This is a genomic window from Vreelandella sp. 2A-K22 (assembly GCF_054065485.1).
On record NZ_JBSUGC010000013.1, the window covers coordinates 56,001 to 112,709 of the forward strand.

General features: G+C 56.8%; 57 protein-coding genes (2 of these 57 running past the window's edge). 40 read left to right on the plus strand and 17 right to left on the minus strand.

Annotated elements, in window-relative coordinates:
* On the minus strand, positions 1–458 hold the 5' portion of the coding sequence (gene rsmD / locus ACW17M_RS17370; protein ID WP_457547852.1) for a 16S rRNA (guanine(966)-N(2))-methyltransferase RsmD. The gene continues 163 nt to the left of window position 1, outside the view; only the first 458 of its 621 coding nucleotides appear in the window; it begins with the start codon at positions 456–458; its stop codon lies off the left edge, out of view.
* A 90-nt stretch (positions 459–548) separates the two neighbouring features.
* On the opposite strand from rsmD, the gene ftsY reads away from it, so the two are divergent.
* From ftsY to rpoH, 4 genes are all read left to right on the plus strand, one after another.
* Entirely contained in the window at positions 549–1,844 is a 1,296-nt protein-coding gene (gene ftsY, locus ACW17M_RS17375) for a signal recognition particle-docking protein FtsY (protein WP_457547853.1), read from the plus strand.
* The gene (gene ftsE / locus ACW17M_RS17380) at positions 1,841–2,509 is read left to right on the plus strand and encodes a cell division ATP-binding protein FtsE (RefSeq protein ID WP_022520212.1); all 669 of its coding nucleotides are present in this window, start codon (positions 1,841–1,843) and stop codon (positions 2,507–2,509) included. Before ftsY ends, ftsE begins: the two co-directional genes overlap by 4 nt.
* A complete protein-coding gene (gene ftsX / locus ACW17M_RS17385) occupies positions 2,506–3,555 on the plus strand; it encodes a permease-like cell division protein FtsX (RefSeq protein ID WP_027957754.1) in 1,050 nt (349 codons plus the stop codon). Before ftsE ends, ftsX begins: the two co-directional genes overlap by 4 nt.
* A gap of 197 nt (positions 3,556–3,752) precedes the next feature.
* Complete coding sequence (gene rpoH / locus ACW17M_RS17390; RefSeq protein WP_022520210.1) at positions 3,753–4,619, plus strand: RNA polymerase sigma factor RpoH; 867 nt, start codon at positions 3,753–3,755, stop codon at positions 4,617–4,619.
* A 93-nt stretch (positions 4,620–4,712) separates the two neighbouring features.
* On the opposite strand, the gene slmA is transcribed toward rpoH, so the two are convergent.
* The 5 genes from slmA to coaBC form a co-directional block, all read right to left on the minus strand.
* A complete protein-coding gene (gene slmA / locus ACW17M_RS17395) occupies positions 4,713–5,321 on the minus strand; it encodes a nucleoid occlusion factor SlmA (RefSeq protein ID WP_022520209.1) in 609 nt (202 codons plus the stop codon).
* A 19-nt stretch (positions 5,322–5,340) separates the two neighbouring features.
* Positions 5,341–6,240: an acetylglutamate kinase gene (gene argB / locus ACW17M_RS17400; protein ID WP_007111740.1), complete on the minus strand. Its 900-nt coding sequence runs from the start codon at positions 6,238–6,240 to the stop codon at positions 5,341–5,343.
* 121 nt (positions 6,241–6,361) lie between these two features.
* Positions 6,362–7,759, minus strand: a complete 1,398-nt coding sequence (locus ACW17M_RS17405) for a phosphomannomutase/phosphoglucomutase (RefSeq protein ID WP_457547854.1) — start codon at positions 7,757–7,759, stop codon at positions 6,362–6,364.
* A gap of 61 nt (positions 7,760–7,820) precedes the next feature.
* Entirely contained in the window at positions 7,821–8,279 is a 459-nt protein-coding gene (dut, locus tag ACW17M_RS17410) for a dUTP diphosphatase (protein WP_022520207.1), read from the minus strand.
* On the minus strand, positions 8,276–9,571 hold the full coding sequence (gene coaBC / locus ACW17M_RS17415) for a bifunctional phosphopantothenoylcysteine decarboxylase/phosphopantothenate--cysteine ligase CoaBC (RefSeq protein WP_457547855.1): 1,296 nt from the start codon (positions 9,569–9,571) through the stop codon (positions 8,276–8,278). The genes dut and coaBC overlap by 4 nt, the downstream gene beginning before the upstream one ends.
* Before the next feature lie 175 nt (positions 9,572–9,746).
* On the opposite strand from coaBC, the gene radC reads away from it, so the two are divergent.
* The 7 genes from radC to ald all read left to right on the plus strand — a co-directional run bounded on the left by radC (position 9,747) and on the right by ald (position 15,261).
* Positions 9,747–10,421, plus strand: a complete 675-nt coding sequence (gene radC / locus ACW17M_RS17420) for a RadC family protein (protein ID WP_009288617.1) — start codon at positions 9,747–9,749, stop codon at positions 10,419–10,421.
* Between the two features lie 258 nt (positions 10,422–10,679).
* Entirely contained in the window at positions 10,680–10,916 is a 237-nt protein-coding gene (gene rpmB, locus ACW17M_RS17425) for a 50S ribosomal protein L28 (protein ID WP_022520205.1), read from the plus strand.
* A 68-nt stretch (positions 10,917–10,984) separates the two neighbouring features.
* On the plus strand, positions 10,985–11,140 hold the full coding sequence (rpmG, locus tag ACW17M_RS17430; RefSeq protein WP_022520204.1) for a 50S ribosomal protein L33: 156 nt from the start codon (positions 10,985–10,987) through the stop codon (positions 11,138–11,140).
* Positions 11,141–11,297: 157 nt separating this feature from the next.
* On the plus strand, positions 11,298–12,140 hold the full coding sequence (gene mutM / locus ACW17M_RS17435) for a bifunctional DNA-formamidopyrimidine glycosylase/DNA-(apurinic or apyrimidinic site) lyase (protein ID WP_138800393.1): 843 nt from the start codon (positions 11,298–11,300) through the stop codon (positions 12,138–12,140).
* Between the two features lie 137 nt (positions 12,141–12,277).
* The gene (locus ACW17M_RS17440; protein ID WP_138800394.1) at positions 12,278–13,468 is read left to right on the plus strand and encodes a class I SAM-dependent rRNA methyltransferase; all 1,191 of its coding nucleotides are present in this window, start codon (positions 12,278–12,280) and stop codon (positions 13,466–13,468) included.
* A 65-nt stretch (positions 13,469–13,533) separates the two neighbouring features.
* Positions 13,534–13,968, plus strand: coding sequence for an acyl-CoA thioesterase (locus tag ACW17M_RS17445; protein WP_009288620.1), 435 nt, complete (start codon positions 13,534–13,536; stop codon positions 13,966–13,968).
* Between the two features lie 174 nt (positions 13,969–14,142).
* Positions 14,143–15,261 carry an alanine dehydrogenase gene (gene ald / locus ACW17M_RS17450; RefSeq protein WP_009288621.1) on the plus strand — a complete coding sequence of 373 codons (1,119 nt, stop codon included), beginning with the start codon at positions 14,143–14,145 and terminating at the stop codon, positions 15,259–15,261.
* A gap of 60 nt (positions 15,262–15,321) precedes the next feature.
* Here the strand turns inward: ald and ACW17M_RS17455 are convergent, their stop codons facing one another.
* Positions 15,322–15,570 (minus strand): SlyX family protein, encoded by a 249-nt coding sequence (locus tag ACW17M_RS17455; RefSeq protein WP_022520200.1) that lies wholly within the window; start codon positions 15,568–15,570, stop codon positions 15,322–15,324.
* Positions 15,571–15,682: 112 nt separating this feature from the next.
* Here ACW17M_RS17455 and ACW17M_RS17460 point away from each other — a divergent pair, with 112 nt between their 5' ends.
* Positions 15,683–16,228 carry a cold-shock protein gene (locus ACW17M_RS17460; RefSeq protein ID WP_022520199.1) on the plus strand — a complete coding sequence of 182 codons (546 nt, stop codon included), beginning with the start codon at positions 15,683–15,685 and terminating at the stop codon, positions 16,226–16,228.
* A 78-nt stretch (positions 16,229–16,306) separates the two neighbouring features.
* Here ACW17M_RS17460 and ACW17M_RS17465 read toward each other — a convergent pair whose 3' ends face one another.
* From ACW17M_RS17465 to map, 7 genes are all read right to left on the minus strand, one after another.
* Positions 16,307–16,696 carry a hypothetical protein gene (locus ACW17M_RS17465; RefSeq protein ID WP_009288622.1) on the minus strand — a complete coding sequence of 130 codons (390 nt, stop codon included), beginning with the start codon at positions 16,694–16,696 and terminating at the stop codon, positions 16,307–16,309.
* Positions 16,693–17,865, minus strand: coding sequence for a succinyl-diaminopimelate desuccinylase (gene dapE / locus ACW17M_RS17470; protein WP_041157514.1), 1,173 nt, complete (start codon positions 17,863–17,865; stop codon positions 16,693–16,695). Before dapE ends, ACW17M_RS17465 begins: the two co-directional genes overlap by 4 nt.
* A complete protein-coding gene (dapD, locus tag ACW17M_RS17475; protein ID WP_027957761.1) occupies positions 17,852–18,877 on the minus strand; it encodes a 2,3,4,5-tetrahydropyridine-2,6-dicarboxylate N-succinyltransferase in 1,026 nt (341 codons plus the stop codon). Before dapD ends, dapE begins: the two co-directional genes overlap by 14 nt.
* 119 nt (positions 18,878–18,996) lie before the next feature.
* Positions 18,997–19,338, minus strand: coding sequence for a Spx/MgsR family RNA polymerase-binding regulatory protein (locus ACW17M_RS17480; protein ID WP_022520197.1), 342 nt, complete (start codon positions 19,336–19,338; stop codon positions 18,997–18,999).
* A 41-nt stretch (positions 19,339–19,379) separates the two neighbouring features.
* Entirely contained in the window at positions 19,380–20,576 is a 1,197-nt protein-coding gene (gene dapC / locus ACW17M_RS17485; protein WP_443603637.1) for a succinyldiaminopimelate transaminase, read from the minus strand.
* Positions 20,577–20,900: 324 nt separating this feature from the next.
* Positions 20,901–23,576 (minus strand): [protein-PII] uridylyltransferase, encoded by a 2,676-nt coding sequence (locus ACW17M_RS17490; protein WP_022520195.1) that lies wholly within the window; start codon positions 23,574–23,576, stop codon positions 20,901–20,903.
* A complete protein-coding gene (gene map, locus ACW17M_RS17495; RefSeq protein WP_027957763.1) occupies positions 23,576–24,367 on the minus strand; it encodes a type I methionyl aminopeptidase in 792 nt (263 codons plus the stop codon). Before map ends, ACW17M_RS17490 begins: the two co-directional genes overlap by 1 nt.
* 2 nt (positions 24,368–24,369) lie before the next feature.
* Here map and ACW17M_RS17500 point away from each other — a divergent pair, with 2 nt between their 5' ends.
* From ACW17M_RS17500 to tilS, 19 genes are all read left to right on the plus strand, one after another.
* Positions 24,370–24,636: a hypothetical protein gene (locus ACW17M_RS17500; RefSeq protein WP_027957764.1), complete on the plus strand. Its 267-nt coding sequence runs from the start codon at positions 24,370–24,372 to the stop codon at positions 24,634–24,636.
* Positions 24,637–24,699: 63 nt separating this feature from the next.
* Entirely contained in the window at positions 24,700–25,449 is a 750-nt protein-coding gene (rpsB, locus tag ACW17M_RS17505; RefSeq protein ID WP_009288627.1) for a 30S ribosomal protein S2, read from the plus strand.
* A gap of 228 nt (positions 25,450–25,677) precedes the next feature.
* Positions 25,678–26,547 carry a translation elongation factor Ts gene (tsf, locus tag ACW17M_RS17510; RefSeq protein WP_009288628.1) on the plus strand — a complete coding sequence of 290 codons (870 nt, stop codon included), beginning with the start codon at positions 25,678–25,680 and terminating at the stop codon, positions 26,545–26,547.
* A 159-nt stretch (positions 26,548–26,706) separates the two neighbouring features.
* Entirely contained in the window at positions 26,707–27,480 is a 774-nt protein-coding gene (gene pyrH, locus ACW17M_RS17515) for a UMP kinase (RefSeq protein WP_007111718.1), read from the plus strand.
* Between the two features lie 4 nt (positions 27,481–27,484).
* Positions 27,485–28,042, plus strand: a complete 558-nt coding sequence (frr, locus tag ACW17M_RS17520; RefSeq protein WP_009288629.1) for a ribosome recycling factor — start codon at positions 27,485–27,487, stop codon at positions 28,040–28,042.
* Between the two features lie 93 nt (positions 28,043–28,135).
* Entirely contained in the window at positions 28,136–28,924 is a 789-nt protein-coding gene (gene uppS / locus ACW17M_RS17525) for a polyprenyl diphosphate synthase (protein ID WP_022520193.1), read from the plus strand.
* Positions 28,917–29,747: a phosphatidate cytidylyltransferase gene (locus tag ACW17M_RS17530; protein ID WP_009288631.1), complete on the plus strand. Its 831-nt coding sequence runs from the start codon at positions 28,917–28,919 to the stop codon at positions 29,745–29,747. Before uppS ends, ACW17M_RS17530 begins: the two co-directional genes overlap by 8 nt.
* On the plus strand, positions 29,744–30,934 hold the full coding sequence (gene ispC, locus ACW17M_RS17535) for a 1-deoxy-D-xylulose-5-phosphate reductoisomerase (RefSeq protein WP_022520192.1): 1,191 nt from the start codon (positions 29,744–29,746) through the stop codon (positions 30,932–30,934). The genes ACW17M_RS17530 and ispC overlap by 4 nt, the downstream gene beginning before the upstream one ends.
* Positions 30,935–30,989: 55 nt before the next feature.
* On the plus strand, positions 30,990–32,348 hold the full coding sequence (gene rseP, locus ACW17M_RS17540; protein WP_022520191.1) for an RIP metalloprotease RseP: 1,359 nt from the start codon (positions 30,990–30,992) through the stop codon (positions 32,346–32,348).
* A gap of 100 nt (positions 32,349–32,448) precedes the next feature.
* On the plus strand, positions 32,449–34,800 hold the full coding sequence (gene bamA, locus ACW17M_RS17545; RefSeq protein ID WP_457547856.1) for an outer membrane protein assembly factor BamA: 2,352 nt from the start codon (positions 32,449–32,451) through the stop codon (positions 34,798–34,800).
* A 74-nt stretch (positions 34,801–34,874) separates the two neighbouring features.
* Positions 34,875–35,375, plus strand: a complete 501-nt coding sequence (locus ACW17M_RS17550; protein WP_027957768.1) for an OmpH family outer membrane protein — start codon at positions 34,875–34,877, stop codon at positions 35,373–35,375.
* A 53-nt stretch (positions 35,376–35,428) separates the two neighbouring features.
* Complete coding sequence (gene lpxD, locus ACW17M_RS17555; protein WP_009288490.1) at positions 35,429–36,463, plus strand: UDP-3-O-(3-hydroxymyristoyl)glucosamine N-acyltransferase; 1,035 nt, start codon at positions 35,429–35,431, stop codon at positions 36,461–36,463.
* Between the two features lie 147 nt (positions 36,464–36,610).
* Positions 36,611–37,054 carry a 3-hydroxyacyl-ACP dehydratase FabZ gene (gene fabZ, locus ACW17M_RS17560; protein ID WP_022520189.1) on the plus strand — a complete coding sequence of 148 codons (444 nt, stop codon included), beginning with the start codon at positions 36,611–36,613 and terminating at the stop codon, positions 37,052–37,054.
* Complete coding sequence (lpxA, locus tag ACW17M_RS17565) at positions 37,051–37,818, plus strand: acyl-ACP--UDP-N-acetylglucosamine O-acyltransferase (RefSeq protein ID WP_022520188.1); 768 nt, start codon at positions 37,051–37,053, stop codon at positions 37,816–37,818. Before fabZ ends, lpxA begins: the two co-directional genes overlap by 4 nt.
* Before the next feature lie 17 nt (positions 37,819–37,835).
* Complete coding sequence (gene lpxB, locus ACW17M_RS17570) at positions 37,836–39,008, plus strand: lipid-A-disaccharide synthase (RefSeq protein WP_041157517.1); 1,173 nt, start codon at positions 37,836–37,838, stop codon at positions 39,006–39,008.
* Positions 38,998–39,630, plus strand: coding sequence for a ribonuclease HII (gene rnhB / locus ACW17M_RS17575; RefSeq protein ID WP_202606230.1), 633 nt, complete (start codon positions 38,998–39,000; stop codon positions 39,628–39,630). Before lpxB ends, rnhB begins: the two co-directional genes overlap by 11 nt.
* A 37-nt stretch (positions 39,631–39,667) precedes the next feature.
* On the plus strand, positions 39,668–43,180 hold the full coding sequence (dnaE, locus tag ACW17M_RS17580; protein WP_414121606.1) for a DNA polymerase III subunit alpha: 3,513 nt from the start codon (positions 39,668–39,670) through the stop codon (positions 43,178–43,180).
* Positions 43,181–43,412: 232 nt separating this feature from the next.
* Complete coding sequence (gene accA / locus ACW17M_RS17585; protein ID WP_022520184.1) at positions 43,413–44,369, plus strand: acetyl-CoA carboxylase carboxyl transferase subunit alpha; 957 nt, start codon at positions 43,413–43,415, stop codon at positions 44,367–44,369.
* Complete coding sequence (gene tilS, locus ACW17M_RS17590) at positions 44,350–45,648, plus strand: tRNA lysidine(34) synthetase TilS (RefSeq protein ID WP_041157520.1); 1,299 nt, start codon at positions 44,350–44,352, stop codon at positions 45,646–45,648. Before accA ends, tilS begins: the two co-directional genes overlap by 20 nt.
* Here tilS and ppx read toward each other — a convergent pair.
* The gene (gene ppx / locus ACW17M_RS17595) at positions 45,623–47,176 is read right to left on the minus strand and encodes an exopolyphosphatase (protein WP_141440057.1); all 1,554 of its coding nucleotides are present in this window, start codon (positions 47,174–47,176) and stop codon (positions 45,623–45,625) included. The genes tilS and ppx overlap by 26 nt on opposite strands.
* Before the next feature lie 525 nt (positions 47,177–47,701).
* Between ppx and rho the strand changes: the two genes are divergently transcribed.
* The 7 genes from rho (at position 47,702) to ACW17M_RS17630 (ending at position 54,509) form a co-directional block, all read left to right on the plus strand.
* Entirely contained in the window at positions 47,702–48,961 is a 1,260-nt protein-coding gene (rho, locus tag ACW17M_RS17600) for a transcription termination factor Rho (protein WP_007111700.1), read from the plus strand.
* Between the two features lie 59 nt (positions 48,962–49,020).
* On the plus strand, positions 49,021–50,511 hold the full coding sequence (gene ubiD, locus ACW17M_RS17605; protein WP_009288495.1) for a 4-hydroxy-3-polyprenylbenzoate decarboxylase: 1,491 nt from the start codon (positions 49,021–49,023) through the stop codon (positions 50,509–50,511).
* A gap of 41 nt (positions 50,512–50,552) precedes the next feature.
* On the plus strand, positions 50,553–51,293 hold the full coding sequence (locus ACW17M_RS17610; protein ID WP_009288496.1) for an FAD-binding oxidoreductase: 741 nt from the start codon (positions 50,553–50,555) through the stop codon (positions 51,291–51,293).
* Positions 51,294–51,352: 59 nt separating this feature from the next.
* Entirely contained in the window at positions 51,353–51,481 is a 129-nt protein-coding gene (locus ACW17M_RS17615) for a hypothetical protein (protein WP_261377686.1), read from the plus strand.
* A 560-nt stretch (positions 51,482–52,041) separates the two neighbouring features.
* Positions 52,042–53,139, plus strand: a complete 1,098-nt coding sequence (locus tag ACW17M_RS17620) for a 3-deoxy-7-phosphoheptulonate synthase (RefSeq protein WP_161463228.1) — start codon at positions 52,042–52,044, stop codon at positions 53,137–53,139.
* 80 nt (positions 53,140–53,219) lie between these two features.
* Positions 53,220–53,732 (plus strand): DUF3087 family protein, encoded by a 513-nt coding sequence (locus ACW17M_RS17625; protein WP_022520177.1) that lies wholly within the window; start codon positions 53,220–53,222, stop codon positions 53,730–53,732.
* A gap of 45 nt (positions 53,733–53,777) precedes the next feature.
* Positions 53,778–54,509, plus strand: a complete 732-nt coding sequence (locus ACW17M_RS17630; RefSeq protein ID WP_009288499.1) for an MliC family protein — start codon at positions 53,778–53,780, stop codon at positions 54,507–54,509.
* Positions 54,510–54,531: 22 nt separating this feature from the next.
* On the opposite strand, the gene ACW17M_RS17635 is transcribed toward ACW17M_RS17630, so the two are convergent.
* Positions 54,532–55,602: a metal-dependent hydrolase gene (locus ACW17M_RS17635; RefSeq protein WP_041157524.1), complete on the minus strand. Its 1,071-nt coding sequence runs from the start codon at positions 55,600–55,602 to the stop codon at positions 54,532–54,534.
* A 128-nt stretch (positions 55,603–55,730) separates the two neighbouring features.
* On the opposite strand from ACW17M_RS17635, the gene gloA reads away from it, so the two are divergent.
* On the plus strand, positions 55,731–56,171 hold the full coding sequence (gene gloA / locus ACW17M_RS17640) for a lactoylglutathione lyase (protein WP_041157525.1): 441 nt from the start codon (positions 55,731–55,733) through the stop codon (positions 56,169–56,171).
* 23 nt (positions 56,172–56,194) lie between these two features.
* Entirely contained in the window at positions 56,195–56,650 is a 456-nt protein-coding gene (locus tag ACW17M_RS17645; RefSeq protein WP_457547857.1) for an META domain-containing protein, read from the plus strand.
* Between the two features lie 9 nt (positions 56,651–56,659).
* On the opposite strand, the gene ACW17M_RS17650 is transcribed toward ACW17M_RS17645, so the two are convergent.
* On the minus strand, positions 56,660–56,709 hold the final stretch of the coding sequence (locus ACW17M_RS17650) for an FAD-dependent oxidoreductase (protein ID WP_161463230.1). Its footprint extends 1,090 nt past the window's final position; the window shows 50 of its 1,140 coding nt (coding positions 1,091–1,140); its start codon lies beyond the right edge, outside the window; it ends in the stop codon at positions 56,660–56,662.

Sequence of the window (56,709 nt, forward strand, 5' to 3'; positions counted from 1 at the left end):
CAGGGCGCGGCCAGTTGCTGATGGAAAGGCGGGTCAAGAAAGACCAGCGTATAGGGCTTGGCTGGGCGCGTCAGATAAGTCTGAACATCGTTAACATGCACCGCGCTTGCGGTAATATTGAGCGATGCCAGATTGGTCGACAGCTGCGCCGCTACCCGCGGGTCGCGCTCGACAAAATCGACCCAGGAGGCGCCGCGAGACACCGCTTCAATGCCTAGCGCACCGGTACCTGCGAACAGGTCGAGTACCTGCTGGCCGTAAAGCTGTTGGCCGAGCCAATTGAACAGCGTTTCACGCACGCGGTCTGGGGTTGGACGCAAGCCTGGGCTATCCAGCACCGGCAACTGACGGCGGCGGAACTCACCGCCGATGATGCGTAACTTACCAAGTTGTTGACCACCCCGCTGAGCAGGTGTGCGGCGGGATGTAGAGGATCGAGGGGGGCGTTGTCGTGTCATAAAGCGGATTGTAGCGGGCTGTTTATCCAAAGTCTTGGGTTACGGTGTTAGCATAACCTTAATGTCCACTATTTATGTCGGGTAACACTCATGTTTGGTTTTTTTAAACGCAAGAATAAGCAAGATCCGCAACAGGCGCCTCAAGACAAGCAGGCGCAGGAGGAGCAGTTAAAGGAGCAGCCTCAAGAGCAAGCCGATGAGATGGACATTGCAACGCCCGAGACTTCCACTGACGTTGTTGAAGAGACCTCAGAAGCGCCGGAAACTTTGCCAGAGCCAGAGCCAGAGCCAGAGCCAGAGCCAGAGCCAGAGCCAGAGCCAGAGCCAGAGCCAGAGCCAGAGCCAGAGCCAGAGCCAGAGCCAGAGCCAGAGCCAGAGCCAGAGCCAGAGCTGACGCCCGCGCCCGCCTTGCAAGAGAAACCGGTGGCTGACAAAAGCGACCAGAAAGGCTGGTTTGCGCGTATCAAGTCAGGCCTGGGGAAAACCCGTGCCAACTTAACTGATGGCATCGCCGATCTGTTTTTAGGTAAAAAACAGATCGATGACGAACTGCTGGAAGATCTGGAAACGCAGCTGTTAATGGCCGACGTGGGCATTGATGCGACGACCGAGATTATTGGTCGCCTGGAAGCGCGGGTCTCGCGCAAAGAGTTGAACAACCCAGAAGCCCTCTACCATGGCCTGCAAGAAGAGTTGTCCGCCATGCTGGCGCCGGTCGCCAAGCCGCTTGTGCTGGAGAAAGCAGGCAAGGGGCCGTTTGTTATTTTAGTGGTGGGTGTTAATGGCGTGGGTAAAACCACCACCATCGGTAAGCTCACCCAGCGTTTTCAGCGCGAAGGCAAAAGCGTTATGTTGGCGGCCGGTGACACTTTCCGTGCCGCCGCTGTCGAACAGCTCAAAGTCTGGGGCGAGCGCAACAAGGTGCCAGTAATCGCCCAACACACCGGCGCGGATAGCGCCTCGGTGATTTACGATGCGGTAGCGGCCGCTACTGCGCGAGGTGTTGATGTACTCATCGCCGATACCGCCGGACGGCTACATAACAAAAGCCACCTGATGGAAGAGCTGAAAAAAGTCCACCGAGTGATGCAGAAGCTAGATGACACCGCGCCTCACGAAGTGATGCTGGTGCTGGATGCGGGTACCGGGCAAAACGCGATTTCCCAGGCCAGCACCTTTAACGACGCCGTGCCGGTCAGCGGGATCACGCTAACCAAACTGGACGGCACCGCCAAAGGCGGGATTATTTTCGCGCTGGCTAAACAGCTGGAAACGCCGATTCGTTTTATTGGTGTGGGGGAGGGCATCGACGATCTGCGCCCCTTTGAGGCCAATGATTTTGTCCAAGCGCTATTTGACCGCCAAGGGGACGATGCCAGCGCATGATCGCCTTTGAGCATGTGGGAAAACGCTACGGTGGACGCTTTGAAGCGCTGGCACATCTTAACTTTCGGGTTGCCCGGGGCGAAATGGTGTTTCTTACCGGCCACTCCGGGGCGGGGAAAAGCTCGCTACTACGCTTAATCATGCGCCTTGAGAAACCTAGCCGTGGGCGCGTCGTCGTAGCGGGGCACGACATTGCCCAGCTGCATGCTAGCCAAGTGCCGTTCTATCGGCGCCAAATTGGCGTGGTTTTCCAGGATCATCAGCTGCTCTTTGATCGCAGCATTTTTCACAATGTTTCTCTACCGTTGGAGATTCAAGGGGTTGAACCTCGGGAAGCCGCCCGCCGTGTGCGTGCCGCGTTAGATAAAGTGGGGCTGCTGCATCGTGAAAAGGCGTTGCCCATAGAGCTCTCCGGCGGCGAGCAGCAGCGGGTCGGCATTGCCCGGGCGGTGGTTAATAAGCCCGCGCTACTGCTTGCCGATGAACCGACGGGCAATCTGGATCCCCAGCTTTCGGCGGATATCATGGCGCTATTTGAGGACTTTAATCGGATTGGTACCACCGTGATGATCGCCAGCCACGATTTGGCCCTAATTGCCCGACTGCGCCACCGCATCCTGCGCTTAAGCGACGGCAGGTTGGTAGCCGATGAGGGGGCGGTATGAGGTCATCCGCGACACCCAAGCGTCGTCAGGGAGCAGCATTAAAAACGCCGCGCAAAGCCGCTGTTAAACCAGCGGTTGAGAAAGCCCAAGCGCCACAGCGGGGCGCCAGGTCGCAGCAAACGCGCTTTTCCAGCCGCCTGCGGGCATGGGGGCGCCATCACCGCAGTATGGGGTGGGATAGCTTTCAGCGCTTGATACGCTATCCGCTGGGTAATCTTCTGACCATGCTGGCGATCGCTATTGCACTGGTACTGCCTGCGGCGCTGTGGCTAACCCTGGATAGTGCCCGTCTGCTGGATGCAGAGCTTGATGAGAGCGCCACCCTAACGGTCTACCTGGAGTTGAGTGCTGATGATGCCCAGTCGCTGCGTATCGAGGAGGCGGTCAACGCGGAACCGGACGTGCTCGAAACCCAGCTGATCAGCGCCGAGCAGGGTATGGCGGAGTTCCAGCAGTCGCTGGGGCTCGATGATGCCTTGGCAGGGCTGGAGAGTAACCCGCTGCCTATCAGTATGGTGGTACGCCCAGAAAGCGTTGATCCAGTTGCCATGCAGCAGTTGGCCGCCCGTCTTGAAGCGCTCGCTGGGGTGGATGAGGTGCGTCTTGACCTGGCCTGGGTAGAGCGGCTGAGAAACCTAGCCGAGCTAGGTCGCCGTGTAGCGCTGGCGCTAGGGGTGCTGTTTGGTTTAGGCGTGCTGCTGGTGGTCGGTAATACCATTCGTCTCTCGGTGGAGAGTCGTCGCCGGGAAATTGAAGTCGTGATGCTCATTGGCGCCACGCATGCCTTTGTGCGACGGCCTTTCCTGTACAGCGGTGCTTGGTACGGCTTAGGCGGGGGGCTGTTGGCACTAGGTTTGTTAGGTCTGGGCAATCACTGGCTTTCCCTGCCGGTATCCGCTCTGGCGGCAAGTTACGGGGCGAGTTTTTCTTTACCCCAACTCGACGTGACAGGCTCTACAATTCTGCTATCTTGCAGTACACTACTAGGTTGGTTGGGTGCCTGGTTGGCGGTGACTCGTCACCTTTCGAGTATTCGGCCAAGATAATTGATGAATTCTAAGCAGCTAATGCGATACTGCTGGTAATGCTTAACCTGCGAACTTTATGCTTGCGTTAAGGTCTCAATATCGCAGACATTCGTATGACTGAATGTGTATGACTGAATTAGTATCACGGTTTTGTAATAGGTTATTGATAACGTGCTACGTCAACCACGATGGGTTACAGGGGAGACCACCTGCACATGAGCACTAGTCTTCTACCGGTGGGGCAGCTTTCGCCCGGCGGCGATCTGGGCGGTTACATCCGCGCAGTCAATGGAATTTCGGTATTAACGGCCGATGAAGAGCGTGAGCTCGCTTATCGCCTCTATGATGAAGGCGATCTGGAAGCCGCTCGTCGTTTGGTACTGTCGCATTTGCGCTTTGTGGTGCATATCGCGCGTAGCTATTCGGGCTATGGGTTGCCCCAAGCGGATTTGATTCAAGAAGGTAACGTTGGCTTGATGAAAGCCGTCAAGCGCTTCGATCCGAACCAGGGCGTTCGTCTGGTTTCGTTTGCCGTGCACTGGATTAAAGCAGAAATTCACGAATTTGTGCTGCGCAACTGGCGGATCGTTAAGATTGCCACGACCAAAGCCCAGCGCAAGCTGTTCTTTAACCTGCGCGGTGCGAAGAAGCGTTTGGCGTGGTTGAACAACGACGAAGTGGACGCCATCGCCAAAGATCTCGACGTTAAGCCCGAGATCGTGCGCGATATGGAAGGGCGCTTGTCGTCTTACGATGCAGGCTATGATGCTCCGGCAGGCGATGATGAAGAGAGCACCTATCAAGCGCCGGTGCACTTCCTGGATGATTCCGCTTCCGACCCTGCCACGCAGTTGGAAGATAGCAACTTCGAGGAAGACTCGACGCGCCGTTTGCAGCTTGCCCTCGAAGGGCTTGATGAGCGCTCGCGGGATATTCTCCAGCGCCGCTGGTTAGCCGATAGCAAAGAGACGCTGCATGATCTGGCCGACGTCTACGGCGTCAGCGCGGAGCGTATTCGCCAGCTCGAAAAAAATGCCATGAAAAAGCTGCGTCAGAAAATGGGTGAGGAAATGGTCGCCTAAGACCACGCTGAATGCACAATTTGTGGCTTTTCAGCATTAAAAAAACCGGCTCCCGTTAAAGGAGCCGGCTTTTTGTGCAGCCAGCACGCGAGCCTAAGCAGGCTGTGCCGTGGCGCGCAGTAAGTGGGCCGACAGCAGCGACCACTGATCTTCCCAATGTTCGGTGGGCAAGCGCTTAAAGTCGCTGCGCACATACTGTGAAATTCGCCCCTCCGCCTGGGCCGCTAACAAATTGGCAGCGGCAGAGGCCGGAATCGTGGGGCGTAGGCCTTCACGCAGTTCGGCTTCGCGCAGAATCTGCTTAAGCTGCATTTCCAGGCGTTCAAACAGCTGGTTGACCCGCTGGCGTAGCCGTGCGGTTTCGCCGGTGAGTACGTCGCCGCCCATCACTCGTGCCAGGCCAGGATTTTTCTCAGCAAAGCCCAGCAGCAGCGCGAGTATGGTGCCGCAGCGGGAGGTAGCGTCGGGAACGTCTTCTAAAATACGCGTGATGCGGGCAAAAATACTCTCTTCGATAAAGTCAATCAGCCCCTCAAACATACGCGCTTTGCTGGGAAAGTGGCGGTAGAGCGCCGCTTCTGAAACGCCTACCTGGCGGGCGAGGGCGGCTGTGGTAATGCGCTTGCCGCTATCTTCCTCGAGCATCAATGCCAGGGCTTGGAGAATTTGCTCGCGGCGGCGAGGTTTTTGATCTTCGCTCATAATGTGACCTCCGTCGCGGTTAGCTCGCGTCCTTGATTTGAGTACCTACCCCAGCATTGGTGAAAATTTCCAGTAACACCGCGTGGGGGACACGGCCATCAATAATGTGCGAGCTGTTCACGCCGCCCTTCACTGCATCCAGCGCGCAGCGGATTTTGGGCAGCATGCCGCCATAAATCGTGCCATCGGCGATCAGGTCATCCACCTGAGCGGTGCTTAAACCGGTGAGCACTTCACCTTCGGTGTTCATTAACCCGGCGACATTGGTGAGTAGCATCAGCTTTTCTGCATTGAGCGCTTCGGCGATCTTTCCCGCTACCAGGTCAGCGTTGATATTGTAGCTGTGGCCTGCGGCGTCGACGCCAATCGGTGCAATCACCGGAATAAAATCACGCGCTGCCAGCATCTCGATAAGCTCGGTTGAGATCGACTCCACTTCGCCCACATGGCCAATATCGATGATCTCGGGCGCCGTCATTTCGGGACTTTGGTGCTCAACTTTGAGCTGGCGGGCACGAATTTGTGAGCCATCTTTACCGGTCAAGCCAATCGCTTTACCGCCGCTTTGATTGATCAGGTTGACGATGCTTTTGTTGACCAAGCCGCCCAGTACCATCTCGACCACGTCCATGGTTTGCGAGTCGGTAACGCGCATGCCGTTGACGAAGCGAGATTCAATGTTGAGCTTTTTGAGCAGGTCTCCGATCTGCGGCCCGCCGCCATGCACCACCACCGGGTTGATGCCGACTTCCTTCATTAACACGATATCGCGGGCAAAGGAGTCGATCAGGGTGCTTTCGGTCATGGCGTTACCGCCATATTTGACCACCACGGTTTTGCCGGAGAACTGCTGAATATACGGGAGGGCTTCGGAAAGCACCTCCACAACGACCTGGGGATCGCGACTGGCTGAACTCATGAGGTTGTCCCTTGCGAACGTTTATTATGCTGCTAACGTTTATGCTGATTGAGTGGTGAGGGTCGCGCTTTCTAGGTGGTCGCGATCCCTTCAGCGCCTAACTATTTGAAGAGCTATCTGTCTACTGGGGTAGCTCAATGTCTGGCGCGACGCGCCGAAGCGCGTCGTTAAAAACTGCTTTGATGCGTGCTAGCGCGGCCTCGTCTTTCCCTTCAAAGCGCATGACCAGTGCAGGCGTGGTGTTCGAGGGGCGGCACAGCCCCCAGCCATCCTGGTAGTCAACGCGAATGCCGTCCAAAGTTGTTTTTATACCTTCGCCGAAGTCGCCCTCGCGAGCAAGCTTATCCACCAGAGAAAATTTGTTATCGTCGGTAACCGCTATATTAATTTCCGGTGTGGCAACGTCTTGAGGGAAGTTGGCAAAAAAAGTATCGGCGTCGTCGGCTTGATTGGCGAGAATCTCTACCAGCCGAGCGGCGGCGTAGAGGCCATCGTCAAAACCATACCAGCGCTCTTGGAAAAAAATATGCCCACTCATCTCGCCACCAAGCTGAGCGCCGGTTTCCTGCATACGCGCCTTGATCATCGAGTGCCCGGTACGCCACATTTCCGGTTCGCCGCCGGCCTCGCTGATCACTTTGACCAGGTTGCCGGTGCACTTAATATCGAAAATAACCTTGGCCCCAGGTTGGCGCGCGAGCATATCGGTGGCAAACACCATCAGCAGGTGGTCGGGATAAATCAGCTTGCCAGTGGGTGTGACAACGCCCAGACGGTCGCCATCACCATCGAAAGCAAGGCCAATGTCGGCCCCGGTTTCGTGCACTTTGCGGATCAGATCCTGGACATTTTCCGGCTTGCCCGGATCAGGGTGGTGATTGGGGAAATGGCCGTCAATTTCCGCAAACAGCGGGATGGTCTCAATACCTAACCGTGCCAGCAGCTGCGGACCGAGTTCCCCGGCAACGCCGTTGCCGCAGTCGACCACGGCTTTTATCGGTCGGTTGATCTTAACGTCGCCTAGAATGCGCGTTAAATAGCGTTCACGAACATCCTGCTGGGTGATACTGCCTTGAGCATTGTCTAAGCTACTGTCTAGGTTGCCGGACTGGATACGTTCAAACAGGGCTGTAATCGCATCACCAGAGAGCGTTTCGCCGCTCAGCACAATTTTAAAGCCGTTATAGTCAGGCGGATTGTGGCTACCGGTGACCATTACGCCTGAGTGGGTGCCTTCCAGTATGTGAGTGGCGAAGTAGAGCACCGGGGTGGGCACCATGCCGATATCGATCACATCGCGCCCTGCGGCGTTCAGGCCACGCATCAGCGCTGCTTGCAGCCGAGCGCCTGAAAGGCGACCGTCGCGGGCGACTACCACGCTGGATTCGCCCCGCGCGGCGGCCTCAGAGCCGACAGCACGCCCGATCATTTCTACCGTCTCTTCAGTGAGTGTGTCGTCAACGATACCGCGAATATCGTAGGCGCGAAAAATCGAAGCGGGTACAGACTGTGCGTTCATAGGGCTTCCCAGCTAAATAGACGTTTCCTTAAAAGGGTTCCTAAACAGGCGCGACCACTCGTTACTGACTGCCCGTACTGCCAAACCCGGCGCCGCCCCTTGAGGAGTCTTCAAACGCGTCCACCAAGGAGAGTTCGGCCTGTACCACAGGCACAAGCACGTACTGTGCCAGCCGATCGAAGGGGGTTAGCGTAAACGAGCTCTGACCACGGTTCCAGACCGAAATCATTAGTTCGCCCTGGTAATCTGAGTCGATTAAACCCACTAAATTGCCTAGCACGATGCCATGTTTATGCCCCAAACCGGAGCGCGGTAGGATCATGCCTGCCAAACCCGGATCTTCAATATAGATGGCAATGCCGGTGCGTACGAGCTGGCAATCGCCGGGCGCTAATATTAACGGCTCATCCAGCAGGGCGCGCAGATCCATTCCCGCCGAGCCAGCTGTCGCGTAGGCAGGGAGGTAGTCGTGCAAACGCTCATCTAATACTTTGCACTGCAGGCGGGGGCGGGCACTCATGGGGATTCTCCAGATGTTTTCGTAGCGGCTGTTGTGGGTAGTAGGGCGAGCGCTTGACGGATGATGGTGGTGGCCAGCTGTGTCTTCGGCTGTGCAGCTTCTGAGCGGCTCTCGACGCCTTGAGGGGTGCGCCAGAGTATCCAGGCGGCGTTCTGGTCGCTGCCAAAGCCCAGGCCAGCCTGGGAGACGTCGTTGGCGACGATCATATCCAGCCCTTTGCGCTGTAATTTATCCCGTGCGTAACGCTCAATCTCCTGGGTTTCGGCGGCAAAGCCGATCACCAGCGGGCGCTGTTTGGCGGGCAGTGCCGCGACGCCGGCGATGATATCGGGATTTTTAACCAGGGTCAGGGTGAGTGTGTCGCTATCATCCTGCTTTTTGAGCTTATGCTCGGCAGGGGCTGCCGCGCGATAGTCGGCGACAGCCGCGCAGCCGATAAACAGCGCCGCTTGAGGCGCTAGCCGCTGAGCTTCAGCGTGCATCTGCTCGGCTGACTCAACGTCAATTCGCGTCACGCCCTGGGGAGTGGGTAGGTCAACCGGCCCACTGATCAGCGTCACCTTGGCCCCTTCAGCTACCGCGGCTGCGGCCAGGGAAAAGCCCATTTTCCCCGAGCTGTGATTGGAGATGTAGCGCACGGGATCCAGTGGCTCACGGGTAGGGCCAGCGGTGATCACAATATGGGGTGCATGTGAGTGAGGCGCTGTGGTGATAGGGGCAGCAAACAGCGCCGTAACCGCGCTAAAAATCTCTTCAGGCTCGCTCATGCGGCCTGGCCCCACATCGCCACAGGCCTGGTCACCGGCGGCGGGGCCTATGAGCTGCCAACCGTCATGCTCAAGCTGCGCTACGTTACGCTGGGTGGCGGGGTGGCGCCACATAGCCTGGTTCATCGCCGGGGCAATCAGTTTGGGCGCTTCTGAGGCCAGGCAGAGCGTAGTGAGCAGGTCGTCGGCCATACCGTGCACCAAACGAGCGATAAGGTCGGCAGTCGCCGGAGCGATCAGCACTATATCCGCCCAGCGGGCCAGCTCAATATGGCCCATGCCCGCCTCGGCTTCGGGGTCGAGTAAAGAGGTGCGCACAGGCTCGCCGGAGAGCGCCTGCAGCGTGAGCGGGGTAATAAAGGCCTGGGCCCCGTCGGTCATCACCACGCGCACCTCGCAGCCCACCTGCTTGAGCAGGCGCACAAGCAACGCGCTTTTGTAGGCAGCGATACCCGCACTAACGCCGAGCAGTACGCGTTTGCCGGCGAGCGTCGACGCGCTTGTCGAGTTAACAGCAGAGGCCATGGTCAGTGATCCATATCCGCGTTCGTAAGGAGGCTTACCATACCATTGGCACCAACAATTTGGCATATTGAGCACAAACAAGGTTAAGCTAGGTTTAATGAGGCTTATGGCTGTAAAGCTATGCGTGTTGAGGCTGGCTTCGATCGACAAAGATGGGCAGCGCGGGTGAGGTGCGATGGGAATTAATCACTGGCCGGAAGGTGAGCGGCCCCGGGAAAAGCTATTAAATACTGGCGCCCAGGCGCTCTCAGATGCCGAGTTGCTGGCAATTTTTTTGCGTGTTGGCGTACAGGGTCGTTCGGCGGTCGATTTAGCGCGGGATTTACTCAGCAGTTTCGGTGGTTTGCGCCAACTGCTAGAGGCCGATCAGGAAAGCTTCTGTGCTGCCCGTGGGTTAGGTAGCGCCAAGTACGCTCAGCTCCAGGCGACGCTTGAGCTGTCGCGGCGCCATTTAGCCAGCCAGTTGGCGCGGGGCAATGCGCTGACATCACCTGCCTTGGTGCGCCACTACCTGAGTTCGCAGCTACGCCATTTAGGGCATGAGGAGTTTGCGGTGCTTTTTTTGGATACTCAGCACCGAATTATTCGCTATGAATCGCTGTTTCGCGGTACCCTAGACAGCGCATCCGTTTACCCCCGCGAAGTTGCCAAGCGCGCATTAGAGCTGAGCGCTGGCGCCGTTATCCTGGCGCATAACCACCCTTCTGGTGTGGCAGAGCCAAGCGATGCTGATCGACGTATCACGGAACGCCTCAAAGAGGCGCTGGTACTTTTTGACGTGCGCGTGCTGGATCATTTCGTGGTGGGGGATGGAGAAGTGATCTCTTTTGCCGAGCGCGGCTGGCTATAAGCAGTATAAGAATGCACTGTTCTATGCCGTTTTGATTAAGTAAAATGAGCAAAAAAGTGCTTTTCCAGCCTTTTTTGTGGGTTTTGCTTGCTGTAAGTCGGGTGCTCTGGTATAAAGTGCCACCTTTAAACTTGGGTTGAATAACGGATTTGGATAAAGCTTGGCGGTTAACGGCGTCGACACCTTCCCTGCTCCGGTTTGCCCGACAGTTTTGAACACTCAGGTTATTATATCCTGGCCAAGCAGTTGGAGGCTCTAATGTCCAAAGTATGTCAGGTTACCGGCAAGCGTCCGGTAACTGGAAATAACGTTTCACACTCCCAGCGTAAGACACGTCGTCGTTTCTTGCCGAACCTGCACACCCATCGTTTTTGGGTTGAGTCTGAGAACCGCTTCGTCAAGCTGCGCGTTTCCACTAAAGGAATGCGCATCATCGACAAGAAAGGTATCGACACAGTTTTGGTTGCTATTCGTAAGCGTGGCGACGCTATCTAAGCCAGCTTTATTATACAAAGCCCTTTGGGCCAGGTATTTTGGGCCAAGCATTTTGGGAGAGTTAAACCATGCGCGATAAAATCAAGTTGGTGTCCAGTGCCGGTACAGGCCACTTCTACACCACTGATAAGAACAAGCGGAACACTCCGGATAAATTCGAATTCAAGAAATTCGACCCGGTCATCCGTAAGCACGTGATCTACAAGGAAGCGAAGATCAAGTAATCGCTTTTGCGATGTTGATCGGCTTCCACTGCAGGCGAGCGCCTGTTCAAAAACCCGGCCTCAAGCCGGGTTTTTGCATGCATGTCTTTCGTGTGTCGCATGCTTCGCTAAACCACCTTCATTAGGCTGTCACTACAGGCAGGTACGATGTCTAAATATGCCCGAACTTCCTGAAGTTGAAACCACCCGACGCGGGATTGCTCCCTATATTGAAGGCCAGGAAGTCACCGAAGTGCTGGTGCGTCAGCCGCGGCTGCGTGTGCCTGTGCCCGATGATCTGGCCGAGCGGTTGGTAGGTGCGCGCATTGGGGGGTTGATGCGGCGGGCAAAATACCTGCAGATTCCTATCCAGGCTGGCGGCGCGCTTGAAGGTGACGCTAGCGCGACGCTGCTCTGGCACTTGGGTATGTCGGGCAGTCTGCGGATTGCCCGGGTGGGGGATTTGCCTAAAAAGCATGACCACGTGGATGTGGTGACTGCCAGCGGCTATGTGCTGCGCTATCACGATCCCCGTCGGTTTGGCTTTGTGGATTGGCAGGCCGCAGACGCAGCGCAGGATAAACGGCTTGCTCACTTGGGCCCTGAGCCGCTGTCTGATGCGTTTAACGGCAAATGGCTCTACACGCTCTCGCGTAACAAGCGCGTGGCAGTAAAACCGTTTCTGATGGATAACCAGGTGGTTGTTGGTGCCGGGAATATCTACGCGGCAGAGGCGCTCTTTATGGCCGGCATTGATCCCCGCCGTGCGGCGGGAAGAGTTTCCCGTGCTCGCTATGACGCCTTGGCCCTGGCCGTGAAAGAAGTGCTGGCGGCGGCAATTACCCAAGGTGGCACCACGCTGCGGGACTTTGTCAGTGGCCAGGGTGAGCCCGGCTACTTTGCCCAACGCCTTAATGTTTATGGCCGCCACGGCCAGCCCTGTTTGCGCTGTGGCGCTGAGCTTCGGCGCATTACGCTTGGCCAGCGTGCTAGTGTGTTCTGCCCCGGCTGCCAGCGCTAATGGCTACCTATCAGTGCTACTGTTTTATTTAAGTATTGCTTTGCCTCATCTTTTGCCTTGCCTCCGTTTTTAAGCCCAGGTTTTAAGACACAGGTTTTTAAGGCAAGGTTTTAAAGACAAAATTTTTGGAGATTGCTGTGACCCAACGCCTGCGCCTGAATAAAAATGCCGACCGCCGTCTTAAAGCGGGCCATCTTTGGATCTACTCCAATGAGGTGGATATCAAAGAGACGCCGCTGAAAAACTTTGCGGCAGGCGAAACCGCACTGGTAGAAGCCTCCAATGGCAAAGTAATGGCCGTCGCGTATGTAAACCCTCATTCGTTAATTGCTGCCCGGATAATGTCTCGTGACCCCGAGATGCGCTTGGATCGTTCGCTGTTTGTACACCGCTTTAATCAAGCGTTGGCACTGCGTCAGCGCCTTTATGCGCAGCCGTTCTACCGCTTGATCCACGGCGAAGGCGACCTGTTGCCAGGTTTGGTGATCGATCGTTTTGGTGATGTCCTCGTCGTGCAACTCAATACCGCGGGTATGCAGGCGCTGGCGGATGAGATTGTCGATGCGCTGGAAAAAGTCGTCAAACCGGAGGTGATCGTCTTCCGTAACGATACTGGCGGCCGTCGTCAGGAAGGTCTTGAGGCCCACGTTGACGTCATCAAAGGCACGCTGCCTGACGAAGTGGTGCTCGAAGAGAACGGCGCTCGCTTTGTGGTGCCGGTGCTGAACGGTCAGAAGACCGGCTGGTTCTTTGATCACCGGGTTAATCGCGAGTGGATCAATCGCAATGTGGAAGGTAAGCGCGTGCTGGACGTATTCAGCTACGTAGGCGGTTGGGGCGTGCAGGCGGCTGTTCATGGCGCGAAAGAGGTGATGTGCCTGGACTCTTCAGGCCCGGCGCTGGCTCAAGTGGCGCGCAACGCCGAGCTGAATGGCGTGCAGGAGAAGGTAGCGGTTAGTGAGGGAGATGCATTTGAAGCGTTAGCAGCGTTGAAGGCAGAGGGCGAGGAGTTTGACGTGGTCATTCTTGACCCGCCAGCGTTTATCAAAAAGCGCAAGGACATTCCCAACGGTGAGCGTGCCTACGCCCGCTTGAACCGCGAGGCCATGCGCCTGCTGGGTCGCGATGGTCTGCTGTTGTCTGCGTCCTGCTCCATGCACCTGGCGCCCGAGCGGCTAATGGACGTAGTGCGTGGTGCGGTTCGCCACCAGGATCGTCACGGGCAGGTGATTTTCCAAGGCCACCAAGGGCCTGATCACCCGGTGCATCCGGCTATCCCTGAAACGTCTTACCTGAAGGCGCTGGGTGTGCGTGTGTTCCGCGACTAGTTCAGGTAGCTAGAGTTCAGAGAAGTCAGCGTGTAGGGGAGTAAAAGGTACACAGGAGTTAGCCGATGGAGTGGGCGCTGCCCGATCCTTTTGTGATCGATATCCGCGTGGCCGATGAGGCGATCGATGCTTATCAGCACGTCAACAACAGTGAATACCTGCGCTGGGTTGAGCAGATTAGCTGGGCTCACTCGGTCGCGCTCGGCCTCTCTCTTGAGCGTTACCGAGAGCTTGATCGGGCCATGGTGGTTCACCGCCACGAGCTGGATTACCTGGCGCCTGCCTTTGCAGGTGATGAGCTACAGCTGGCTACCTGGATTGTCGATTGTGACGAGCGCTTTAGTTTGACCCGCCGTTTTCAGCTGGTGCGAGTCAAAGACGCTAAAACGTTGCTTTACGCCCGTACACGCTTTGCCTGCGTGGCGCTTTCAACAGGGCGGCCCAAGCGCCTGCCCGAGGAGTATCGGCGTATCTACGGCGGCGCAGTTATTGTGGAGTGACGTAGAACGAAGTGGATTTTTTCGTGCAGAACCGGCAATCGCTAGATTTTTCTCCTAAAAAACGCCTTACCCGGCGTTTTTTTTGTTTTGCGTTCCTGGGGTGGTGGTCAACGTTAGCTGTGCTGTAATTTGCTTAGCAACATGACTGACCTTTAAAAGCACAGGAAAAATCCAATGAAAATTGCTGTCCCCAAAGAGATCAAAAATCACGAGTATCGCGTGGCCTTAACCCCTACCGGCGCACGGGAATTAGCCGGGCGCGGCCATCAGGTGAGCATTCAGGCCGGAGCCGGTGAAGGTGCAGGCTTTAGCGATGCTGATTTCCAAGCCGCCGGTGCGCACATAGAAGCAGATGTGGACACTTTGTGGCGCAACGCTGAGTTAATCCTCAAGGTGAAAGAGCCGCAGCCGGACGAGGTAGCGCGACTCGCCCCACAGCATACACTGTTCACCTATCTGCACCTGGCCGCCGAAGAGCCCCTTACCCGTGGGCTGATGGAGAGCGGTGCCACCTGTATCGCCTACGAAACCATTACCGATGCCCGCGGTGGCCTACCGCTGCTGGCGCCTATGAGCACCGTAGCGGGACGAATGGCGGTGCAGGCTGGGGCCCATAGCCTGGAGAAGGCCCAGGGCGGTGCGGGCGTGCTGCTGCCCGGTGTGCCGGGTGTGGCGCCAGGTAAGGTAACCGTGATTGGGGGTGGCGTGGTAGGCGAAAACGCTGCGCGCATGGCGTTAGGGTTAGGCGCGGAAGTTACCATTCTGGATAAGTCGTTAGCGCGGCTTGAAGTGCTGGATGACCGTTACCAGGGGCGCATTAAAACCGTTTACTCCACCGCAGACGCGCTGGAAACGGCCACCCGTGAGTCTGACATGATCATTGGCGCGGTGCTGGTGCCCGGCGCCGCTGCGCCAAAACTAATCACTCGCAGTATGCTGGCTGATATGAAGCCTGGCAGTGTACTGGTCGATGTTGCCATCGATCAGGGCGGCTGTTTTGAAACCAGCAAGCCCACCACCCATGCCGAACCGACCTATATCGTCGATGGGGTGGTTCACTACTGTGTGGCCAATATGCCCGGCGCGGTAGCACGTACGTCCACCCAGGGGCTGACCAACGCCACGCTGCCCTTTGTACTCGCCCTGGCAGATAAGGGCTGGCAGCAGGCGCTGCATGACGACCCACACTTTCTCCCGGGCCTTAACGTGCACGCGGGGCAAGTCACCTACCAGGCCGTAGCGGATGCCTTTGGGCTGGAAAGTATCGACCCTGCGAGCGTTGTTGGCAGCTAAACTGTTGAAAGCTAGCTGTCGGCGGCTAATTAATGAGTCGCATCCGGGGCTGGCGTTAGTTCAGTAGTGGGGCGGAAGTTCATCCTCGGGGCGCTGGCCGCCCTGGGGTTCGCTTGCCTGGAGTGCCTGGTGCTGCTCACGCAGGCGTTCGCGCATTAGGCCGCTGAGTTGCTCCAGTTTCTCCAGGCGGCGTTCCTGTTGTACCACCGCTTGATCCAGGGTATCCAGCCAGTGCTCTTGATGGGCTATGCGACTCTCTAAAGATTCAAGACGTTGAGCCAGGTCAACAGGCGATAATTCATGTGTCATGATAACATTGCAGCCTTATGTAGTAGTATGCCGGTGCTATTGGGAATGGGCCTGATAGTGCGGGTATTGTCCTTCGTCTGTTACCCATACAACAAGAGAGCTTTTTTTTTCTATGAACCCAAAAGTTGTGTTTCGCTGTTTCTTAATCAGTGTATTACTTGCCGCCCCCACGCCACTTTTGCTGGCGGGGATTGTTCATTTAACCGATAGTGCCCTCGCCGAGCTGTGGATGGCCGAGTTGGCAATCAGTGGAGTTAGCGGTGTCTATATTGCCGTTGCGATAGGTAGTTTTATTGTTCTGTGTATTGGCACATTAGCGTCTGCCGCTTTTGCGCCCTCGATCGTGGTGGCGTCCGATGCTGTGGTTCGTCCCAAGCCAGCAACGCGCCAACCCCAAGCGGCTGCACCGTTGGACGATGATGAGGAGGAAGACATCATCGATCCTAACGATGGCCGCGAAGAGGGTGAAGTAAAGTGGTTCAATACCAACAAAGGCTACGGTTTTATTACCCGCGATAATGGCGAAGATGTGTTTGTACACTTCCGTGCCATTCGTGGTCGTGGCCCGCGTATGTTGGCAGAAGGCCAAATCGTGCGTTATCACGTGATTAAAAATGAGCGTGGTTTGCAGGCCGACGATGTCAGTATTATTGAGTGAGCCCAACGGCTAGTTAAATTGATCGTTGGATAGTAACGACCCCGCTTCGGCGGGGTCGTTTACGTTTAAAGCGCTCGATTAACGCCCTGAATCGGGCCACTCTATTGCCCCTTCTTTGCCACCGGGCAACACTTGCCAGAAGCGGTCAGGGTCATCACCGGGGTGCCAGCCGCCCAGTGAGCAACGTATTTCGGTTTGCAACGCTTCCGCGGCCTGTTGGGCACACTCTTGGTCGGTCATCCACGGCGTGTGGTTGCTATCAAACCATAGGCTGGCAAAGCCATCAGCGGCTTTGTCTACCAGCAATACCGGCACGCAGTCACCCTGGTATTGGCCGCGGGTTTGCCATTTACCTTTGCCTGCGGGGCTCAGCGGTGGCGCGATTAGTGCGCTTTTCAACCACTCATTGAGCGCATCAAGCGACACGCTGGCTAGGTAAATCTCTATATCGGGGTAACGCTCCATCATAGGTTTACCTCACCGGAGGAGAGTAGCGCTTGCAGCGTCGCTTCGTAAATCCGGCTTAAGTCGTCCAGATCGCTGGCGCGAACGCGCTCATTGACCTTGTGGATGGTGTCGTTGAGCGGGCCTAGCTCGACCACTTGAGCGCCAAGGGTGGCGATAAAGCGGCCATCCGAGGTGCCGCCGCTGGTAGAGAGCGCCGGGCGCTCGCCGGTCACCGCTTCAACGCCTTTAATGGCGGCGTCAACCAGCGCGCCTTCCGCGGTTAAAAACGGCTCGCCGTTGAGCGTCCAGTCTATCTGATATTCCAATCCATGCTGGTCGAGAATGGTTTCCGTGCGCGCTTTGAGCTCATCAGAGGTCACCTCGGTGGAGAAGCGAAAGTTAAACACCACTTCCACGTCGCCAGGGATCACGTTGGTCGCCCCGGTGCCTGCGCGCAGATTGGAAATCTGAAAGCTGGTGGCGGGAAAAAAGTCGTTGCCCGCGTCCCAGTGCTCGTTGACCAGCGCATCCAGCGCTGGCATGGCCTGGTGGATGGGATTGCGCGCTAAATGCGGATAGGCCACGTGACCCTGCACGCCTTTAATGTGCAGCGTGGCGCCCAGTGAGCCGCGACGACCGTTTTTGATCACATCGCCCAGGCGCGTGGTCGAGGATGGTTCGCCGACAATGCAGTAGTCGAGCCGTTCATTACGCTCGCGCAGGTGCTCGACCACCGCGCGGGTGCCGTCGACTGCCGGGCCCTCTTCATCGGAGGTGATCAGAAAAGCAATACGGCCATCGTGATTCGGGTGGTTGGCCACAAAGCGCTCAACGGCGGTCAGCATTGAGGCTAAGCTGCCTTTCATATCCGCCGCGCCACGTCCGCACAGCATGCCCTCATCATCAATGCAGGGCTCAAACGGTGGGTACTGCCAGTTGGTATAGGGGCCGCTGGGCACCACGTCGGTGTGGCCGGCAAAGGCCACCACCGGGCCGTGATGGCCGCGAACCGCCCAGAAATTCTTTACGTCGCCAAACGGTAGCCGCTCAATATGAAAACCGAGCGCTGCTAAGCGCTCGATCATGAGTTCCTGGCAGCCCTCGTCGTCCGGCGTTACCGAGGCCCGGCTGAGCAGCTCAAAGGCGAGCGTGAGCGTCGGCGACAGTCCTTCAGGTTCAGTTGTGGGCATGCAGCGCCTCGTTCAGGGCGATAGCACTTTTATTGGTCAAGCACTCAATGCGGCCATTCTGGGAGTTGCGGCGCCATAGCTGATCGTCTTGCCCGGCCAGCTCGCGGGCGGCAACGGTGTTCACTTCCTGGCCCTGATCATCCAGTAAGGTCACTTTGGAGCCAGCGGTGATATACAGCCCTGCTTCTACCGTGCAGCGGTCACCCAGGGGAATGCCGATGCCTGCGTTGGCGCCGATCAAGCAGCCTTCCCCGACCTTAATGACGATATTGCCACCGCCAGAGAGAGTGCCCATGGTGGAGCAGCCGCCGCCCAAGTCGGAGCCTTTGCCGACCATCACGCCGGCTGAGATGCGGCCTTCGATCATGCCGGGGCCTTCGGCGCCCGCATTGAAGTTGACAAAGCCTTCGTGCATGACGGTAGTGCCTTCGCCCAGGTAAGCACCCAGACGTACGCGGGCGGTGTCGGCAATGCGGATACCGGTAGGCACCACGTAGTCAGTCATTTTGGGGAATTTATCGACACAGTCGACGGACAGCGCGCGGCCCGCCATACGTGCCTTCAAGCGGCGCGTAGGCAGCTCTTCAATGTCGATGGCGCCTTCGTTGGTCCAGGCAATATTGCGCAGAAGGCCAAACATGCCGGTGAGATCGAGACCGTGAGGTTTGACCAAGCGGTGGGACAGCAGATGCAGCTTTAAATACACCTCTGGCGCGGTTTGTGGCGCTTCGTCGCTCTCCAGGAACATCGCGACCAGGGGGCGCTGGCTGACAGAGAGCGCTTCGGCAAGCTCTGCCTGGGCGGAGTGCCCCGCGGCTTCTAACGCTTTAGCCAGGCGTGTGCAGTCTTCGGGCAAAAAGCTGATGGCGGCGTTGCCTTGGGGGGCGTCCAGAGCTTGTTTGGCGGCTTCCACCAGGCTGGCGGGTGGGTTGAGCAGCGGCGCCGGGTAGTAGATTTCCAGCCAGTCGCCCTGGGTGTTTTGGGTGCCGATTCCAAGCGCAAAGCTCAGCATAAGAAGGTGTCCTGTAGTGATAAATAGTGAAGAAAAGCAGGCAAAGCCAAGGTGCCTAGTTGCTTAAGTGCTTAGTTTCTCAAGTATCTAGTTGCTGAAGCACTTAGCCACTTGAGTACTTAGCCGAGCTTGTCGTAATCGCCCTCGCGGTAGCCGACTAAGATAGTGGAGTCGTCTACTTCGAGCAGCGGCCGCTTCAGCAGTGTGGGGTATTTCATCAGTAGCTGGCGGGCCGAGTTGGCGTCGTAATCTTTTTCCTCATCGGAAAGTTCGCGCCAGGTTTTGCTACGTTTGTTAATGACTTCCACAAGCGGCACGCGATGTAAAATGTGTTCTAGTAGCGCAGCAGATAGACCATCTTTGCGCAGATCGTGGGTTTTATACAGCAGCGCTTTCTCATCCAACGCTTTACGCGCTTTGCGGCAGGTATCGCAGTTATCGATGATATACAGCGTCAGCATACGACCTCCTGAGAATGTTGAACCAGAGAATGTGGAATAAGTTAACCGCGCTCGATGAGATGGCGAATTCGTTGGGCGGCTTCAAGGGTGGGCGCTAGCTCAGCCACCAGCGCTAGGCGCAAACGCCCTGAGCCGGGGTTAACGCCACTTTCACCCCTGCGTCCCATTAGGCTGCCGGGCAGTACGCTAACGTGCTGTTCGGCAAACAGCCTCTGCGTGAAGGCGATATCGTCGCCACCGGGCACCGCAGGCCATAGGTAAAAGCTAGCTTGTGGCGCGGGAAAATCCATGACTGGGGCAAGCACCTGGGTGACCGCGCTAAATTTTTCGCGGTAGGCGTCGCGGTTGGCGCGTACGTGCTGCTCGTCCTGCCAGGCGGCGATAGAGGCGTGCTGCAACGGCAGCGACATGGCACAGCCATGGTAAGTGCGGTAGCGCTTAAACGGTGCGAGCAGTGCCGCATCCCCCGCCACAAAGCCCGAGCGCAGGCCCGGCAAGTTGGAGCGCTTGGAGAGCGAGTGAAACACCACGCAGCGCCGGTAATCATCACGACCCAGCTCGGCGCAGGCTTGCAGCAACCCCGGTGGTGGGGCTGTTTCGTCAAGGTAGAGCTCCGAGTAACACTCGTCCGAGGCGATAATAAAGTCGTGTTCGTCGGCGAGGGCAATCAGCTGCTTAAATTCATCAAGGGACGTGACTGCACCGGTGGGGTTGCCCGGCGAGCAGATAAAAACGATTTGCACGTCGCGCCACGTCGCGGCGGGCACGGCGTTAACGTCAGGTCGAAAATTGTTCTCAGCGGTACAGTCTAAATAGAGCGGCTCACCGCCTGCCAGCAGCGTCGCACCTTCGTAGATTTGATAAAACGGATTGGGCACCGCGACTTTCGCCGGGCGGGTGCGATCCAGCGCCGCCTGCACAAAGGCAAAAATGGCTTCCCGAGTGCCGTTAACGGGCACCACGTGCCGTTCGCTGTCGAGTTCGCGCAGTTGAAAGCGTTGGCTTGCCCAGTTGGCGATGGTTTGGCGGAGCGCTGGCAGGCCATTGGTCGCGGGATAACGGGCCATTTCCAGCTGGTGCGCCACCAGCGCTTCAAGCGCCGCAGGAAAGGGCGCGTGCTGGGGTTCGCCAATGGTCAGCGGAATATGCGCCAAGTCAGCTGGGGGCGTTAATGCGGCCTTCAGCGCGGCCAGCTTTTCAAACGGGTAAGGATGCAGGGCGTCGAGGTCGGCGTTCATGATGTGTCCGTTGATGGCTGGCGGCGTAAACCGTCGATTATAGGCAAGGCCCGGTGCAGGCTCAAACCTAACGAGGGTGTGATTTTGCAATGAATACTTTTACAGACACTCGATAGACGGGAGCGAGGGTAGGTTGGAGCGAGGGTCTTTCGCCATGGCCGGAAAAAATTCCTGACAATTCCGGCATTTCCGCCATCCCTGGCGGTCAGATGGCGAAAGTAGCGCCCCTGGAGGGGTTCACAGCGCCCTCGCGGAAACCTACCCTCGCCCCCAGGCTTGGCACTACAATCTCTGCATCAGCCTCGGGGTTCGGTGAATTATCTTTTAAACGCCCAACACTTCAATCAGACGTTCGCGCAGCTGCTGCTGGCGCTCGGGGTCAGTCAGCGGTTCGCCTGCTTTGGTGGTAATAAAAAAGACGTCTTCTACCCGCTCGCCGAGGGTGGCGATTTTTGCCGCGGACAGCGAGATGTCCTGCTCCATAAAGATACGTCCCACCCGGGCCAGCAGGCCGGGGCGGTCGGGAGCCGTTAGCTCCAGCAGCGTGCGCTCATTGGCCGGATCCTGCTCAATCAGCACCTCCGTGGGTACCTTGAAATGCTTGAGCTGGCGCGGCGTGTGGCGGGTGACGATATCCGGGTAGTCGTCAGGGTCATCGAGCTCTTCCACCAGGTGCCGGCGCATCTCTTCGATGTGGCCTGGGTCACGTATGGGCTGACCATGGCTGTCGAGCACAATAAAGGTGTTTAGCGTCCAATCGTTGTGGGAGGTCGCAATGCGCGCATCGTGAATCGAGAGCCCCAACTGCTCCATGGCAGCGGCGGTAGCAGCGAAAAGGTCGTCCACCGAACGGGTGTGGATAAACACTTTGGTGCCGCCTTCGGACATGTCCGCAGTAGGTGCGCTGATCAACACCAACGGCAGCGGCGACTGGTTGTGATTGAGAATGCCCTGGGTCTGCCAAACGATTTCGCTGGGGGCGTACTGCAGGAAGTAGTCTTCCCCTAGCGATTCCCAAAGATGATCGATTTGCTCACGATTAACGCCGATGGTTTGCAGCAAAGAGCGTGCTTCGGTGCGCGTTTCCCGCACCCAGTCGTCGCGGTCGGGCGGATTATTCAGGCCGCGGCGCAGGGCACGCTTGGTTTCGGCGTACAGCTGGCGTAGCAGCGACGCCCGCCAGCCGTTCCACAGTGTGGGGTTGGTGGCATTGATGTCGGCCACGGTGAGCACGTAAAGGTAGTCCAGGCGCGTTTCGTTACGCACGATCAAGGCAAAATCACGAATCACATCGGGGTCGCTGATATCGCGCTTTTGCGCCGTCATCGACATCAATAGATGGTGCTCAACCAGCCAACTGACCAGGTTCGTGTCGTGGGGCGAGACGTGGTGGCGCTGACAAAAATGCTCAACGTCCCGGGCGCCGATTTCCGAGTGGTCGCCGCCGCGGCCCTTGCCAATGTCGTGAAACAGCCCGGCGATCCACAACAGGTCGAGCTTGGGCAACTGCTGCATCAATGCCACCGCCACTGGAAAGTCACCCTTCGCTTCCGGTTTGCGAAAATTGTGCAGAAATTTGAGCAGCAGCAGGGTGTGGGCATCGACCGTGTAAATGTGGAAAAGGTCGTGCTGCATCAGCCCTATGGCGCGGCCAAATTCGGGCAGGTATTTGCCCAGAATCCCGTAGCGGTTCATGCGCCGCAACTGGCGGGGCACATTGCCGGGGGCGCGCAGAATAGCCATAAAGAGCCGCTGGTGGCGCGGGTCTTCCCGGTAGTGGTCGTCAATCTGGTGGCGATGATCGCGAATTAGTCGGATGGTATCGGCACGCACTCCTTCGATTTCGGGGTGCTTGGCCATCAGTAGGAATAGCTCCAGCATCGCCGCGGGGCGTTCACGGAAAAGTGTCCGCGAGCGAACCTGGATATAGCCGCCTTTGGTCTCGAAGCGCTCGTTGAGTTTGACGGTTTCCAGCGCTTCTTTGCCGCGCAGGATGACCTCGTCAAAGTGCTGCAGCAGCATATCGTTGAGTCCCGCCAGCGCGGTGACGTGCCGGTAATAGCGCTTCATGAACTGCTCAACCGCCAGACGTTCCGGCGTATCGCGAAAGCCAAACATTTCGGCGATGGTGCGCTGGTGGTCAAACAGCAGGCGGTCTTCGGCGCGGTCGGTAAGCATATGCAGGGCATAGCGCACCTGCCACAAGAACGCCTGCCCCTGGCTTAAAATGCGCAGTTCGGCGTCGTTCATAAAGCCGTTGGCGACGATATCGGTGTACTGTTCGGTACCGAAGTGGCGCTTGGCCACCCAGCCGATCATCTGGATGTCGCGCAGCCCGCCGGGGGAGCTTTTGAGGTTCGGTTCTAAGTGGTACTCGGAGTTGTTGTAGCGGTAGTGGCGCGAAATCTGCTCCTGCCACTTGGCTTCAAAAAAGCGATCGGCGGGCCAAATATGCTCGGCGCTGAGGCGTTCGCGCATCGCTTCGCGCAGGCTTTCTGGCCCCGCAATCAGGCGAGATTCGAGCAGGTTGGTAATCACCGTGACATCCGCTTCGGCTTCCCGCTCGCAGTCGCTAAGCGAGCGAACGCTATGACCAATTTCCAGGCCAATATCCCACAAGAAGGTGATAAAGGCGGTCAGCGGTTCACGATAGGCGGTGTCATCGTCCTGCTCCAATAGCAGCAGCAGATCGATATCCGAGTGGGGGTGTAGCTCACCACGGCCATAACCGCCTACCGCCACCAGCGCAATTCCATCATCGGGCCACTCGTGCTGCGCCCAGGCAATCGCCAGCAGCTGATCCAGGTACCAGGCGCGGCCGCGCACAAGGTCGCGAATGTCTGCACCGGCGCGAAACTGGTCGTCCAGGCGCGCTTGTAGCTCGCGCAGCGCGGCCTTGAAGGGAGCAACTGGCGAGCGAGATCCGGCAAGCTCAGTGCGGAAAAGATCCAGGTCGTAAAGCGTGGTGTCCGGCTCAAACCGGTGGTGGTGTAGTAGCATCAGTTGGGTAGAAAACTGAAGTCTTCATCGCCACGCGCGGTCAGTACTTCTACACCGCCCTCGGTCACCAGCAGCGTATGTTCCCACTGCGCTGAAAGGCTGCGATCTTTGGTAACGGCGGTCCAGCCATCGCGTAGCACCTTGGTTTTATACCCGCCGACGTTAATCATCGGCTCGATGGTAAAGCACATGCCTGCGGCGAGCTTAATGTCGGCATCCGGTGCATAACCATCATAGTGAAGGAACTGGGGCTCTTCGTGGAACTCGGCGCCGATGCCGTGGCCGCAGAAGTCGCGCACGACGGAGTAGCCGTTGCTTTCGGCATGTTTTTGAATCACGCGGGCAAGCTCCGAGAGGCGCACGCCAGGCTTCACTCGCTCGATGCTTTTATACAGGCATTCCTGAGTAATGCGACACAGCCGTTCGCCCTGAATCGTCTCACCCACTACGAACATCACGCTGGAGTCGCCGTGATAGCCGTCGGTGGTCTTAACGGTGATATCCAGGTTCATGATATCGCCATTTTTAAGCTTCTTGGCGTCGTCGGGGATGCCGTGGCACACCACATGGTTGATCGACGTGCAGGTCGCCTTGGGAAAACCATGGTAGTTCAGCGGTGCAGGGGTCGAGCCCAGCTCGTTAACAATATACTCATGACAGAGACGGTCAATTTCCCCCGTGCTAATGCCTGCCTGGATGTGGGGGGTGATCATTTCAATCACGCTAGCCGCTTGGCGCCCGGCTTCGCGCATGTGTTCGATTTCAGAAGGCGTCTTGATAGGAACGTTCATGAATGCTCGATATGAATGCAGAATGGAAAATTGAATGGCGCAATTTAAGACCGTCAAACGGGGTGCGACTTCATCTTGGCAATGATCTATGGTATAAAGCCGCGCGCTTTCCTGCAATCGTGATTCCGAGCTTCTTGGCTGGGAAGTACGCAGTAGGGCAGGGCGATGAATCCGCAGCGTGCTCGACTTACGGGCGCGATGCTTACTATCAAGCCTTAAAAACACACATGCACCGGCACATGGTCCCGGGTGCCGCTGGCAGCGTCTAACGTGGTCAACGGTCGGATCCATGGGGTGCGTGGAGGCCTAACCCGAGTTTTAGGAGTTCTACCATGTCTCACGTTAATATGCGTGACCTGCTTAAAGCAGGTGCTCACTTCGGCCACCAGACCAAGTACTGGAACCCGAAGATGAGCAAATTTATCTTCGGCGCGCGCAACAAGATTCACATCATCAACCTTGAGCACACCCTTCCGGCGCTGAACGAAGCGATCGATGTGGTCGAGAAGATGGCGGCATCCAACAACAAAATTTTGTTTGTTGGCACCAAGCGCAGCGCTAGCAAGGTAATTAAAGAAGAAGCTAACCGTGCTGGTCAGCCTTTCGTCAACCATCGCTGGTTGGGCGGCATGTTGACTAACTTCAAGACCATCCGTCAGTCCATTAAGCGTCTGCGTGATCTTGAAACCATGCGCGAAGACGGCACGTTCGAGAAGCTGACCAAGAAAGAAGTCTTGATGGCGACTCGCGAGCAGGACAAACTTGAGCGTTCTATCGGCGGTATCAAGAACATGGGCGGCCTACCGGACGCACTGTTCGTGATCGACGTTGACCACGAGCGCATCGCGATCAACGAAGCCAACAAGCTGGGCATCCCGGTTATCGGCGTGGTGGATACTAACTCCAACCCCGATGGCGTTGACTACGTAATTCCCGGCAACGATGACTCTATCCGCGCTATCCAGATCTACGTAAAAGCGATTGCGGATGCGTGTGGCCGTGCCAAAGAAGCCAACGCTCAAGAGTTTGTTGAAGTGACCGAAGAGGCCGCTGCAGCTGAAGACAACACTGCCGCTGAGTAATCGCAGCAGTGGGTGCGGTGAGCAGGTGTGCCGCATCAAGATAAAGGGGGCTTTGCCCCCTTTTTCCCGCTACAGATGAACTGTCTGAGCGGACGAATTTGCCGGCACTCAATACCGGCCCCGTAATACAGAGAGACATAGGGCAGCGTGATACATGATGGTCATTTATCATGCCTATACTCTGTGTTGCGTCTAACTCTCATAGAACCATTTCAGAGGTGAATTCTCATGGCAGCTATCAGCGCCTCTCAGGTCAAGGAACTTCGCGAACGTACCGGTCTCGGCATGATGGAGTGTAAAAAAGCACTCACCGAAGCCGACGGTGATATCGAAGTTGCGATTGAAAACCTGCGCAAAAGCTCCGGCCTAAAAGCAGCGAAGAAAGCCGATCGTATCGCCGCAGAAGGTGTAGTGGTTACGCGTGTAGCGGAAGACGGCAGCTACGGCGTAATGGTTGAAATCAACTCCGAGACCGACTTTGTTGCTCGTGATGACAACTTCATCGCGTTTGCTGACAAAATCGCCGGTGCTTTCTTCACCGCGAAAAGCGAAGATGTTGCCGCCGTTATGGCTGGCGAACTGGAAACTGCCCGCGAGCAGTTGGTTCAGAAAATCGGTGAGAATATCGGTGTGCGTCGTGCCATCGTAGTGAACGCTGTTGACGGTGGTCTGGTAGGCGAGTACGTCCACGGTGGCCGCATTGGCGTTCTGACCGTGCTAACAGGCGGCAATTCGCAAGTCGCGAAAGACGTTGCAATGCACGTGGCGGCGATCAACCCTGCGGTTGCGCATCCTGCCGATATGCCCCAAGAGCAGTTGGATCAGGAAAAAGCGATTATTCTGGCGCAGCCGGATATGGCCGGTAAGCCGGAGCAGATCGCAGAGAAAATGGTTCAGGGCCGCTTGAAAAAGTACTTGGCAGAAAACAGCCTGACCGAGCAGCCGTTTGTTAAAGACCCGAACCAGACTGTGGCTGAGTACGTGAAAGCCGCAGGCGGCGAAGTGGTAAGCTTCACACGCTTTGAAGTTGGTGAAGGTATCGAGAAAGAAGAAGTCGACTTCGCTAAAGAAGTTATGGAACAGGCTGGCCGTCGCTGAGGTCAGAGGTTTCAGAAAAAAGATGGCGTGCGCGTGAGCGCACGCCTTCGCGTATCCGGCCCCTGTATAACCGGTGTTAGTTAGCCGACCCTGATAACGGGTTTATACAGCGGGGCTGCCCCGCCTGCCTGTTTACAGGTCTGCCTCAGGAGAGATGCCATGTCGCGTGATGTTCAAGAACCTACCCCCCATGTAGCACCCAGCAAGGCTGAGGGTTCGAAGTCAAAATACAAACGTATTTTGCTCAAGCTTTCTGGCGAAGCGCTGATGGGTGAACACGATTTTGGTATTGACCCTAAAGTGCTTGACCGGATGGCGTTGGAGATCGGCCAGCTCGTCGGTATTGGGGTACAGGTAGGCATCGTGATTGGCGGTGGTAACTTGTTTCGCGGTGCGGCGCTCAATGAGGCTGGCATGGATCGCGTCACCGGTGACCATATGGGCATGCTGGCGACCGTAATGAATGCGCTGGCAATGCGTGATGCGCTAGAGCGCTCCAATATCCGCTCGCGCGTGATGTCGGCTATCCCAATGAGCGGCGTTGTAGAGCACTACGACCGTCGCACGGCCATTCGCTACTTAACCTCCGGGGACGTAGTGCTGTTCTCTGCAGGCACAGGCAACCCCTTCTTCACCACCGATTCTGCAGCTTGTTTGCGCGGCATTGAGGTGGACGCCGACGTAGTGATCAAGGCGACCAAAGTCGATGGCGTCTACAATAAAGACCCGGTAAAACATCCGGATGCGGTGAAGTACGACCAGCTCTCTTACGACGACGCCCTGGATCAAAAATTGGGCGTTATGGATTTGACCGCTATCTGCCTGGTACGTGACCATAATATGCCGGTGCGGGTATTTGATATGAATAAGCCTGGCGCCCTACTGAATATGGTCGTAGGGGGCAAGGAAGGCACGCTGATATACAGAGGGTAATGACGTGATCAACGATATTAAGAAAGATGCCGATTCGCGCATGCAAAAAAGCGTTGAGGCGCTGCATAGCAACTTCAATAAAATTCGTACCGGTCGTGCTCACCCGAGCATTTTAGACGCCGTTACCGTGGACTATTACGGCAGCCAGGTACCGCTTAGCCAAGTGGCATCGGTCAACGTTGAGGACGCTCGCACGCTGACGATTGCGCCGTGGGAGCAGGGCATGGTGCAGAAGATCGAAAAGGCCATCATGACCTCTGATCTTGGCTTGAACCCGGCCAGTGCAGGCAACGTGATCCGTGTGCCAATGCCGATGCTCACCGAAGAGACCCGCAAAGGTTATATCAAGCAGGCGCGTAGCGAAGCTGAAAACGCTCGCGTTGCCGTGCGTAACGTACGTCGTGATGCTAACGGTGATTTCAAGTCGTTGTTAAAAGATAAAGAGATTACCGAAGACGATCAGCGTGAAGGCGAAGATGCGATTCAAAAGCTGACCGACAAGTATATTGCTGAGATCGATAAAGCGCTGACTGCAAAAGAGCAGGATCTCATGCAGGTATAAACCTGTGCTTTATTCAGCCGCGGGCAGCTTTGGCTGCCCGTTTTGCCACACTCTGGCTGGTTTTTTTATGACTGACCTTTGGTGCGAGAATCCATGACGTCACCGCAGCTTCCTGAAAAACAGCCGGACGACGCCAGCGCGTCTTCTCTGGCCGGGGAGGCCCCGCCGTCTCACGTTGCCATCATTATGGATGGCAATAACCGCTGGGCGCGCGCGCGCGGGCTTTCGGGGGTGCGTGGGCACCGGGCTGGGGTGGAAACCGTTCGTGCGGTGATTCAGCGAGCCGCCGAGCGCGAGGTGCAAACCCTCAGCCTGTTTGCTTTCTCCAGCGAAAACTGGAAGCGTCCGGCCGCTGAGGTCAACGCCTTGATGGAGCTGTTTTTGATGGCGCTTAAGCGTGAAGTCAAAAAGCTCAATGAGCGTAATGTGCGCCTCTCGATCATTGGCGAACAGCGAGGTTTTTCCCACGCCATCCAAAAGCATATTCAGCGTGCTGAAGCGTTAACCGCGGACAATACAGGGATGCATCTGGTGATTGCCGCCAACTATGGGGGGCAGTGGGATATCGCACGGGCGGCGCGCACCTTAGCCGAGCAGGTGGCGGCTGGGGAGTTATCGCCTGAGCAAATCGATGAAGCGTGCTTCGACACTGCAATGGGGACTGATGACGTGCCGCCGGTGGATCTGTGTATACGTACCAGTGGTGAGCAGCGGCTATCCAACTTTATGCTTTGGCAGTTGGCCTATGCTGAGCTGCACTTTTCCCCGCTGCTATGGCCCGATTTCGGTGCGGATGCGTTTGATGCGGCATTAAACGACTTCTGCCAGCGCCGTCGTCGCTTTGGCATGACGGACGAACAAATAGAGGCGCAGGGTGCTTAAACAGCGGATTATCACCGCAGCCTGGCTAGCACCCCTGGTGCTGGCTGGCCTGTTTGGTTTAGACGGCGGCGCTTTTGCGCTATTTACGGCGTTGATGGTGCTACTCGCCACTTGGGAGTGGGCCAATCTGGCGGGCGTTACCCGTACGGCACAGCGTGCTCAGCTAGTGGCCGTGATGGCGGTGTTGATGCTGGTCATGTGGCTGGCCGGAGCCGCCACCTCAATATGGCCGCTTTGGTTCTCTGCTGCCGGTTGGCTGGTGAATCTCTACTGGGTAACCCGCTACCCTGCGGCGGGTGAGCAGTGGCAGTCCACCGTGCGGCGCCTGGCGATGGGCCTGTGGGTGCTATTGCCCTGCTGGGTGGGCTTTAACGTTCTGCGTGACATCGGTATGGCTTGGCTGCTGTTTGTGCTGCTGCTGGTTTGGTGCGCGGATATCGGCGCCTACTTTGTGGGGCGACACTGGGGCAAGCGCAAATTGGCTCCCCACGTGAGCCCTGGCAAATCATGGGAGGGCGTATACGGCGGCTTAGCGGCGACCACTATTCTGGCTATTCTCTTTGCGCTGTGGTTGCCGCTGGGCCTGGTGGGTGGAATTACCCTGATACTCATCACCGCCGTGGTCACTTTGGCCTCTGTGCTAGGGGATCTACTGGAAAGCATGCTCAAGCGCCATCGTAATATCAAAGATTCGAGCCAGTTGCTGCCCGGCCATGGCGGTGTGCTGGATCGCATTGATAGCCTCACCGCGGCGATACCGCTGTTTGCACTGTTCTATGTGGAAGTACTGGTTGAGGTGTTTGCTCGGGTGCCGCCGCTATGAGCCAACTCGCTAATAGGCAACGTGTGACCGTGCTTGGCTCGACAGGCTCTGTGGGCACTAGCACGCTGGATGTGATTAGTCGCCACCCAGACCGCTATTGCGTGCATGCCCTGACCGCGCACACCTCAAAAGAGGCTCTGCTAGCGCAGTGCTTGGCGCATCGCCCTGCGGTCGCCGTGTTGGATAATGAGGCCGATGCCGCTTGGCTGCGCCAAGAGCTTAAGCGGGCTGGGCAGTCAACTGACGTGAGCGCAGGCCCAGAGGCGCTGTGCGATGTTGCCCGGGACGCCAGCGTCGACTGCGTAATGGCGGCCATTGTCGGCTCGGCGGGCTTACTGCCTGCCCTAGCCGCTGCGGAAGCAGGCAAGCGCGTGTTACTGGCCAATAAGGAGGCGCTGGTGATGAGCGGCGCGCTGTTTATGGAGGCCGTTTCCCGCTCTGGCGCAACATTACTACCGATTGATTCCGAACATAATGCCATTTACCAGTGTCTACCTGCGGAGCACCGCGGCGGACTTGCCAAGCACGGCGTTCGTCAACTGCTGCTAACGGCCTCTGGCGGGCCGTTTCGTACCTGGAGCCAGGCGGAAATCAATAATGTCACTCCCGAACAGGCCTGCGCTCACCCGAACTGGTCAATGGGACGTAAAATATCGGTGGATAGCGCCACACTGATGAATAAAGGGCTAGAGCTTATTGAAGCCTGCTGGCTGTTTGATGCCACGCCCGAACAAATCCAGGTGGTGGTGCACCCTCAAAGCGTGATTCACTCCATGGCGGCGTATCAAGATGGTTCGGTGATTGCACAGTTGGGTAATCCTGATATGCGCATCCCCATCGCCTACGGGCTAGCGTGGCCGGAGCGCATTGATGCCGGGGTTGAGACACTGGATCTTTTTCAGGTGGCGCGGCTTGATTTTGAAGCCCCCGATGAAACTCGCTTCCCCTGTTTAGGGCTTGCCCGTGAAGCGATGCGGCAAGGTGGCATGGCACCCGTTGTGCTCAACGCTGCCAATGAGGTTGCAGTTGAAGCATTCCTACAGCGTCGAATCGGCTTTACAGCCATTGGGCAACTGGTCGCCGACGTCTTGTCGCGCCCCTATCAAGGCCGTGTTGATAGCCTTGATAGCGTATTAGCAACGGATCAGTGGGCGCGACAGCAGGCGCTGGAACTGGTAACAAAATGATACGCTTAAGCATTCGCTGGGCTGGTCGTTAGAGCGGGGCATTAAGGAGTTCAGTGTGGGCCTTATACAGAATATTTTAGCGGTCATTGTGGTGTTGGGCCTGTTAGTGACCTTCCACGAGTTTGGCCATTTTTGGGTGGCGAGGCGCTGTGGGGTCAAAGTGCTACGGTTTTCTGTAGGCTTTGGTAAGCCGCTATGGTCGCGGGTTGACCGCCACGGCACCGAGTTCGCGATAGCCGCCATTCCGCTGGGTGGCTATGTCAAAATGCTCGATGAGCGTGAGGCGCCGGTTCCGGAAGAGCAGCTTGATCAGGCATTTAACCGCAAAACCGTGTGGCAGCGCATTGCGATTGTGGCGGCAGGGCCAATCGCCAACTTCTTGTTAGCGATTGTGGCTTACTGGGCACTGTTCGTGGCGGGTACCACGGTGGTGTCGCCAATGGTAGGTAGCGTTGCGCCTGACTCGCCCGCCGCCGAAGCCGGACTTGCCAATGGCGATGAAATTGTCGCCATTCAGGGCGATGAGATGCGCTCTTGGGAAGATGTTAACCTCAAACTGGTATCGATTATTGGTTTCAGCGGTGAGCTGGATATAGACGCCCGCCCCGAAGGCGCGAGCGACCCTCAACGTTTTGGCTTATCGGTGACTGATTATTTGGTTCGCCAAGATCCGCCACAGCCGCTGCAATCGCTGGGTATTACTCCTTGGCAGCCGGAATTTCCGGCCGTTTTAGGCCAAGTAGTGAGCGGAGAGGCCGCCGAGCAAGCAGGCCTTGAGGCGGGCGATAGGATGGTGGCGATTAATGGCGAACCAGTGGATGATTGGATGCACTTCGTTAATATGGTGCGAGGTAATCCAGGTGAAACGCTGCAGCTCACCTATGAACGTAATGGCGAGCAGTCGAGTGTTGATTTAACCCCCGGGCGTAACCGCTTGGACACTGGGGTTGAAATTGGTTATATCGGTGCAGGCGCCGAGCAGGTCGAGTGGCCAGCAGCGTTTCAGCGTGAAATCCGTTACGGCCCTATCGAAGCGGTAGGCCAGGCTGTTTCGCGCACTGGAGAGATGACGCTCTTAACCTTAGATGCCATACGCAAAATGTTTGTCGGGCTTATCTCGCCTTCCAATTTGTCCGGGCCAATCACCATTGCACAGATCTCTGGTGATTCGGCCCGTGCAGGGATGGAAGCGTTTATTGGCTTTCTAGCGTATCTTTCTATCAGCCTTGGGGTACTAAACTTACTACCTATCCCGGTGCTCGATGGTGGCCACTTGCTCTATTATTTTATGGAGGTCGTGCGTGGACGGCCAGTATCCGAAAGAACCCAAGCCGTAGGACTGCGCATTGGGCTTGCCATGGTCGGCACCCTGATGTTGATGGCCCTCTATTTTGATCTGATGCGCCTGTGGTAATGACGCGTGTAGCGCGCAGGATGCCTTGTCATCTGCCTGCACAAATGTATATGGTGCCTTTCTGGAATGATAGGCAGACCAACGCGAGCGAATTGACTGCATGAAAATCAAGACCCTTGGAATGGCGGCACTCTTGCTGGCAGGCGCCAGCGGCGCCCAAGCACAATCCTTTGATGTTTCAGACATTCGAGTGGAAGGACTGCAGCGGGTATCCGCCGCCTCGGTCTTCAATGCATTTCCGGTGAGTGCCAATGAGCGCGTCAGCGAAGAGCAATTAGCTGCTGCTGCCCGTGACTTATTTGCCACAGGGCTATTTGACGATGTCTCCCTGGCACGCGAAGGCGATGTACTGGTTATTCAGGTCGTCGAGCGTCCGACTATTGCGCGGCTACAGATCAGCGGCAACGATCAGATCTCCGAAGAGGACTTGCGCAATGGTTTGCGTGAATCGGGGCTCTCGGAAGGTCAGGTACTGGAGCTCTCTACGCTGGAAGAGATACAGCGCGAGCTGGAAGGCGTCTACCAGTCTCAAGGTCGCTACAGCGCCAGCATCGATACCGAAGTGGAAGAGGTTGATGAGGGCCGGGTACAGGTCAATATCAATATCAACGAAGGCGAAGTGGCCAAGATTCGCCAAATCAATATCGTTGGTAACGAAGCCTTTGATGATGAAACGCTGCGTGGCGTGTTTGAGTTAAATGATCGGCCAGGACGCTTTTTCGGCTGGTTCTCTAGCGACGAGTACTCCCGTGAAGCGCTTTCCGGTGATATTGAGCGGCTGCGCTCGTTCTACCTAGATCGTGGCTACGTCAACTTCGATGTCACCTCGACTCAGGTGTCGATTGGTCCGGAAAAATCCGAAATCTTTATTACACTAAACGTCGATGAAGGCGCCCAGTACCGGGTAGGTGATATTCGTTTCGCGGGTGATCTACAGATCAGCGAAAACGAAGCTCGCCAGTTACTCACCGTTAAAGAGGGAGAGATTTTCTCCCGCGGCGATGTTAATGCCTCCACCGAAGCCCTGCGCCAGCGTTTGGGTGCCGAAGGCTTCGCCTTTGCTGATATTCAAGGCGTGCCTGAAATGGCAGGGGACGGTGAAACGGTCGATCTGGTGATTGCCGTCAATCCCGGTGAACGCGCCTACGTGCGTCGTATTGAGTTCTACGGTAATACGACTACCCAGGATGAAGTACTGCGGCGTGAAATGATTCAGTTGGAAGGCGCACCCGCTTCTACCGAAGCCATTACACAATCGCGTCAGCGCCTTGAACGCCTGGGCTTTTTTAGCCAAGTAGAAGTGGATACTCAGCCTGTACCTGGTGAGCCGGATTTACTCGACGTTACTTATAATGTCGAAGAGCAGCCCTCGGGGTCGGTCTCTGCCAGCGTTGGTTTCTCCCAGAGTGCCGGGGTTATTTACGGTGTCGGCTTGTCACAAAATAACTTCTTGGGTACGGGTAATCGGGTCAATGTAGGGGCTCAGCGCAGCGACACCTTTACCAGTGTGAACTTTGGCTTCACTGATCCCTACTGGACACTGGATGGCATTTCTCGCGGCTACAATGTTTTTTACCGTGAAACAGATTACGCCGATTCGGATATTTCGACGTTCTCGACGGATGCCTATGGTGCCGGTATCAACTTTGGTTACCCCGTAAGCGAGCTATCGCGTCTTAACTTCGGTGCCAGCGTTGAAGACCTAACGGTGAAAACCTATTTCGACACGGCCTCTGAAATTCGTCGCTATGTGGAAGATCAGGGCGAAGATGCGCAAAGCCTGAAGCTGACCGCTAGTTGGACACGCAACAACCTCAACCGCGGTATTATGCCGACCGATGGCAACTATCAGCGACTGTCGCTGGAAACCGGCGTGCCGGGCAGTGATTCGGAGTACTACAAGCTGCGCGCCCGTGCTCAACAGCTCTTCCCGATTAACGATGACGAGTCCTGGGCGTTCAAATTTACTGGCAATGTCGGCTATGCCGATACCCTGGGCGGCAACGACCCCTTCCCCTTCTATGAAAACTTCTACGCAGGTGGTCTTGGCTCGGTGCGTGGCTTCACGTCGAATACGCTTGGGCAGCGCACCACGCCAGCAACTGAAGGTGGCCGTGACCGTACCCTAGGCGGTAACGTTTCCATAGAAGGCAGTGCCGAGATCATTTTCCCACTGCCCTTTGTTGAAGATCAGCGCGCACTGCAAACATCGTTATTCTTGGATGGCGGTAATACCTTCCTGACCTCTTGCTACGACGTACTCGCGGAAGATGCAGGGCGCCAGCAGTGCAACTCCGGCGTTGATCTAGGCGATTTGCGCTACAGTGCCGGTATTGGCCTCTCTTGGCTGACACCGGTCGGCCCGCTGACCTTTAGCGTTGCTGAGCCATTGAACGATGAGAGCGGTGACGACACTCAGTTCTTCCAGTTCTCATTAGGACAAACGTTCTAAAGGGCAAACGTTCTAATTTTGCTAGACCGCGTGCCATGGTGGCGCGTGCTAGCGTGACCTAAGGAGATAACATGATGCGTAAACTGACAGCGGTGGTATGCCTGTTGGGCGCGATGATTTTGCCCGCTCACGCTGCAGAAGTAGCAGTGTTGGATTGGCGAGCAGCATTGATGAATACCCAGTCCGCACAGGCGTCAATGAGTACTCTGGAAGGGCAAATTGGCAATCAGCAGCGTGAAGCGCAAAACCTGGGTAATGAGTTGCAGCAGCTTCAGCAGCGTTTGCAGAACGAAGGCGAAACGATGGCTCAGTCCCAGCGGGAGTCGCTGATTAGCGAGCTTCAGCAGAAAGGCAGCCGTTTTGAACAGCTTCGCCAGGAAGTAATGCAGGCACAGCAGCGTTCCGAGCAGCAGTTTTTAGAAGGCGCCGAGCCTAAGCTGGAACAAGCGGTAGCAGAAGTGCTGGAACGCCATGGTATTGATGTGCTGGTTGAACCCCAGGGCGTACTGCACTCAGGTGTGGATCTGCCCAATGTGACCGATGAAGTCACCCAGATTTTTGATACCTTGAACTAAATTTAAACGCTAATTGGTGTGGTCAGGCCACACCAACGCTTCCCTGGGCTCCCATGACGCACGCTTCTCATCACTTTACCCTCGCAGACATTGCGCGCCAATTGGGCATTGCCGTCAGCGGTAATGCCCAGCAGCCGATACGCGGCTTGGCGACGCTAAAAGAAGCGCAGCCGGATCAAGTGGCTTTTCTGGCCAATCGTGCCTACCTGAAAGATTTGGCGACGACCAAGGCGGCCGCGGTATTGCTGCACCCTGAGCATGGCAAGCACTGCCCGGTAGCGCGTCTGGAAATCGATAACCCTTACTTGGGCTATGCCAAGCTATCGCAGTTGTTTGACCCACTGCCTGCCCGCGATATCGTCGGTATTCACCCCACCGCCGTCGTGGCGGAAGATGCTCAGCTAGGCGCCGATGTCTGCATTCAAGCTCATGCAGTGATTGAATCAGGCGTGGTGCTGGGCGACCGTGTGGTCATTGGGGCGGGCAGCGTGGTGGGAGCCGATACAATTATCGGCGAAGCAACGCGTCTGCACGCCAATGTCACCCTCTGCCATGGCGTGGTTATCGGTAAACGGGGCATCTTGCAAAGCGGCTGTGTGATTGGCGGCGACGGCTTCGGGTTTGCCCACGATGGCGCTGGCTGGCATAAAATCGCCCAATTGGGGGGCGTAGTGCTTGGCGACGACGTTGAAGTAGGCAGTTGCTCCAGCATCGATCGTGGCGCTTTGGGAGATACGGTGATTGGTGATGACGTCAAAATTGATAGTCAGGTACAAATCGCCCATAACGTCATTATCGGTGACCACAGCGCCTTAGCAGGCTGTGTGGGCATTGCTGGTTCGACCAAGGTCGGTAAGCACTGCATGCTTGGTGGTGGGGTCGGTTTATCCGGTCACCTAACCATTTGCGACGGCGTTCAGGTGACAGGTATGAGCCTTGTCACGAACTCAATCCATGAACCGGGGGTCTACTCATCCGGTACTGGCGCCATGGCTAATGCCCAGTGGCGTAAAAACGCGGTGCGTTTTAAACAGCTTGATGACATCGCTAAGCGCCTGGCTCGATTGGAAAAAAAGCAACGTGAATAGTAACGGCTGCATGACTTTTACCCGCTGCTGGTTTGAGACTAGATAACAGCGGGGTATAATCCACAGCCTTTTAACCAGTGCACGTGCTGGTATTTGCCTGACACTCTTCAGGAGCTGCAGGTTTTTGTTATTTTAGAGGTCGCTACGATGGTTATGGATATCAATGAAATTCGCGAGTACTTGCCCCACCGTTACCCCTTTTTGCTGGTGGATCGAGTAACGCAATTAACCACCGGCGAATCCATCGTTGCGTACAAAAATGTCAGCATTAATGAGCCATTTTTTAACGGCCACTTTCCGCATCACCCGATTATGCCCGGCGTACTGGTGATTGAAGCCCTGGCCCAGGTATGCGGCATTCTCGGTTTTAAAACGGTCAATAAACTGCCTGCCGATGGTTATGTGTACTATCTCGTGGGCAGCGATAAAGTGCGCTTTAAACGCCCGGTAATGCCGGGCGACAAGCTCACCTTAGAGGCCGACGTGATTAGAGGTAAACGGGGTATCTGGAAATTTGCATGCCGTGCCACGGTTGACGGTGAGCTGGCCTGCGAAGCAGAAATTATTTGTGCCGAGAGGAAGGTGGCTTGATACATCCGACTGCACTGGTCGACCCGGCGGCGCGCCTTGCCGACGACGTTGAGGTTGGCCCCTTTAGCATCATTGGCCCCGACGTCACGATCGGCGCGGGCTCCGTGATAGGCCCTCATGTGGTGGTTAAAGGCCCCACCTCGCTAGGCGAACGTACGCGTATCTTTCAGTTTGCCTCGGTAGGTGAAGACTGTCAGGACAAAAAATACGCAGGCGAACCCACGCGGTTAGTGATGGGCGACGATAATGTGGTCCGTGAAGGCGCCACGATTCATCGAGGCACCGTTCAGGATCGCAGCGAAACCACCATTGGTTCGCGCAACCTGTTTATGGCCTACGTGCATGTCGGCCATGACTGCGTGATTGGTAACGACTGCATTTTAGCCAATCAGGTTACCTTGGCGGGCCATGTCACCGTCGGTGATCATGCCATTCTGGGTGGGTTGGCGGCAGTGCATCAGTTCTGTCACTTTGGCGATCACGCCATGGCCGGTGGTGGCTCGATTATCACCAAGGACACACCCGCCTATATCATGATTAATGGCAACCCTGCCGAAGCGCGTGGACTCAACCTAGTGGGCTTAAAGCGCCGCGGCTTTAGCCGCGAAGCAGTTAGCGCCTTAACCACCGCCTATAAAATGGTTTATCGCCAGGGGCTGACTACAGAGCAGGCGCTTGTCGAAATGCGTAGCCGCTTTGATTTGCCCGAGATCGAGCATTTCGCCGCCTCCATTGAGCGTTCTACCCGCGGCATCACCCGTTAACCCATGCTAATCATTTTATGACCCTGCAACGTGTCTATCTCGTGGCTGGGGAACTCTCCGGCGATATCCTCGGCGCTGGGCTGATGCGCGAGCTTAAAGCACGCTACCCTGGCGTCGAGTTTCGTGGCATCGGCGGGCCGCGCATGCAGGCGGAAGGCATGGAGAGCCGCTTCCCTTTAGAGACCCTCGCGGTAATGGGGCTGGTTGAAGTGCTTAAGCATCTCCCCGAACTGATCCGTGTGCGGCGCACCCTAAAAGCCGAAGCGCTGGCCTGGCAGCCGGATATTATGCTCGGCATCGATGCGCCTGATTTCAATTTAGGCCTGGAGCGCCAGCTCCGCGAAACGGGTATTACCACTGCCCATTACGTAAGCCCTTCCGTATGGGCGTGGCGTCAGGGGCGGGTAAAAGGCATCTCTAAATCGGTGGACGGCATGCTGACACTGCTCCCTTTTGAAGCCGCCTTCTATCGCAAACACCGTGTTCCCGTTGCCTTTGTGGGTCACCCTCTGGCCGACGAAATGCCGCTGGAAAATGACCGTATTGCCACCCGTCAGGCGCTGAAGCTGGCGCCGGATAGTCAGGTGTTAGCGCTGCTGCCCGGCTCCCGGGCCAATGAAATTCGCTTTTTGGGTGACACCTTTCTTAACGCTGCCGAACAGCTCTGCCAGCGCCACCCCACGCTGCAAGTGGTGATTCCTGCAGCCACCGCTGATCGCCGCCGGGAAATCAGCGCACTGCTGGCTAGTTACCCGCTGTTGGTGGAGCGTACTGCGCTTTTGGATGGTCAGGCCCGCGAAGCCATGGTGGCGAGCGATGTGGTACTGCTGGCCTCGGGTACCGCCGCGCTGGAAGCCATGTTGTGCCACCGCACCATGCTAGTGGCCTACAAAATGGCCCCAGCCACCCACTGGCTGGCTAAACGAATGGTGAAAACCCAGTGGGTATCGCTACCCAATTTGATTGCCCAGGAGACGCTGGTACCCGAGCTGATTCAAGACGCCGCCTCTCCAGAGGCGATTGCCGAGCAGCTCAGCGCTATGTTGGCCGACGAGGCAAGTCGACATGCCTTGGAAACACGCTTTGCCGAGATGCACGCCACGCTCCAGCGTAACGCCAGCCGTCGCGCCGCCGAGGCGATTAACCTGTTGGCCGCGGGTCAGCCGCTGGAGAGTGTTGATGGCCATTGAGCACTGGTTGATCGAGCACAAGGATTTTCCAACGCTGGAAATTGCCTACAACGGCAAGCGGCTGGCGGGGGTCGATGAAGTAGGCCGAGGGCCGCTGATCGGGAGCGTGGTGGCCGCGGCGGTGATTCTCGACCCCGCTCAGCCGATTGACGGTCTTACCGACTCTAAAAAGTTGACGGCGCGCAGGCGTGAAGCACTGGATACACAAATTCGCGAGCGGGCGCTGGCCTTTGCCGTGGCAGAAGCCAGCGCAGCAGAAGTGGATGCGCTGAATATTTACCACGCCACCCACTTGGCCATGCGTCGAGCCATTGATGCGCTGGCACCGGCGGCGGAATATCTACTCGTGGATGGCAACAAATTACCTAGCCATCTGTTGCCTGGCCAGGCCGTGGTAAAGGGCGATTCACGCCACTGTGCGATTGCCGCGGCGTCGATTTTGGCCAAGGTCGCTCGCGATGCGCAGATGGTCGCCTTGGATGAGTGCTATCCTGAGTATGGTTTTGCGCGCCATAAAGGCTACCCGACCAAAGAGCACCTGACGGCGCTTGCAGCTCACGGGCCACTGGCCGAACATCGTCGTAGCTTCGCGCCTGTGCAGCGTCAGTTGGCGCTGCTTTAACGTATTTTTCTTCACCTAGCGTTTTGCTGAGAGTCTCATGACGGTTCCGTTCGTTCATTTACGTTTGCACAGTGAATATTCCCTGGTCGATGGCTTAGTGAAGCTAAAGTCGCTGGTTAGCACCACGGCTGAACGGGCGATGCCAGCGCTGGCCTTGACCGATGAAACCAACCTGTTCGGCCTGGTGAAGTTCTACAAAGCCGCCCAGGGGGCGGGGTTGAAGCCGATTATTGGCAGCGACTTATGGCTCCATAATCCCCATGACGAGTCCCACCCTTACCGGCTAACGCTGCTGGCGATGAACGATATTGGCTATCGCAACCTGACCGAGTTGATCTCGAAAGGTTGGACGCATGGTCAACGGCAGGGGCGCGCCATTCTCGATAAACAGTGGGTGCTGGAGCAGAGCGAAGGCTTGATTGCGCTTTCCGGCGCGCGGGAGGGTGAGATTGGCCGCCACCTGCTATCTGATCACGAACAGGATGCGCGGGTGCTGCTCGAAGAGTGGCAGGCGGCCTTTCCCGAGCGCTTTTATCTAGAGTTGATTCGCACCGGGCGCCCGCTGGAAGAGGCCTGCGTTCACGCCAGCGTCAAGCTGGCCATTGAAACAGGCACGCCAGTGGTGGCGACCAATGACGTGCGCTTTCTTGAGCGCGAAGATTATTGGGCCCACGAGACCCGCGTCGCCATCGGTGAAGGTAAAGCGCTGGACGACCCACGCCGCGAACGCCGCTACACTGAAGAGCAGTACTTAAAAAGCCCCGACGAGATGGCGGCGCTGTTTGCCGATATCCCCGAAGCGCTGGAAAACAGCGTGATGATCGCCGAGCGCTGCAGCGTGGATGTGCGCCTGGGCGAGATTTTCCTGCCCGAGTTCGGCATTCCCGAAGGGATGACCCAGGATGAGTTCTTCCGCAAAGTATCCCATGACGGTTTAACCGAGCGGTTGGATTTTTTGTTTCCCGCTGAACGCTACCCCCGCGACAGCGAAGAGTACCAGGCGATCGACCAGCGCTACCGCGACCGGCTGGAGTTCGAGCTCAACGTTATTATTCAGATGGGGTTCCCTGGCTACTTCCTGATCGTGATGGACTTCATCCAGTGGGCCAAGGACAACCGCGTACCGGTAGGTCCGGGGCGTGGTTCCGGTGCTGGTTCGCTAGTGGCCTACGCGCAAAAGATCACTGACTTAGACCCGATTGGCTACGACCTGCTGTTCGAGCGCTTTCTTAACCCCGAACGTGTCTCCATGCCCGACTTTGACGTCGACTTCTGCATGGAAAAACGCGACAAGGTGATCGAGTACGTAGCCGAGCGCTACGGGCGCAATGCGGTCTCCCAGATTGTTACTTTTGGCACCATGGCGGCGAAGGCCGTGGTGCGCGACGTCGCCCGTGCCCAAGGCCGTCCGTACTCGCTGGGGGATAAGCTCTCCAAGCTGATTCCCTTTGAAGTAGGCATGACCCTGGCCAAGGCGATTGAGCAGGAACCCGCGCTCAAAGAGTTTATCGGCAACGATGAAGAGGCCGAAGAGATCTGGGAAATGGCGCTCAAGCTTGAGGGCACCACCCGGGGCACCGGCAAGCACGCCGGTGGCGTGGTCATCGCCCCCACCAAACTGACCGATTTCTCACCGCTGCTCTGCGATGAAGATGGCTCCGGCTTGGTGGTACAGTTCGATAAAAACGATATTGAAGAGGCGGGGCTGGTCAAGTTCGACTTCCTGGGCCTGCGGACGCTGACGATTATCGACTGGGCACTAGAGATGGTCGACAAGGTGCGCAGCGTTAACGGCCAGGATCCGCTCAACATCGACAGCATCCCGCTGGACGACGCGCCAACCTTCGAGATGCTCAAGCGCGCTGAAACCACGGCGGTCTTCCAGCTCGAATCCCGCGGCATGAAGGAGCTGATCAAGCGCCTGCTGCCTGACTCCCTGGACGATATGATCGCCCTGGTGGCACTGTTCCGCCCCGGCCCACTGCAGTCGGGCATGGTCGACGACTTTATCAACCGTAAGCACGGCCGGGCCGAAGTCTCTTATCCACACCCGGATTACCAGCACGAGCTGTTGAAACCTGTCTTGGCGCCCACCTACGGCATCATCCTCTACCAAGAGCAGGTCATGCAGATCGCTCAGGTAATGGCAGGCTACAGCCTCGGCCAGGCCGATATGCTGCGCCGTGCCATGGGTAAGAAAAAGCCCGAAGAGATGGCCAAGCAGCGTGACGGCTTTATGGAGGGGTGTGCCGCCAACGGTATCGATAAAGACCTGGCCGGTAACATCTTTGACCTGGTAGAGAAATTCGCCGGTTACGGCTTTAACAAGTCTCACTCGGCTGCCTACGCGCTGGTCTCTTACCAAACCGCGTGGCTGAAAGCCCACTATCCGGGGCCCTTTATGGCCGCCGTTATGTCCACGGAAATGGACAACCTGGATAAAGTGGTGCCGCTGATTGAGGAGTGTCGGAATCTCAAACTCACCGTAACGCCGCCGAACGTCAACGTCGGTGGTTACAAGTTCACCGTCGATACCGATGCGCGTGTGGTCTATGGGCTAGGCGCAATTCGCGGCGTGGGCGAAGGGCCCATTGGCGCCATTGTCGAAGCCCGCGAGGCAGATGGCCCTTTCAAAGATATCTTCGATTTCTGCCGCCGCATTGATCCCAAGCGGATGAATAAGCGCACCCTGGAGGCGCTGATTCGCTCCGGCGCGCTGGATACCCTAGGCCCCAATCGTGCGGTGCTGTTCGCAGCGATGGAGGACGCGCTAAAAGCCGCTGCCCAAAACCACGCCAATCAGAATCTGGGCATGCTGGATATGTTTGGTGATGCGTTCGCCGCGGCCGATGAAAGTGACGATGACAGCAACGTTTACGCCGAATACATCAACGCCCGTGAGTGGACCGATCGCGAACGGCTCTCAGGGGAGAAAGATACCCTGGGGCTTTACCTGACGGGGCACCCGATCGACGAGTACGAGCGGGAGCTAAAACGTTTTGTCTCCACGCGGATCAGCGATTTAAAACCTTCTCGTGACCCCCAGCGCGTTGCTGGGCTAGTGGTCGGCGTGCGCACTATGAAGTCCAAGCGTGGTGATACCATGGCGTTTATCACCCTGGATGACCGCACCGGGCGTATTGAAGCTTCGCTGTTTGGGGAGCTATTCGAGCAACTACGCGGTCAGATTGAGGCTGATCAGGTACTCATCGTTGAGGGCGAAGTCTCCAGCGACGAATACTCTGGTGGCCTGCGCCTACGCGGTAAAGACGTTACACCAATGGTGACGGCGCGCATTCGCTACGGCCAAGCCGTGGAACTGGCATTGGACGCGGGGCAGATCAATGGCCGCTTAATTGAAACCCTGCGCGACAGCCTGACGCCGTATCGCGATCAAGAGGGGTTGCCGGTGCGCCTGCAGTACCGCCACCCAGCGGCAGTGGCTTGGCTGGAACTTGCCGATGAGTGGAAAGTCGCACCGAGCGACGACTTACTGCTGGCGCTGCAGGATGTCCAGGGTCAGACAGGCGTACAGCTACGCTATCGATAGCTGACGATACGTCACTAAACTATCGGAAGAGGGCAGGTTGAAGCGAGGGTCTTTCGGCCAGGGATGGCGAAAGTAGCGCCCAAGGATGGGTTCACAGCGCCCTCGCGGAGACCTGCCCTCGTGAGATTGCACTCTGTGCATAAGTGAGCCCACCTTGCGTGGCAGGGTCAGGGTGCGATAATACTTATTTTGATCAGGCTTGTTTTTGACAGGCAGCTTACAGGCAGAGCCGATGAATCCTAATTATCTCGATTTTGAACAGCCGATTGCCGAACTTCAGGCAAAAATTGAGGAGCTGCGTCTAGTCAGCTCCGATAGCCAAGTCAACCTTTCCGACGAGATCGCTCGGCTGGAAGAGAAGAGCCGCAAGCTGACGGAATCGATCTTCAAGGATTTGACTCCCTGGCAGGTTTCTCAGCTATCACGGCACCCTCAGCGTCCCTACACGTTGGACTACCTCGAACACATCTTCACCGACTTTGACGAGCTGCACGGTGATCGCAACTTCGCCGATGATGCCGCGCTGGTAGGTGGCATTGCGCGGTTGAATGATGCACCAGTGATGGTGATTGGCCATCAAAAAGGCCGCGATGTAAAAGAGAAAGTGCGCCGCAACTTCGGTATGCCGCGCCCAGAAGGCTACCGCAAAGCGTGCCGTCTGATGGAGATGGCCGAGCGCTTTAAAATGCCGATCCTGACCTTTATCGATACCCCCGGTGCCTATCCCGGTATCGACGCCGAAGAGCGCGGTCAGTCAGAGGCTATCGCCTATAATCTGGCCGTTATGTCGCGACTGAAAACACCGATTATCTCCACCGTGGTGGGCGAGGGCGGCTCCGGCGGCGCGCTGGCAATTGGCGTCTGCGACGAACTGCAAATGCTGCAGTATTCGACCTACTCGGTGATCTCACCGGAAGGCTGCGCATCGATCTTATGGAAAAGCGCTGAAAAAGCCTCTGACGCCGCTCAGGCTATGGGCATTACCGCCGAGCGACTGAAAGAGCTGGGTTTCGTCGATTCGCTGATCAAAGAGCCGCTCGGTGGTTCCCACCGTCACCCGCTAACCACTGCTGAGCGGGTCAAAGAGGCGCTTACCGCGAGCTTGGGGCGTCTGCAGTCAATGGACACTGACGCGCTGCTGGAGCGTCGCTACAAGCGTTTAATGAGCTATGGCGCCCCAGCCGCTTAATACGCTGCAACGCTTGCTCAACGACGCCCTGGCGGAAACCCCGCCGGGGCGCTCTATTTGGGTGGCACTCTCAGGTGGTTTGGACTCCTGCCTGCTGCTCGCGTTAGCCGCACGGGCCTGCGAACAAGCAGACCGCCATTTGCGGGCTATCCACATTAACCACGGCCTACAGGCAGCAGCGCAGACGTTCGAGGCGCACTGCCGGGATATGTGTGTGCGTTTGAACGTGCCGCTGACCGTGGTCAATGTGACGGTAGATGCACAAGGTGAAGGCATCGAAGGCGCCGCTCGCAACGCCCGCTATGAGGCTTTTTTGGCCACCATTCCCACTGGCGATACGCTCTGGCTGGCCCAGCACCAGGATGATCAGGCGGAAACCTTTCTGCTCGCCGCTCTGCGCGGCAGCGGGCTACGCGGCCTGGCCGGTATGCCCTATCGCCGGGAGGCCCAAAGTACCACCTTGGTGCGTCCCTGGCTCTCCGTGCGCCGAGCTGAACTTGAAGCTGCGGCTGGGCTGCTTGAGTTGCGCTGGTGCGAAGATCCCACCAATCAAGATATTCGCTTTGATCGCAACCGCCTGCGCCATCGAATATTGCCAGCATTGCGCGAGCGCTGGCCCACAGCCGTCGCTGCTTTAGCCAATAGCGCAACCAACGCCGGTGACGCAGATGCGGTGCTTAGCGAGTATTTAGCAGCCGAGCTAAACGAGCTCGTCACCGGAGAAGGGCAGATAGATGCGAGCGCACTTAGTCAGCGCTCCCGTCCCCGCCAGCGGCTGCTGGTGCGTACTCTTTGCCAACAGCAAGGCTTGCCAACACCGCCCCAGAAGCGTTTAGAGAGCCTGCTGGATCAATTGAATGCCAAGGCGGGTGCCGCGGTGTGCGTTGAGTGGCCGGGTGCTCAGGCGCGCCTATGGCGCCAGCGGCTCTATCTGATGGTGCCTTTTGAAGCGTTATCGTCGTGGGAGGTTAGCTGGGATGGTCAAACGCCACTGGAAACGCCTATCGGGCCGCTAGGGTGGCAGGTGGCCTCATTACAAGAGCCGTCTCAACCGCTGAGAGCGACCTGGCGACAAGGTGGGGAGGTTATTCAACTGCCTAAACGAGGGCGGCGCGACCTAAAGCGGTTGCTACAAGAGGCGGATATGCCGCCCTGGGAGCGCCAGCGGCTGGTGGTTATCATGCAGGGTGAGGCGTGTATCGGGGTGGTTTGTCCCCCTGCTCAGCTGTTATGGCAGGCAGAGGGCGTTTGCTTTACACGTCTGACTTCGCCTGCTTAACGATCAGCTTAAAACCGGCGGCTTCCATAAACGCCTGCTCCTGTTCCAGGTCGGTACTCAGCAGGGTGGGTTCATCGCTGGCAGGCAGCGTGATCGTCAAGCTATCGCTGTCAGCGCTTATTTCCGGTAGCGAGGGCGCGGTTTCCGGGCGGGAATGGTTGAGCAAAACGGCTAAACGCAGCAGTCGGGCGAGCTTCTGGGTCGTCTCCTGTTGCGCTTCCGGCAGGGCCTGCCACTCCTTGAGCGGAAATTTACGCCGGTGCGCGCGCACTAAAAACGCCAGTTGGCGCTGTTCAGGGCGTGAAAAACCCGCGAGATCCGAATGCTCCAGCAGGTAGGCGCCGTGGCGATGAAACTGGCTGTGAGAGATCGCCAGGCCGATTTCATGCACGTGGCTAGCCCACTGCAAATAGCGCCCTTGGTCAAGGTTTAGCGACCACGCATGGCGTACCTGCTGAAACAGCCGCTCGGCAGTGTCGGCGACGTTAAGCCCTTGGCGGGTATCAACATCGTAAGTGCGCTGTAGCGACTCCAGGCTTTTCGAGCGCGAGTCTTCGGCGGTATTGCGCCCGGCCATATCGTAGAGCACGCCTTCACGCAGCGCCCCATCGGCAAAACGCATTTGGGTTAAATCAAAGGCTTCAAAAATCGCCCCAAGAATGGCAATCCCCGCCGGGAAAACTTTGGCACGGTCAGCCTTGAGGCCCTCCAGCGCGACTTTATCCAGTTGCTTGCACTTCAGCAGCCGTTCGCGCAGCTTCTTTAAACCGGCGCGAGTGATAACACCCTCGTGGGGCGTATCGCCATAGGCATGCAACACGCTGGCGGCGGCCTTGATCGTGCCGCTGGAGCCGACTGGGTCGTCCCAGCCCAGGCGTTGATAGGGGCGCTGAATGTTGGCGAGCTCTGAAAGAGCGGCGAGCTCGGCGCGGCGCATACGTTTTTCGTTCAACTCGCCGTCGGAGAAGAAGCGTCGGGAAAATGTCACGCAGCCCATGCGCAGGCTCTCCAGCGCTTTGGGCTCAAAAGCTTCACCAATAATGAATTCGGTCGAGCCGCCGCCAATATCGACGATTAATCGGCGGCCATTTTCGGCCAGCGCGTGGGCGGCGCCTAAATAAATCAGCCGAGCCTCTTCGCGGCCGGCGATAATTTCGATGGCGTGGCCTAATTGTGCTTCGGCGCGTTCGATAAATGTTTGGCTATTATCGGCATCGCGTAGCGCATTAGTGCCGACAATGCGCAAATTGGCGTTGGTGATATCGCTTAAAAACGGCGCGAAGCGGCCCAGGCAGTCTAGTGCGCGCTGCATTGCCTCTTCGCTGAGCAGGCCATCATCGTCTAAACCCGCGGCGAGCTGCACCTTTTCGCCCAATCGGGCCACCACCTGGAGGCGTTCATGCTGGTAATTGGCCACCAGTAGATGAAAGCTGTTGGAACCCAGGTCTATAGCGGCGAAGCGCTGCGGCGCACCGCTGTCTACCTCAGCGGGAGCGGTGGCAATGGGGAGCGAAATGTCCTTGGGCATGAGCTTTCCTTCGTGTTGGCTGTGCCAAGGTTGCGGCGACCTTTATCTATTGTCAATTGCTAGACACCTAAAGGCTTGCGTTTGTCGCGGCGCTTGACTACCATCGAGCTACTGGCCTGATCTGACCTGGTTAGTTAGCGTGTCCACAAGTACTTCGCAGCTGAGATGAGTCGCTGTTTAGATAAATCATCTTGCATGCGTCGTGCAAGTACGGCACCTTGGTCGCCCCAGACGTTATTCACTGTTTATCCCGTTAGCGTCAGCCAGAATTCCAAGTCGTCAGATAGCCCACTGGTTCAACCACTTTCCTGGGGTAGCCAGATTAAACAAGTGTTAGCACCCTCGAGTTGAGTCTTAATAACAACAAGCAGCAGCGTTGTTAGTTAAGTCCAACGCCGTTCCTTTCATCTTCGAGCGCGTGCCTTTACCGGGGTCTGAACGCATCACACGGCGTCACTTTCACGCCTCCTGTCTTATTCCCGGCGCCTGGCGCCCAGCTTCCATGAGCAACTTTCTAACACACCGATGAATCTCACTGAACTCAAGCAAAAAACCGTTCCCGAGCTCCTCGATATCGCCCGTGAAATGGGTATTGATAACTTGGCCCGTTCGCGCAAGCAGGACATCATTTTCGCCATCCTCAAGAAACACGCCAAAAGTGGCGAGGATATCTATGGCGACGGTGTGCTGGAAATTCTTCAGGATGGCTTCGGCTTCCTGCGTAGCGCTGACAGCTCCTATCTCGCCGGTCCCGACGATATCTACATATCGCCTTCGCAGATCCGCCGTTTCAATCTGCGCAAGGGTGACTCCATTTCCGGCAAAATCCGTCCGCCGAAGGAGGGTGAACGCTACTTCGCCCTGCTGAAGGTCAGTCAAATCAACTTTGACCGTCCGGAAAATGCCAAGCACAAGATCCTGTTTGAGAACTTAACGCCGCTGTTCCCAGACGATCGCATGCGTATGGAGATCGGTAACGGCTCCACGGAAGACCTTACCGCGCGGATCATCGATCTAACCGCGCCGATCGGTAAAGGCCAACGTGGTTTGCTGGTATCGCCGCCCAAGGCGGGTAAAACGCTGATGTTGCAAAACATCGCGACCTCCATCACGCGCAACAACCCAGAGTGTCATCTGATCGTACTGCTGATCGATGAGCGCCCTGAGGAAGTCACCGAAATGTCGCGCACCGTGCGTGGCGAAGTCGTGGCGTCAACCTTTGATGAGCCGCCAGCGCGTCACGTGCAAGTCGCTGAAATGGTTATCGAGAAAGCCAAGCGTTTGGTTGAGCACAAGAAAGACGTGGTCATTCTGCTCGACTCGATTACTCGCTTGGCGCGTGCTTACAACACCGTGGTGCCCAGCTCTGGCAAAGTGCTCACCGGTGGTGTCGATGCCCACGCCCTTGAGAAGCCAAAACGCTTCTTTGGTGCGGCGCGTAATATCGAAGAGGGCGGCAGCCTGACGATTATCGCCACGGCGCTGGTCGATACTGGCTCCAAAATGGACGAAGTCATCTTCGAAGAGTTCAAGGGTACCGGTAACATGGAAGCCCACCTGGATCGCAAGCTGGCTGAGCGTCGTGTATTCCCGGCGATCAATATCCGTCGGAGTGGCACCCGTCGTGAAGACCTGCTGGCTTCTGAGGATGAAATGCAGCGCATGTGGATTTTGCGCAAGCTGCTCAATCCGATGGAAGACACCGCCGCCACTGAATTCCTGATTGACCGTCTGAAAGATACCAAGACCAATCTTGAGTTCTTTGAAGCGATGAAGCGCCGCTAGCTTGTGGTGTAAAAAAGAGCGCCGCTAACGCGGCGCATTCGCCAGCCAGGGAGCGTGCCTTGAAGTACAAAGACTTGCGTGAGTTCATCGCGGCGCTTGAAGCCCAGGGTGAACTCAAACGTATCCACGTCGAAGTCGATCCTTACCTGGAAATCACCGAAATTTGCGACCGCACGCTGCGTGCCGGTGGCCCGGCGTTGCTGTTTGAAAACGTCAAAGGCCACGACATGCCGCTGTTGGGCAACCTGTTTGGCACCCCTAAACGGGTTGCGCTAGGCATGGGCCAAGAATCGGTAGAAGCGCTCAGAGAAGTGGGTAAGCTGTTGGCGTTTCTCAAAGAGCCTGATCCGCCGAAAGGCTTGAAAGACGCCTGGGACAAGCTGCCGATCTTCAAGCAAGTACTCAGCATGGGGCCGAAAAACGTCAAGCATGCGCCGGTACAGGAAGTGGTGTATGAAGACGACGAGGTCGATCTCGGCCTGCTGCCGATTCAGCACTGCTGGCCTGGCGATGCGGGGCCACTGGTCACCTGGCCACTGGTGATTACCAAAGGGCCGCACAAGAAGCGCCAGAACCTAGGGATTTACCGTCAGCAGAAGATTGGCAAGAACCGCCTGATCATGCGCTGGCTCTCCCATCGTGGCGGCGCGCTGGATTTTCTGGAGTTCCAGAAAGCCCACCCAGGCGAGCCTTTCCCGGTTGCGGTGGCGCTTGGCGCCGACCCGGCGACGATTTTGGGCGCCGTCACCCCCGTGCCGGATTCGCTTTCAGAATACGCCTTTGCGGGCCTACTGCGCGGTTCGCGTACCGAGCTGGTGAAGTGCGGTCATGCGGATCTTGATGTGCCCGCGTCCAGCGAGATTATCCTCGAAGGCTTTATCTATCCCGATGATATGGCGGCGGAAGGCCCCTTTGGTGACCACACCGGTTACTACAATGAGGTCGACCACTTCCCGGTGTTTACCATCACGCGGATGACCATGCGCCGTGATGCGATCTATCACTCGACCTATACGGGACGTCCGCCGGATGAGCCGGCGATTCTCGGTGTGGCGCTGAATGAAGTCTTTGTGCCCATTCTGTGTAAGCAGTTTCCTGAAATCGTCGACTTCTACCTGCCACCGGAAGGCTGCTCTTACCGTATGGCAGTGGTCACCATGAAGAAGCAGTACCCCGGCCACGCCAAGCGCGTGATGATGGGGGTATGGAGCTTTCTGCGTCAGTTTATGTACACCAAGTTTGTGATTGTGCTGGATGACGACGTGGACGCACGCAATTGGGAAGATGTTATCTGGGCGATCACCACCCGGATGGATCCCGCGCGGGATACTGTAATGGTCGAAAATACCCCCATTGATTATCTCGATTTCGCTTCGCCGGTCTCAGGTCTTGGCTCGAAAATGGGGCTTGATGCCACCAATAAGTGGCCAGGAGAAACTGACCGTGAATGGGGCACCCCGATTGTGATGGACGATGCCGTTAAAGCGCGCGTGGATGAACGCTGGGAAGCGCTGGGGATTGGTCTTGAATTGCCGCCCTCTCGCCGCTGAATGCGATGTATCGCTGACCAAATTTGTAAAAAGAGGCTTTCATGAGTGCAAGGACGTTGACTTGCCAAGTCACCGAGGTTGAGAACTTAAGCCCCGATGTGTTTGGCGTGACGCTAACTGGGCGCGCCGAAGCCATGCAGCATGCGCCGGGGCAATATTTAGAGCTTAAGCTGGATGACACCACCTGGGTGCCGTTTTCGATCGCCAGTGCCGATCGCAGCGATGGTGTTATCGAGCTGCATATTCAACACTGGCCGGAGCGGGATAACTCAGCGCGGCTGCGGGAACTGCTGCAGGTAGCCAATCAGCTCACGCTGCGTTTGCCCGGCGGTGAGTGCGTGCTTGATCGTGAGAGCGAAAGACCGCTGCTGCTGATTGCAGCAGGAACCGGTTTCTCCCAGATGAAAGCCATTGTCGAATCGGTACTGCATGAACAGCCCGAACGAGAAATTTCGCTGTGGTGGGCTGCCCGCGAACACCGCGACCTCTATTTAGAGCAACTGGCCAGCCAGTGGGCGCAAACCCACGCCAATGTCTGCTTTCATGCGGTAACCGAATCGCCCTTGGAAGAGCCGTTAGCAGCGGGAGAGCGGATTGCCCATCACCTGGGTCGTATTGATCAGGTGTTGAAAACCGCAGATATCACGCCAGAAACCCACGATGTTTATATCTCGGGTTCGCCCAATATGGTGTATGCCTGCCTGGATGTGCTCGACACAAAAGGCATAAAGCTTGAGCGGGTGTTTTCGGATGTGTTTGCCTACGCCCCTCGTTCTACTTAATATGATCACAGCGTTGTAACGTTCCCCCTGATATAGCGTTGGTAAAAAAGGAGGCTAACATGGCCCAACACGACGAAAACTTTAAAGACGATTCTGGTTTCCTGTCCATCTTTCTAGGCTTGGTGGTGCTGGTTAGCATGAGCGCGCTGCCCGCTACCATTGGTTGGGTACAAGCTTTTAGCGGTTGAGTGTTGCCATTTGCAGCGCTTGCAGGCAGGATAAAACGACAACGCCATGGCGGCAGCCCTGTCAAACGATTCACTGGGGCTAGTTATTGCCAGCGTAACTAACAGAATCTAGCGGAATATGGGCATGCAACGACTAACCACACCACATACAGTGAACCCACAACCAGAATTGGTTGGTGGTTTTGCGTTTTATGGGTATTGGTTTAGCTACGGTGTGCCCCTGGCCGACGCCTAACGTCGCGCCACCAGGCACACCACTCGGTTGCCTGCCGCAAGCACAGAAGCCCCGGTCGGTAACCCCGTCGGGGCTTCTGGCGTTTTGGGGTCCCAGCGATTTATAGACTGAGCGATTTTCGGCAATAGTTATTCACCATTATTTCATCAAGGAGCAGCATCATGATTTATCGCGCACTGACTAACGCTTTCGCTACCAGCTTTGTGGGTTATGGCTATAGCTGGCGATTTAGCGACGCGCGGTCGGTGCTAGCTGCCACCTCCGACCGTGTTCACTTGGGTGGTCACACAACCATACGATGTCACACGATTGCGGAGAATTAATCATGAATGCGCCTGTCAGCCCTGTTATTAATAAAACCGTTGTATCCACTGCCCATGCTACTTCCCGGCTAACGCCTTCAGCGCCTGAGCCCAGTGCAAAGCGGCTGCCTACCCCCGCCGAACTCAGACAACGTATCTCGTTAAGCGCCCCGCTAAGTGAGCAAATTGCCCGCCAGCGACACGCCGTACAGCAAATTTTGAGTGGTCACGATGACCGCCTGCTCGTTGTCGTTGGCCCTTGCTCCGTTCACGACCCAGATGCAGCGCTGGAATACGCCGACCGCCTGGCTGCATTAAGCGAAGAGATCAGCGAACGTATTTTGCCGGTCATGCGCGTCTACGTTGAAAAGCCGCGCACCACTGTGGGCTGGAAAGGGCTGGCCTACGACCCAGGCTTGGATGGCAGCGGTGATATGCCGCGCGGTTTGGCGCTTTCTCGTGAACTGATGCATGCCGTAGCCGCTCGCGGCTTGCCGGTGGCTACCGAGCTTTTACAACCGATGCTGGCGCCCTACGTAGACGATTTACTAAGCTGGGTAGCGATTGGCGCACGCACCACCGAGTCGCAGTTGCACCGTGAGCTGGCCAGTGATTTGTCAGCGGCGGTGGGGTTCAAAAATGCCACCAGTGGCGATGTACAAGTGGCTATCGATGCCATGAGTGCGGCGGCCCACCCGCACCAGCGTTTCGCGGTAGACCCGCAAGGCTACCCGATCGTCCAGCAAACTGCAGGCAACCCGCACACCCACGTAGTGTTGCGTGGCGGGCACGGTGAGCCTAACTATCAGGCACAACACGTACGTGCGGCAACCACCGCGCTGCGTAATGCCGGGCAAAACCCACGGCTAATGGTGGATTGCAGCCATGCCAATGCGCGTAAAGACCATCGCCGCCAGAGTGAAGTGATGCTGGATGTATTGGCGCAGCGTCAGGCAGGCGAAGCCAACCTGGTCGCGCTGATGCTGGAAAGTCACCTGTTCGAAGGCAAGCAGCCGCTCAAGCCTGGCGCCATGCGCTACGGCGTATCGGTCACCGACGCCTGCGTGGGCTGGGAAACGACCGAACACTTACTCAAAACGGCCGCGGAGCGTTTGGCGTAATTGCTTTTGTAAACGCTATTACTTGTTTGCCCTGGCCAGCCCCGTATCATAGGACGTTTGCAGCGATAATGAGGCTGGCCATGGTATTTACCCTAGAACATCACGACCCCGAGACCTACCGCCGCAAAGCCCGCATGATCAGCTTTGCCATGGCGGGGCAACTAATTATTTTTGGCCTCCTGTTCTCAATGCTCCTTACCTCCACCTTTGGCAGCAGCCTATGGCTCAATGCCCTAGGCGTGCTACTTGGGCTATTGGCCACCAGCGCGCTATTTGCCGTGTTGCGTGAGCGCCCATGGATGACGGAGGTGCGCTATGTCTGGCAACTCAAACATCATTTGTCGCAAGTCAGTGGCTATCTTTCGCAACTGCGCAAAGCGGTGGAAGAGAGCAACCGCACGGCGCTGGATCTGCTCACTTTCTATCACCAGGGCATGGCGCAGTTGGCGGAGCTCAATGGGCGCACCACCGATGACGACGCCGAACGGCTAGCGGAAAAAATGCAGGTTAAAATCAAGCGCGAAGAGCTGGGGTTGCCCCCGCAGGTGGAAAGTATCGATACGCACGATCTGCAGGCGTTCAAACGCGGGTAAGAAGTTCAGCAAGCAATAGAATTAGTTATATAGGGAGCATGACATATGAATACGTTAAAAGCATGGGGTGGGGCCATCGCCGCAGTCGGTATGATGGTGGTACTCGGGGGGTGTGCAGCCACGCCCTCCACAGAAACTAAAGCCGCTAACCAAGCAACGCTGGATAACCGGGCACCCTTTCTGCCCTCGGCGCTTTTTCCCGGCTCTGCCCAGCGTTTTGATGCGTGGCACTGCGAACCCGCTCAGCAGCACTTAGTGGCTGCCACCAACGCCAACGATTTGCGCCTATGGTCGCTGCACGGCGCATGGCGGTTGCCCCAAGCCGTCGTGGCCAGCGGCGCCCGCTACCAAGATGGTGAGATCAGCTTCTGGAACCGGGGTGACGAGGCGCTAGTGGAAACGCCACGAGGGCAGCTGCAGTGCTCGTTGGCCGAGCAGCGTGACGCCTTAACCCGAGCTGAAAAGCCCGGCGTGATGTTCTTTGGTCAGGGTAACGAACCGGGCTGGACGGTTGCGTTAGCAAATGACACGCCGACACTGACGATGGAAACGAACTACGGGGAAGAGCGTCTCCAGCTACCTTATATGGTTAGTGTGATGGACAATGAAGCTGGTCGAGTCGTGATTGAAAACGCTGACGTGGAGCCCTTTTTCCGCGTGCGTATCGATGCTGGGGCCTGTTTCGATAATATGAGCGGCAAGCCTTTTCCCGCTCGCGTTACGCTGACTTATGGCGGGGAGCAATATAGCGGCTGTGGCCAAGGTATTGCTCCCTAGACGTCCTTGATGAAGCGCTAACTCAGCAGCGATAAACCACACGCTCGGCCCGCCACTCATGCGCCTCGAAATCGCTGGCGCACAGGGCCGAGGTGTTACCTGCGGCACGAGCGGCGAGGCGCGATAGCGTTTGCATCTGAATACCGCGGGTACTCTCCAACTGTTCGCTTACCGCAAGCGGTACCCAGTGTTCTTCCTCTAACGTTGCCAGGGTAAAGCTAAACGGATGGAAGCCTGGGAAGCCGAGCCGAATATCGGTGGCGATCAGCGTCTCTTTTCCTTCTAGCAGCCGCGTTTCATAGCGTAAAAAAGAACCCGCAAACCACATTAAACGCTCTCCCTGTTGGCTGGCCAGGGCGAACGTCTCTAGCCCAGCGTTACGAATTAATGGTTCGAAACGCGGTTGACGGTCGCCGTCAAACACACTAATCAGGCTTTCATGGTAGCGATCCCCGTCGATCACCGTGGCGCGCCATAGCACAATGTTAAACGGCGTTGGCTGTATCAGTAGCGGAGCCTCTTCAAGACCCTGTTCTGCCAGGGCAGGGGCAAGACGTTGCTCTACCACTAATTTCGCACCCGCTGCCATCATTAGGTAAACACTCGTGATGGCCAGTCCCCATGTGCAGGCTTTGCGTACCCGCTGAGAGACCAAGGCAACGCCCAAGGTAAATAGCAGCGGCAGTGTATAGAGCGGATCGATAATAAAAATAATCGGCCACGCGGTGGGAGCAAGATCAAGAGGCCAAAGCAACTGGGTGCCGTAAGTGGTTAGCGCATCAAGCAAAGGATGGGTAATCAGAATAAGAGCAAAAAAGCACCACCAGCGGGGTAGGCTAATATCTTTTGCAGGAGCAAATCGTGTGCATAGCAGCGCCAACAGGGTGGCTAACCCTGTTAGTACAAAAAGCGAATGGCTAAAACCGCGATGCTCGGTGACATTGGCGACGGCGTCGCCATAATCCAGCGCTACATCAAAATCGGGCAGGGTGCCGAGTACGGCACCGATAAGGATGGCCTTACGGCCAAGGCGGCGGCCCAGTACGGCCCCGCCAATGGCTGCGCCAAGCGCGGCTTGAGTGACTGAATCCACAGGTTTCTCCGACGGGTAAACCCAGCTAAGATAAACGTTATAATTTAATTATACAGCGTTGCAGCAATTTATTTCTGTTGTCACGTTTTTGTAAAGTATGACCAAGGCCGTTTTTAACAGGAGTCGATATGCAATATCTACATACCATGGTGCGTGTCAGTGACCTGGATGCTTCGCTGCATTTTTACTGCGATCTGCTGGGTCTTAAAGAAGTTCGCCGAAAAGAGAACGAGAAAGGACGCTTCACGCTGGTGTTTCTGGCCGCACCAGAAGATGAGCCACGCTCAGAGCGGCTGACGGCTCCGGAGCTTGAGCTGACGTATAACTGGGATCCCGAAGAGTACACCGGTGGGCGTAATTTCGGCCACCTAGCCTATCGGGTGGATGACATTTATGCGCTCTGCCAACACCTTCAGGACAACGGCGTGACGATTAACCGCCCACCTCGTGATGGCCATATGGCGTTTGTTAAATCACCGGACGGAATCTCTGTGGAGCTGCTGCAAAAAGGCGATGCCCTGGCACCACAAGAGCCATGGGCTTCTATGGAAAACACCGGTAGCTGGTAACAATGACAAAAGGAACGATCACCATGAAAGGTTGGCGCTTATTACCACTGTTGGCTTCCGCTGCGCTACTGTTAAGTGCTTGTAGCAGTTCGCCAGGGCCAAGTTCTACACCACAACGGGGTGCCAGCGATGCCTCGCTTGAGGGCGCTATTGTTGAGCAGCGTTGGAACCTACTGTTGGTGGGGACTGATGAGCGGCTCTCTATGCCGGAAACGCCATTTTTCGAGATTTCAAAAGAGGGCAAAGTTAGCGGTTACGACGGCTGTAATCGCTTTACTGGCGAAGTAACACTCGGTGAAAACCAGCGCATTGAGTTTAGCCCGTTAGCCACCACCCGCATGGCGTGCCCGCAAATGGGCGATGCCAAGCGGGTCACGGATATGCTGGAGACCGCCTATCGGTATTTGATTGACCATGATCGGTTGGTCTTCTTTGGCCCGGATAGCCGGGTGCTAGGCGGCTGGCGCGAAGGTAACTGATTCAGCCAGTTAACCTTCAAAAGGCGGATTGAAGCGGGCGATAAAGCGCGCATCAATCC

Excerpts from the sequence above, each read along its gene's own strand:
- mutM (WP_138800393.1), top strand. The coding sequence starts at position 11,298 with ATGCCCGAACTTCCTGAAGTTGAAACCACCCGACGCGGGATTGCTCCC.
- rpmG (WP_022520204.1), top strand. The coding sequence starts at position 10,985 with ATGCGCGATAAAATCAAGTTGGTGTCCAGTGCCGGTACAGGCCACTTC.
- rpoH (WP_022520210.1), top strand. The coding sequence starts at position 3,753 with ATGAGCACTAGTCTTCTACCGGTGGGGCAGCTTTCGCCCGGCGGCGAT.
- dapE (WP_041157514.1), bottom strand. The coding sequence starts at position 17,865 with ATGCCCACAACTGAACCTGAAGGACTGTCGCCGACGCTCACGCTCGCC.
- ACW17M_RS17615 (WP_261377686.1), top strand. The coding sequence starts at position 51,353 with ATGGCCCAACACGACGAAAACTTTAAAGACGATTCTGGTTTCCTGTCC.
- dut (WP_022520207.1), bottom strand. The coding sequence starts at position 8,279 with ATGAGTGCCCGCCCCCGCCTGCAGTGCAAAGTATTAGATGAGCGTTTG.
- uppS (WP_022520193.1), top strand. The coding sequence starts at position 28,136 with ATGACGTCACCGCAGCTTCCTGAAAAACAGCCGGACGACGCCAGCGCG.
- ACW17M_RS17465 (WP_009288622.1), bottom strand. The coding sequence starts at position 16,696 with ATGATGGAGCGTTACCCCGATATAGAGATTTACCTAGCCAGCGTGTCG.
- ACW17M_RS17645 (WP_457547857.1), top strand. The coding sequence starts at position 56,195 with ATGAAAGGTTGGCGCTTATTACCACTGTTGGCTTCCGCTGCGCTACTG.
- ACW17M_RS17480 (WP_022520197.1), bottom strand. The coding sequence starts at position 19,338 with ATGCTGACGCTGTATATCATCGATAACTGCGATACCTGCCGCAAAGCG.
- pyrH (WP_007111718.1), top strand. The coding sequence starts at position 26,707 with ATGTCGCGTGATGTTCAAGAACCTACCCCCCATGTAGCACCCAGCAAG.
- radC (WP_009288617.1), top strand. The coding sequence starts at position 9,747 with ATGGGAATTAATCACTGGCCGGAAGGTGAGCGGCCCCGGGAAAAGCTA.
- ACW17M_RS17460 (WP_022520199.1), top strand. The coding sequence starts at position 15,683 with ATGAACCCAAAAGTTGTGTTTCGCTGTTTCTTAATCAGTGTATTACTT.
- ACW17M_RS17455 (WP_022520200.1), bottom strand. The coding sequence starts at position 15,570 with ATGACACATGAATTATCGCCTGTTGACCTGGCTCAACGTCTTGAATCT.
- ACW17M_RS17610 (WP_009288496.1), top strand. The coding sequence starts at position 50,553 with ATGAGTGCAAGGACGTTGACTTGCCAAGTCACCGAGGTTGAGAACTTA.
- accA (WP_022520184.1), top strand. The coding sequence starts at position 43,413 with ATGAATCCTAATTATCTCGATTTTGAACAGCCGATTGCCGAACTTCAG.
- ftsY (WP_457547853.1), top strand. The coding sequence starts at position 549 with ATGTTTGGTTTTTTTAAACGCAAGAATAAGCAAGATCCGCAACAGGCG.
- ACW17M_RS17445 (WP_009288620.1), top strand. The coding sequence starts at position 13,534 with ATGGAGTGGGCGCTGCCCGATCCTTTTGTGATCGATATCCGCGTGGCC.
- ACW17M_RS17630 (WP_009288499.1), top strand. The coding sequence starts at position 53,778 with ATGAATACGTTAAAAGCATGGGGTGGGGCCATCGCCGCAGTCGGTATG.
- dnaE (WP_414121606.1), top strand. The coding sequence starts at position 39,668 with ATGACGGTTCCGTTCGTTCATTTACGTTTGCACAGTGAATATTCCCTG.
- slmA (WP_022520209.1), bottom strand. The coding sequence starts at position 5,321 with ATGAGCGAAGATCAAAAACCTCGCCGCCGCGAGCAAATTCTCCAAGCC.
- map (WP_027957763.1), bottom strand. The coding sequence starts at position 24,367 with ATGAACGTTCCTATCAAGACGCCTTCTGAAATCGAACACATGCGCGAA.
- rpsB (WP_009288627.1), top strand. The coding sequence starts at position 24,700 with ATGTCTCACGTTAATATGCGTGACCTGCTTAAAGCAGGTGCTCACTTC.
- ftsX (WP_027957754.1), top strand. The coding sequence starts at position 2,506 with ATGAGGTCATCCGCGACACCCAAGCGTCGTCAGGGAGCAGCATTAAAA.
- rnhB (WP_202606230.1), top strand. The coding sequence starts at position 38,998 with ATGGCCATTGAGCACTGGTTGATCGAGCACAAGGATTTTCCAACGCTG.
- ald (WP_009288621.1), top strand. The coding sequence starts at position 14,143 with ATGAAAATTGCTGTCCCCAAAGAGATCAAAAATCACGAGTATCGCGTG.
- dapC (WP_443603637.1), bottom strand. The coding sequence starts at position 20,576 with ATGAACGCCGACCTCGACGCCCTGCATCCTTACCCGTTTGAAAAGCTG.
- ispC (WP_022520192.1), top strand. The coding sequence starts at position 29,744 with ATGAGCCAACTCGCTAATAGGCAACGTGTGACCGTGCTTGGCTCGACA.
- ACW17M_RS17625 (WP_022520177.1), top strand. The coding sequence starts at position 53,220 with ATGGTATTTACCCTAGAACATCACGACCCCGAGACCTACCGCCGCAAA.
- ACW17M_RS17550 (WP_027957768.1), top strand. The coding sequence starts at position 34,875 with ATGCGTAAACTGACAGCGGTGGTATGCCTGTTGGGCGCGATGATTTTG.
- rpmB (WP_022520205.1), top strand. The coding sequence starts at position 10,680 with ATGTCCAAAGTATGTCAGGTTACCGGCAAGCGTCCGGTAACTGGAAAT.
- ACW17M_RS17405 (WP_457547854.1), bottom strand. The coding sequence starts at position 7,759 with ATGAACGCACAGTCTGTACCCGCTTCGATTTTTCGCGCCTACGATATT.
- fabZ (WP_022520189.1), top strand. The coding sequence starts at position 36,611 with ATGGTTATGGATATCAATGAAATTCGCGAGTACTTGCCCCACCGTTAC.
- ftsE (WP_022520212.1), top strand. The coding sequence starts at position 1,841 with ATGATCGCCTTTGAGCATGTGGGAAAACGCTACGGTGGACGCTTTGAA.
- tilS (WP_041157520.1), top strand. The coding sequence starts at position 44,350 with ATGGCGCCCCAGCCGCTTAATACGCTGCAACGCTTGCTCAACGACGCC.
- ppx (WP_141440057.1), bottom strand. The coding sequence starts at position 47,176 with ATGCCCAAGGACATTTCGCTCCCCATTGCCACCGCTCCCGCTGAGGTA.
- dapD (WP_027957761.1), bottom strand. The coding sequence starts at position 18,877 with ATGCTGAGCTTTGCGCTTGGAATCGGCACCCAAAACACCCAGGGCGAC.
- ACW17M_RS17620 (WP_161463228.1), top strand. The coding sequence starts at position 52,042 with ATGAATGCGCCTGTCAGCCCTGTTATTAATAAAACCGTTGTATCCACT.
- bamA (WP_457547856.1), top strand. The coding sequence starts at position 32,449 with ATGAAAATCAAGACCCTTGGAATGGCGGCACTCTTGCTGGCAGGCGCC.
- coaBC (WP_457547855.1), bottom strand. The coding sequence starts at position 9,571 with ATGGCCTCTGCTGTTAACTCGACAAGCGCGTCGACGCTCGCCGGCAAA.
- tsf (WP_009288628.1), top strand. The coding sequence starts at position 25,678 with ATGGCAGCTATCAGCGCCTCTCAGGTCAAGGAACTTCGCGAACGTACC.
- rho (WP_007111700.1), top strand. The coding sequence starts at position 47,702 with ATGAATCTCACTGAACTCAAGCAAAAAACCGTTCCCGAGCTCCTCGAT.
- gloA (WP_041157525.1), top strand. The coding sequence starts at position 55,731 with ATGCAATATCTACATACCATGGTGCGTGTCAGTGACCTGGATGCTTCG.
- ACW17M_RS17500 (WP_027957764.1), top strand. The coding sequence starts at position 24,370 with ATGCTCGATATGAATGCAGAATGGAAAATTGAATGGCGCAATTTAAGA.
- argB (WP_007111740.1), bottom strand. The coding sequence starts at position 6,240 with ATGAGTTCAGCCAGTCGCGATCCCCAGGTCGTTGTGGAGGTGCTTTCC.
- lpxB (WP_041157517.1), top strand. The coding sequence starts at position 37,836 with ATGACCCTGCAACGTGTCTATCTCGTGGCTGGGGAACTCTCCGGCGAT.
- ACW17M_RS17490 (WP_022520195.1), bottom strand. The coding sequence starts at position 23,576 with ATGCTACTACACCACCACCGGTTTGAGCCGGACACCACGCTTTACGAC.
- lpxD (WP_009288490.1), top strand. The coding sequence starts at position 35,429 with ATGACGCACGCTTCTCATCACTTTACCCTCGCAGACATTGCGCGCCAA.